The organism is Flavobacterium sp. 38-13 (assembly GCF_001899155.1).
Lineage (GTDB): Bacteria > Bacteroidota > Bacteroidia > Flavobacteriales > Flavobacteriaceae > Flavobacterium > Flavobacterium lindanitolerans.
Genome location: NZ_MKVG01000019.1, coordinates 230,687 through 282,301 on the forward strand (window position 1 = coordinate 230,687; position 51,615 = coordinate 282,301).

Genomic DNA, 51,615 nt, shown 5'->3' on the forward strand with positions numbered 1-51,615 from the left:
GTTTTAAAGATGTCCGTAAGCTTATGGATGAAGCCCAATTGAAAGGAACTGATTTCGTAAATGTCTATATGAGAAACGAAACCAACATGGTTATCCCGATACGTCTTCAAAATGACCTGTTGGATTTCAGTACTAACGGATTGAATGACAAATGGACGGTATATCACAGCAGCAAGCAAAAAGGTGTGAATTATGATTTTGAGATTGTAGTAAACTTCCGCCAAATCAATATCTCTCCGGAACAGGTAAAAGAAAAACAATTCATTAAAGAAAAACAGATTAAGGACGGTGTAAAAAACCTGACAGATTCACGTGGTAATGTAGTCAAAGACAGTTTGGGTAATGTGATTAAGGTTGACAAATTTAAAACGATTAAGGTTGACATCTATGAATTTACACAATTCAAAGCCGCACAGGTAACTGCCAAAGTAGATTACATCGACTACAAATCCGGCCAATTATTGCAGACTTTCCCACTAACCAGTGAATTTATTTTTGAAAACATCTACTCCACTTACCGTGGTGACAGAAGGGCTGCAGACGAATCGTATTATACTTACTTCAACCAAAAAGCAGTTCCTTTCCCGTCTAATGAACAGATGATTTATGATACGGGAGAAGATTTAAAGGTAAAACTGAAGAATATTATTTCCAGAAACAGCATCAGAAGATAATTCTTAAAAAACAACCGTAAACACTAGGTTTCACATCACATAATGAATTAAATTACAATAAATTAACATAATTAGTATTTATTTATAAGATTTTATAGGTTAAATTTATCACAACCTAAATTTATCAATTATGAATAAAACTACTATGTTATGCTCATTCCTTATGAGCTTATCGGTGTATGCGCAAAAAATCGAGGATTTTGAGCGCATTGAGGTAGACGGTTTTTACACCAATCCTCTCTTTTCTCCTACCGGAGAATATGTACTCTTAACCGGAGAACACCTTAAAGGTGTCTATCTTCTGGAATTGAAAACCAATACAGTAAAGCCAATTTCTGACAAACAAGGCAGCGGTTATGCTTATGTCTGGGACAAATCGGGCGATTCTTTTTACTTTAAAGAAAAATCCGATAAGGAATATTTCTCAAATGCTAAGGTTATTAACTATAATATCCGGGATAATTATTCTAAAAAGGTAGAAAATATTGACCCAAACTATCTACCGTCTTACAGAGGTGCTTCAAAAAAGGGAGACAATCAGGTTGTGGTATATACCAATCTGGCGAACTTAAAAATTGAAGCCAAAGATTTAGCTACTTCAAAACAATGGGTTGTAACCAATGATGAAGGCCAATTTTACAATGCCATGCTTTCTAACGATGGCAAAAAAGTAGCCGTACATAATGGAGCCGATATCTATATTTATGATATTGATGGAAAAACCAAAGGCAGAAAAATCGGAACAGGAATCGCCACCGCCTGGTCTGATGATGACTCCTATCTTATCGGGTTTTTAGACGAAAGCGAAAACGGGCATACCGTTAGCAATTCAGAACTCTATCTTTTTGATGTCGAAAAAGGCAAAACCAAAAAGATTACGAATACTGAAGTGATTTTTGAAATGTTTCCGACCATCCACAAGGACAAAGTCATTTTCTCTGATGACAAAACCGGAAGACTCTTTATCGCAACTCTAAAAATGAATTAAGATGAAAAAGACAGCCTTTATATTTGGTTTATTGCTATGCTCTTTAGGAATAAACGCACAGATAGTTGTACTTGACCCTGGACATGGCTATGGAACCAGCACAAGTGACAATCCGGACGGAAGGACGGCCACAGAAATAGAAACAGCTCTTGCTGTTGCCCAAAAAACAAAAGCCCTGATTGATAACAGTTGTACATGGACTGTGCATCTTACCAGAACAACCAACGTAAACGGATGGATTTCTGTCAACCAGAGAGCTACAATGTCCAATAACTGGAATGCCGACCGTCTTTTAAGTATTCACTGTAATGCAGGTGGAGGAACCGGAACAGAGACTTTTTACTGTACTGCTGATGACACCAATACAGCTCCTGATATTGCTTTTGCACAAAAAATTCAAGCTGATATGGTCACTCATGGTTCCTGGACCAACAGACGTTGTGTAGAAGACAACAGCTTTTTAGCCTACCATTTAGGAGTTCTGAGATATTCTTCAGCAACAGCCTGTTTGAATGAAATTGGTTTTGTTGATACTACGTCAGATGCGGCAAAATTAAACAGCAATACCTGGAGAGACAGCTTTGCCCTGGCCTATTTTAATGCGTTCAAATCCAATTTAAATCTTACGTGTAGTGCGGTAGCCGCTCCTGGAACTTTTTCGCTGACACTTACACCGGAATGTAGTGGGACCTCTACACAAAACCGTTTGAACTGGACAGCTTCAAGCAATGCTACCGGATATGACATTTACAGAAACGGCGCATTATATGCCAGCAATATTACAGGAACACAATACATCAACACACTTGTAACCGGTGGTACAACTTACACCTACTATGTTATTGCTAAAAACAGCTCCGGAACAAGAACAAATTCTAACGGAACGCTTTCTGCTTCAACTTTGGTTTGTAATGCTACACCGGGAAGTTTCACTATATCAGCAACAGCAACCTGCAGCGGAACGCAAAGCGCTATCAACGTTACCTGGACAACTTCCAGCAATGCTACTTCTTATGATATTTACAGAAACGGAAACCTGTATGCTCCAGACGTAACAGGAAATTCATTCCTGAATACGTATCTGATTACTGCCGGAACCAGCTATTCTTACTATATCAAGGCTAAAAATGCCAATGGTTCTGTCAACAACTCTAACGGAACAATTAGCAGAACTGCTATTAGCTGTGGCTCAGGTAGGGCCGCTACAAGCCCGATTGGAAAATCAGAATTGGATGTGAAAATCTATCCAAATCCAAACAACGGGCAGTTTACAATTACTGTTGACAAAGCTTCTGCCGGCGATGTTCAGTATGCAATATATGATATTACAGGTAAGGTAATCGAATCGAAAAGCATCGAAAGTGACGGCCGTTTGGAAACCGCAGTTGATATTTCAAGACTTCCATCCGGAACTTACATTATCAACGTAACAACAGAAAATCAGGAATTTACCAAAAAGATTATCAAAAACTAAAAAACCTTTCCAATCCAAAAACAAAAATCCGGAGTCCAAAAGACTTCGGATTTTTTTGTGACATTTATACAACATTTTGTTAAAAACCGTCAACACCTGAAATTATTATATTTTTTGTGTACATTTGCACCGATGAATAATTACAAGTTACATACAACTTCTATCCTACGGACACTTCCTGCACTAACTTCGCGGGTTGTGCGGTCATAATCTGTACCGCCAAAGTTTAACGAGTCCTAAAACCTTTATTCATTTTTTATTTTTCAATTTTGAAATTTCCAATCATTTTACAGGGATATTACTATCCTGACTTGACTACAACATCTTTATTTTTTTCAGCTTCGGCCAGTTTCCGGCCTTAGGTCTGCTATATTTCTATGAAATAGGTCCGTCCTGTTTCCTCCTTCCGCAAAATTAATATCACCTTATTTTTTTAACCCAATCTTACATTTAAAAATGAATGTAACCATCTGTATTGCTCAGAAAGAGCACTATAAGTTCGCGCAGGAAATTTGCGATACCATGGAAGCGTCGGCACTTTTAAGAGGCACTGGAATTGCCAAAAGGTCGCCCGAGTACATCCAGAAAAAAATGGAAAACAACGATGCCATAATCGCTTTGGAAAATGGAAAATTTGCAGGTTTCTGTTACATTGAAAGCTGGGAACATGGCCAGTTTGTAGCCAATTCCGGACTCATCGTACATCCTGATTTTCGTCACCTCGGACTTGCAAAAAAAATCAAGAAGAAAGTCTTTGAATACTCCCAGGAAAAATATCCGGGAGCAAAAATTTTCGGGATTACGACAGGCCTGGCAGTAATGAAAATCAATTCCGACTTAGGATACAAACCCGTTCCTTTTTCTGAACTGACAACCGACCCTACCTTTTGGGCCGGATGCAAAGGCTGCACCAATTATGACATTCTGGAACGAAAAGAATTCAAAATGTGCCTCTGTACAGGAATGCTTTATGACCCGGAAAACAAAAAAACGGAAGAGGTGAAATTCAATAAAAAAGTGCTGACAAGATTGAAACAAATCAAGCAGACATTTCTAAAAAAATAATCATATGAAAAAAGTAGTTTTAGCTTATAGCGGCGGTTTGGATACCTCATTCTGCCTGAAATATCTGAAAAATGAAAAGCAACTGGAGGTCCATACCATATTGATAAACACAGGAGGTTTTGATAATGAAGAATTAGATGCCATCGAAAAAAGAGCTTATGAATTGGGAAGTGCACAGCATATCAATCTGGACATCATTGACCATTATTATGAAAAAGCCATCAGGTTTTTAGTTTTTGGAAATGTACTGAAAAACAATACCTATCCCCTGTCTGTAAGTGCGGAAAGAGTTTTCCAGGCTATAGAAACCGTAAAATACGCCAAAAAAATAGGCGCTTCGGCTATTGCCCATGGCAGTACCGGTGCCGGAAACGATCAGATTCGTTTTGACCTGATTTTCCAGACAATTGCACCCCAACTGGAAATCATCACGCCAATCAGGGATTTGAAATTATCACGTCAGGAAGAAGTAGACTACCTTCAAAAAAACGGAGTAGAGTATTCCTGGGAAAAGGCACAATATTCAATCAATAAAGGCATTTGGGGAACCAGTGTTGGCGGTAAAGAAACATTAACCTCTAATCTGTCATTGCCAGAAAGTGCCTATCCGTCTCAGCTTCAGAAAACAGAACCGGAAAAAATCACGCTTCATTTCAAAAAGGGAGAAATCATTGGTCTTAACGATGTATTTGACAAACCAACGGCTATTATTACCCAATTGGAAAAATTAGCCAGTGCCTACGCTATCGGGAGAGACACTCATGTTGGCGATACGATTATTGGAATCAAAGGAAGAGTCGGTTTTGAAGCAGCAGCTCCACTGATCATCCTAAAAGCGCATCATCTGCTGGAGAAACATACGCTTGGAAAATGGCAGCAATACTGGAAAGAACAGTTGGGCAATTGGTACGGTATGCTTTTTCATGAAGGGCAGTTTTTAGATCCTGTAATGAGAAACATCGAAACCTTTTTAGAAGACACCCAAAAAAATGTAACGGGAATCGTGACCGTAACCCTAAAGCCATATTATTTTTCATTGGACGGAATCGAATCCGAACACGACCTGATGAACAGCAAATTTGGCCAATATGGGGAAATAAACAATGCCTGGACGGCAGATGATGCCAAAGGTTTTATCAAGATTCTTGGCAATGCACAGTCTATTTATTCACAAGTAAATTCCATCGATTATGATTAAAGCAGGAATTATTGGAGGTGCCGGTTATACCTCGGGCGAATTGCTTCGAATTCTGGTAAACCATCCCAAAGTAGAAATTGATTTTGTTTTCAGCACCTCACAGGCCGGAAAGCCTTTAACGGCAGCACATCCCGATTTGATAGGCGAAACCGGTTTGGTATTTACAGACAAAATAAATCCTGATGTAAATGTCGTATTTCTATGCCTCGGACATGGCAAATCAAAAGCCTTTTTGGAAAATAACAAATTTGCTTTACATACCAGAATCATCGACCTGAGCAATGATTTCCGTCTTGAGAATGATGCGGATTTCAATTCTGACTCTTTTGTTTATGGCCTTTCGGAACTAAATAAAAATAAAATAGCTGCTGCAAAATACATTGCCAATCCGGGATGCTTTGCAACCGCCATACAATTGGCACTTTTGCCTTTGGCTTCAGAGAATTTACTGGAAAATGATGTTCATGTCAATGCCGTAACGGGAAGTACCGGAGCCGGAGTACAGCTTTCAGAAACCACGCACCACAGTTGGAGAAATTCAAATATTTCCCATTACAAAGCTTTTGAACACCAGCATCTGGCAGAGATAAAACAAAGCTTGAACAGTTTGCAGGAAGATTTTGAAAATGAAATACTATTCATCCCAAATCGCGGCGAATTTACCCGAGGCATTTTTGCAACACTCTATACCAAGACAAGCAAAAGCAAAGAAGAACTGATTGATTTGTACCAGACATATTACAAAGAACATCCTTTTGTATGGGTTACGGCAGAAGACATCAGCCTGAAAATGGCGGTTCAGACCAACAAATGCATTCTTAGTCTGGAGAAAAAAGGAGATTATCTTTTGGTCACTTCCATTATCGACAACCTGCTAAAAGGAGCATCAGGCCAGGCTGTACAGAACATGAACCTGATGTTTGGCCTGGAAGAAACGACCGGATTAAAATTAAAACCCAGCGGTTTTTAAACTTTAAAAAGAAAAAAGAAAATGAGCTTATTTAATGTATATCCAATATATAACATCACACCTGTCAAAGCCTTGGGAGCCAAAGTTTGGGACGATAAAAACCAGGAGTATCTTGACTTCTATGGCGGTCATGGTGTAATTTCAGTAGGACATTCCCATCCCAACTATGTGAAAGCCATCCAGTCACAGATTGAAAAAATCGGGTTTTATTCCAATTCCATCCAAAACCCTTTGCAGGAGGCCTTTGCAAAGAAATTAGGCGAAATGTCAGCTTATCCTGATTACAGTGTGTTTTTATGCAATTCGGGTGCAGAAGCCAATGAAAATGCCTTGAAACTGGCTTCATTTCATAACAAAAAATCAAAAGTGATTGCTTTTCACAAAAGCTTTCACGGACGAACTTCTGCCGCAGTTGCCGTAACCGATAATCCATCTATTGTAGCACCAATTAATGCCAATCATCCGGTTCTTTTTCTACCGCTCAACGATATTGAACTGGTCAAAAAAGCAGTTTCAGAAAATGAAATTTCGGCAATCATCATCGAAGGAATCCAGGGTGTTGGCGGATTGGACGAAGGAACTCCCGATTTTTTTCAGGAATTGGAAAAACTCTGCAATGCCAATGACATTATCCTGATTGTCGACGAAATCCAAAGCGGCTACGGGCGTTCCGGACAATTCTTTGCACACCAGCATCACGGCATCAAGCCGGATATTATTACTATGGCAAAAGGAATGGGCAACGGATTTCCTATTGGCGGATTGCTCATCAGTCCAAAATTCACAGCCTCGTTTGGCTTGCTCGGAACCACTTTTGGCGGCAACCATCTTGCCTGTGCTTCAGCCCTGGCAGTTTTAGAAATAATCGAAGAGCAAGCAGTTTTGGAAAATGTAAAAAAACAATCCGATTATTTTATCCAGGCCGTTTCACAAATACCTCAGGTAAAAAAGATTAAGGGAAAAGGCCTGATGCTAGGTCTGGAGTTTGATTTTGATGTGGCAGAACTGCGCAAAAAATTGGTCTATGAGCAATTTATCTTTACGGGGAATGCCTCCCAAAAGAACCTGCTAAGAATACTTCCGCCACTACTTATCACTAAAACGGAAATCGACAAATTTGTTGCCGGACTAAAAAATGCATTACAATCCTTAAATTAAAAAAAATGAAAAAGTTCACTACTGTAGACGATATAAATGATTTGGACGAACTGATTTTAACCGCCAAAAAAATCAAGTCTGACCCTTTTGGAAATTCCGGTTTGGGTAAACACAAAACGCTGGGACTACTGTTTTTCAACCCAAGTCTCAGAACAAGATTGAGTACCCAAAAAGCCGCGTTGAATCTTGGGATGGACTGTATTGTAATGAATCTCAATACAGAAGGCTGGTCGCTCGAATTTGAGGACGGCACAATTATGGACGGCGATAAGGCGGAACACATCAAAGAAGCCGCACAGGTTATTTCTCAATACTGTGACATTGTTGGCGTTAGAAGCTTCCCTACCCTAACCGATAAGGAAAAGGACGAAGCAGAACAGGTCATCAATGCTTTTACAAAATATGCTTCTGTTCCGGTAATCAGCCTGGAAGGCGCAACCGAACATCCGCTTCAGGCCGTTGCGGATGCACTGACTATACAGGAATACAAGACCAAAAGAAAACCAAAAGTAGTTCTGACATGGGCGCCGCATCCTAAGGCTTTGCCTCATGCCGTACCCAATTCTTTTGTCAAGATTATGAAACTTTCCGGTTATGAGCTTGTAATCGCGCATCCGGAAGGATATGAACTGAATCCTGAAATAACAAAAGGAGCAACAATCACAAACAATCAGGATGAGGCTTTCAAAAATGCCGATTTTATCTATGCTAAAAATTGGAGTGCCTACAATGATTACGGAAAAATCCTTTCTAAAGACATGAATTGGACCGTCACACAGGAAAAAATGGAACTTACAGCTAATGCAAAGTTCTTGCATTGCCTTCCGGTTAGAAGAAATATGATTGTTTCTGATGAGGTTTTAGACGGCGATAATTCTATCGTTATCGCGCAAGCCAACAACAGGACTTATGCAGCACAGGCAATATTGACAAAAATTCTGGAAAATGAAAACTAAACCAGGTCTTAGAATCATAAAAATAGGCGGCAACATCATCGACAATGAGCAACTCTTATCAGAATTCCTTACCGACTTTTCGGAACTGAAAGGACATAAAATTCTGGTGCATGGCGGTGGTAAAAAAGCCAGCGAAATAGCCGAAAAACTGGGATTAAAACCTTGCTTTTCAAACGGCAGAAGAATTACGGATGAAGCCATGCTCGATGTTGCCATTATGACCTATTCCGGTTTATTAAATAAACAGATTGTAGCTCAATTGCAACAATTTGGCACAAACAGCATCGGATTTTCGGGTGCAGACGGCAACCTCATCCAATCAGAGAAAAGGAAAAACACGGAAATCGATTTTGGGTTTGTAGGTGATGTAATCCAGGTAAACAATAAGCTGATTTCGGCCTTGTTAGTGCAAAACTGCATCCCTGTATTTTCTGCCATCACGCATGATGGAAAAGGTCAATTGCTAAATACGAACGCCGACACGATTGCCGCAGAAATTGCAATTTCATTATCAAAAGAATATGAGGTAGAACTCATTTATTGTTTTGAGAAAAAAGGTGTTTTATTGGATTCGGAAGATGAGGATTCGGTCATTGAAGTTCTTGATTTTGAGAAATATCAAATACTGAAAAACGACCAAACCCTCCATTCGGGAATGTTGCCCAAACTCGAAAACTGCTTCAAATCATTGAAAAATGGCGTTCACACAATTGTAATTGGAAATCAAAAAACGCTGAAAAACAAGGCTACAGCTACCCAAATAAAATTATAAAGAGAAAAATCATGACGCATAAAAGCATCGAAATAGTAACCAACGAAGCCATCAGTTTATTAAAACAGCTTATTGAAACACCGTCTTTTTCATCAGAAGAAGCCCAAACAGCACTTTTACTGGAAAACTGGTTTCAAAACAATTCCATTCCGTTTCAGAGAGAAAACAACAATGTCTGGGCTGTAAATTTGCATTATGATGCAACAAAACCAACACTACTGCTGAATTCTCACCATGATACGGTGAAACCAAACGAAGGCTATACTTTAAACCCGTTTGAAGCTATCGAAAAAGACGGAAAATTATTTGGACTTGGAAGCAATGATGCCGGAGGTTGTCTGGTTTCTTTGTTGGCTACGTTCACCTATTTTTATGCTTATGAAAACCTTCCTTACAATATTTTATTTGCGGGTACTGCCGAAGAAGAAAGTAGCGGCCCAAACGGACTGAATGGTTTATTGAAACATCTGCCTGAAATAGAATGTGCCATAGTAGGCGAACCAACACAGATGCAGTTGGCCATTGCTGAAAAAGGACTTCTTGTACTGGATATCATCATTCCCGGAACAGCAAGTCATGCGGCCCATCAAAACGCAGACAATCCAATTTACAATGCACTTGCCGCTATTGAATGGTTCAGGACGTATGAATTTGAAAAGATATCTGAAATATTAGGCCCTGTAAAAATGACCGTTACGCAGATAAATGCCGGAAAACAGCACAATGTAGTACCGTCTGAATGCAGTCTGGTTGTAGATATTCGCGTAAACGATTGCTATACGAATGAAGAAATCCTCAAAGTTGTACAACAACATATCAAAGGAAACGTAAATCCAAGGTCAATGCATTTGAATGCGTCTTCAATCGACAAAAACCACCCTTTGGTACAAGCGGGAATTTCTTTGGGAAGACAAACATACGGTTCGCCTACACTATCAGACCAATCGGTTTTGAATTGCCAATCGATGAAACTGGGACCTGGCGACTCGCTGCGTTCACATACCGCCAATGAATTTATTTTTCTGGAAGAAATAAGGGAAGGTATTCACTTATATACCAAAATTTTATCCGATTTTTTTAATCTAAACAACACAATAACCTAAATAACACACACTATGAAACTTTGGGAAAAAGGAATACCTACCGACCAGAAAATAGACCTCTTTACGGTTGGAAATGACAGGGAACTGGATTTGGTTCTGGCAAAATACGATGTATTAGGCTCTATCGCACATGCCAAAATGTTGGGCAAAATAAACATCCTTACTGAAAAGGAAACAACCGATTTGGTATTGGCTTTAGAAGATATTCTGGCACAAATAAAACAAGGCAACTTTACAATTGAAGCGGCTTTTGAAGATGTGCATTCTAAAATAGAATATCTGTTGACTGAAAAATTAGGCGAAGCCGGAAAAAAAATCCATACGGCCCGTTCCAGAAACGACCAGGTTCTGGTAGACATACATCTTTATCTGAAAGAAGAAATCACATCTGTCAAAAAACTCGTTAAGGAACTTTTCGACCTGCTGATTTTATTGAGCAAAAAACACGAAGATATTATTCTTCCGGGCTACACGCATTTGCAGATTGCTATGCCTTCTTCTTTTGGAATGTGGTTTTCTGCCTATGCAGAATTACTCATTGACGATATGGTTATGCTCAATGCGTCACAAAAAATTGTAGACCAAAATCCGCTGGGTTCTGCTGCCGGATATGGAAGTTCTTTTCCTATTGACAGAACATTTACCACTCAGGAATTAGGGTTTTCGATATTGAAATACAATTCGGTAGCCGCACAAATGAGCCGTGGAAAAGCTGAGAAAACAGTTTCATTCGCATTTTCAGGACTGGCAGCCACTTTATCCAAGCTGGCTATGGATGTATGTCTGTATATGAGTCAGAATTTCAACTTTATAAGCCTTCCAAATCACCTGACTACAGGTTCCAGCATTATGCCCCACAAGAAAAATCCGGATGTTTTTGAATTGATCAGGGCAAAGTGCAATAAGATTCAGGCCCTGCCTTATGAAATCACTTTGCTGACCAACAATCTGCCAAGTGGCTATCACAGAGATTTCCAATTACTAAAAGAAGGACTTTTTCCTGCTATTCAGAATTTAAAGTCATGTCTGGAGATTGCCTGCTTTTCTTTAAAAGACATTCAGGTGAATACAACCATCCTTGAAGATAAAAAATACGATTACCTGTTTACCGTCGATAATTTGAATGAACTGGTTCAGCAGGGGGTGCCTTTCAGAGATGCTTATAAAATAATTGCCACACAAATTGAAAACGGCGAATATGAGCCTTCATCAAAAACAACGCATACACATGAAGGCAGTATTAATAATTTGTGTTTAGAGAAGATTGTTTTGAAGATGGAGAGTTTTTTGAGGAACTAAGGCACTAAGGTACTAAGGTTCTAAGGCTTTAAGACGTTAAGAATAGAGTTTATGCTATGAGAATATCTGGTTTTCTGTTGTAAAATCAGATAACTATTGCTCATGAAAGAACAAAACTTAGCTCCTTAGTGCCTTACAACCTCTTTTAGCTAATTCAATAACTTTCAATAACTTTCTCTTTTACTCATAAGAACACAAAACCTTAGTACCTCAGAACCTTAGCACCTCTTTCACAATTTCCCTTCCAAAGCCTCCGCATCAATTGCACTATGTGAAACATCATAAACTGATTTTCCATTCTTAATCAGCAATAATTGAGGAGATTGATGGATAACATGAAAGCGCTGTGCAATTTCATTTGAAATATCACGGTAATTCAAAAGGTCTAAAAAATATAGCGAGGCCTCGTTATCATCTGCTTTATATTCTCTTTCAAAATTCTTTAGCGCCATCCTGCTAATGCTGCAGCGTGTGCTGTGCTTAAAGATTACTACCGGTTTTTCTTCCGACTCTTCTATAATAGAATCCAATTGTTTTAATTCTGTTAAATCATTCCAATTAAAGCCGTTTTGATTCGTATCTTTATTATCCGATTTATCTGATTTATCTGTATTGCCAAAAATTTTATCAAAAAAACTCATATCGTCAGGATTTAAGACTTTTTGTCTTGTTAAATTAATAAAAACACTTCTTTTTAAGCCATTTTGTCAGATTTACCCTATTGGAATATAAATTGAAATGACTTTATCAAATTTAAAAATTTAATCTATGAACTTTAATAATTTTACCATAAAATCTCAGGAAGCCATCCAAAGGGCTCAGCAAATTGCTCAAAACTTTGGACATCAACAGATTGAAAACGAACATATCGTAAAAGGAATCTTTGAAGTAGACGAAAACGTTACTCCGTTCCTGCTTAAAAAACTCAACGTAAATCTGGGACTTTTACAGCAGATTCTGGATAGTACATTACAATCTTTCCCAAAAGTTTCGGGAGGTGATATTATGCTGTCGAGAGAAGCGTCAAGCACATTAAACAATGCGGCAAACATTGCCAAAAAGATGAACGATGAATTTGTATCTATCGAACATCTTCTATTGGCTATTTTCAATTCAAAAAGTAAAATTGCCCAAATTTTAAAAGACCAGGGAGTTACTGAAAAAGGACTAAAAGCGGCTATTGACGAACTTCGTAAAGGCGATAGGGTTACTTCTGCTTCTGCTGAAGAAACTTACAACTCGTTAAATAAATACGCTAAAAACCTAAACGAACTTGCCAGCAGCGGAAAACTCGACCCGGTTATTGGCAGAGATGAAGAAATCCGCAGGGTTTTACAGATTTTGACAAGAAGAACAAAAAACAACCCAATGCTTGTAGGGGAACCCGGTGTTGGTAAAACGGCCATTGCCGAAGGACTTGCCCACAGAATCGTTGATGGTGACGTACCTGAAAATCTAAAAGACAAGATTGTGTACTCTTTAGATATGGGAGCCTTGATTGCCGGTGCCAAATACAAAGGGGAATTTGAAGAACGATTAAAATCGGTTGTAAAGGAAGTAACCTCTGCAGAAGGTGATATTGTCCTTTTTATTGATGAAATCCATACCCTGGTAGGTGCCGGAGGTGGCGAGGGCGCAATGGATGCAGCTAACATATTAAAACCTGCCCTCGCTCGTGGTGAACTAAGAGCTATTGGTGCGACAACCTTGGACGAATACCAAAAATATTTTGAAAAAGATAAGGCACTTGAGAGGCGTTTCCAAAAAGTCATGGTTGATGAACCGGATACGGAAAGTGCTATTTCCATCTTGCGTGGTATCAAAGAAAAATACGAAACGCATCATCAGGTTCGCATCAAAGACGAAGCTATTATTGCGGCTGTTGAATTATCGCAACGATATATCACCAATCGTTTCCTTCCGGACAAGGCTATCGATTTAATGGATGAAGCAGCTTCCAAACTTCGAATGGAAATTAATTCAAAACCTGAAGAACTGGATGTTCTGGATAGGAAAATCATGCAGCTTGAAATCGAAATGGAAGCGATTAAACGTGAAAACGACGAAAACAAGCTGAAAAGTCTGGGTCTCGAATTGGCAAACCTGAAAGAAGAGCGCAATGAGATTTTCGCCAAATGGAAAAGCGAAAAAGATATTGTAGACAACGTTCAGGCTACCAAAACAGAAATTGAGAACTTCAAACTGGAAGCAGAAAGAGCAGAACGTGAAGGCGATTACGGAAAAGTAGCCGAATTGCGTTACGGAAAAATCAAAGAAGCTCAGGAACGATTGGATGCTTTCCAAAAGCAATTGCAGGAAAACGAAGGGCATTCTTTAATCAAAGAAGAAGTAACCCGTGAAGATATTGCCGAAGTCGTGGCCAAATGGACCGGAATTCCTGTAATGAAAATGCTGCAGGGCGAAAGAGAAAAACTGCTCCATCTTGAAGAAGAACTGCATAAAAGAGTGGTAGGTCAGGAAGAAGCTATTGAAGCCGTGAGTGATGCCGTAAGAAGAAGCCGTGCCGGATTACAAGACGTTAAAAAGCCTATCGGTTCCTTCCTGTTTTTGGGAACAACAGGTGTAGGAAAAACAGAATTGGCAAAAGCATTGGCCTCTTACTTGTTTGATGATGAAAATGCCATGACAAGAATCGACATGAGCGAATATCAGGAAAGGCATAGTGTTAGCCGTTTGGTTGGTGCGCCTCCGGGATATGTAGGTTATGATGAGGGCGGACAATTGACAGAAGCTGTTAGAAGAAAACCATATTCTGTTGTATTGCTTGATGAAATTGAGAAGGCACACCCTGATACGTTCAATATTTTGTTGCAAGTATTAGACGAAGGTCGTCTGACTGATAATAAAGGTCGTTTAGCCGATTTCAAGAACACGATTATTATCATGACTTCCAATATGGGAAGCTCTATCATACAAGAGAAATTCGAGAACCTGAAAGGGAATGTTGAAAGCGCGATTGAAGCTGCCAAAGTAGAAGTACTTGCTTTATTGAAACAAACCGTACGCCCTGAATTTATAAACAGGATTGATGACATCGTGATGTTTACACCTCTTAATGAAAACAACATTAAGGAAATTGTGGGACTACAACTAAAATCCATCACTAAGATGCTGGCATTACAAAACATTACTTTAGATGCCACACCGGAAGCGATTGATTACCTTGCTAAAAAAGGCTACGACCCGCAATTTGGTGCACGACCTGTAAAAAGAGTTGTTCAGAAAGAAGTCCTGAATGAACTTTCGAAAGAAATACTTTCAGGAAAAGTCACTACAGACAGTATTATTCTGTTAGACAGCTTTGACGGAAAACTGGTATTTAGAAATCAGACCGAATTGGCAAATTAATAATTGAGATTACTAAAATAAAAAAGCCTAACCAAGTTTTTGGTTAGGCTTTTTTGCAGAAAAGAATTTTCGCTATTAACGTGTGCTTCTCTGCGGATAATATTGCCTTACGGTACGGATTCCATAATGCTTCCTTCTTCCGAAACTTCGTTTTTTTCTGAAAAAGCTAATAATGCAATATCCATTTACAATAAAAGAGCAAATAAAAAGCAATATGAAACCTCCTTTAAGCAATAGGCTGGCCATTTCTGAAGAATTATCAGCAAATCTTCCGGGTAGTGCATAACCCGAAATCAGCAGGCCAACTGTTGAGATGGCAAAGGTTAAACGATTCATATTAAATTAAGTTTATAGTTTGGTGGCAAATTATCAAACAGCAGCTCTCAAATATTCATATTCAAATTCCTCATGGTGGTCATAAGCAATTTCCAGAATATCAATCTCGTTGTAAGCTACTTCCCCGTCAGTGTCCTCTATGACACATATACCCAAAACCTCAAAAGGTCTTTCAATTTGCATATTATTGCTAACAATATATTCCATTGCCAGCTCGTCAAAATTTTTAGGATGTAGTACAAGCATTACACTATCCGTTAGTTCGTTTTCAATGATAAATTCTTTGATGCTCAATAATGTGATTAGATTTTTCATAATGCTTTGATTTGGTTAGGTTAGTAATTATTTTAGGTTGGTATGTTTACAAATTTGGCTTTTTTATATTTACTAACGCCTTCAACAAGTATTAAATTTTACGCAAAAAACCATTAAAATAATGTTAAAAACGTAGCAAAAACCTTAATTTTTATACTATAAAATTTATGTTTATATAATTACCATTTTTAACAATTCTGAAAACAACTTTTGCAGTTAAAAAACAATCAAAAAATGATTCTTAATAATCCCAAATCTTTAAACATCACCATTGCGAAAAATTGATGCCGGTTGTTATTTTCTTTTTTTCTAAAATATTGATTTTTAATAGGCAAGAAAAATAATACAAAAAAAGATGTTAAAATTCATAGCAAAAAAGCAACCTTTTTATTTTACTACATCTTTAAGAAAAAACAATTTAAATTTTTAACTATGAAAAAGTTTGCATTAAAAACAATGGCGTTAGTTTTGTTCGTTTCGACGGCTCTTACTTCTTGCAGTAACGATGACGATTCTAAAAGCAACAACCAAACCACACAAAAAGAATTTACAACAGCAGTTACCGGTCCTACAACTGGAGCTAAGAATCAGGAAATCACTTTAACGGTGACCCACGTTGTTGATAATAATTGTGGTGTGTTCAACAGATTTGTAGAATCTACAAGCGGAAATACAAAAACTGTTGAGGTAGAAGTAAAATACACCGGAACAAACTGCGGAACAACTCCTTCAACCAAAACTCAACCGTACAAGTTTACTGTTAGCCAAAATGGTACTTACGTGTTTAAGTTCAAAAAAAGCGCAACAGAATTTATTACACATAGCGTTGTAATTCAATAATTCCGTTTCAAAAAAAAATTGTAAAACACCGGCCTGCACGCCGGTGTTTTTTATTCTATTTTTGCCATATATCATCTTAAATCAAATCCGTATGAACATTGTTCTACAAAATAAAGAGCTAAAGGCTACCATCAATACAAAAGGGGCTGAATTAATTTCATTAAAGAGAAACGATAAAGAATATATATGGGAAGGAAATCCTAACTTTTGGGACAAGCACTCTCCTATTTTATTTCCTATTGTAGGTACACTAAAAGAGGGGCAATATAACTATGAAAATAAGTCGTATCAATTATCAAGACATGGATTTGCGAGAGATAATGTTTTCTGTGTGGAGGAAACTTTTCAAAATAAAGCCGTTTTTTCCTTTCGTTCTTCTGAAGAAACAGCAAAATACTATCCTTTCGATTTTGAATTAAAAATAATTTACGCTCTGCAAGAGGATTATCTTAACATTAAATATGAAATTATCAATAAAGGCAATACAAAAATGCCTTTCTCTATAGGCGGTCATCCTGCCTTTGCTCTTCCTGATACTTTTGAAAATTATTCGCTCCTTTTTGAAGATGATGAGTCTCTTATCAGCTATTCATTAGAAAACAATTTGCTTTCTGAACGTACCACTGTATTAAAACTATCAGACCATAAACTGCCACTCACCTATTCTCTATTTGAAGAAGATGCCTTGATAATTAAAAAACTGGAATCGAAAAAAATCCAAATACTCGAAAACGGCAAACCTTATGTGGAAATCTCTCTGTACGATTTCCCAAATCTTGGAATCTGGACAAAAAACAATGCACCTTTTATCTGTTTGGAGCCTTGGTATGGCTATTCAGACTCTATAAAAAGTACGGGGAATTTATTTGAAAAAGAAGGAATACTAATTCTTTCTGCAAAAGAAACATTTGAAACCTCTTTCGGAATAAAAATCTAATTTCTTAACCTAAAAAAGCAATTGTGAATAGGCATACACAACATTATCCTTGCTACATTTGCAAAAATTGATTTCATTAAAAATGAAAAAGTATTTATCTCTGCTGTTCCTTGCTTGCGCATTTATTTCCCACGGCCAAACCTACGTAAAATTTAATGGTGCTACGGCTTTGATACTTGTTCCAAACATAGGTGTGGAAACCAGTATCGGAAAAAAAATGACCTTTCAATTTGATGCAACAGCCTCTTTTTGGGAATCTATCGATGGCGCACCCTATAAAGCATTAATCCTAACACCTGAAGTACGCTATCATTTTAATGAAAAAAACAATGGGTTTTATATAGGTGCTAATGTCAGTGGAGGCACATTCAAACTTCAGAAATACGGCTATCAGGACACCAATAATTATCAAAAAGGCTATAATTACTTGCTGGGTATGACATTAGGCTACCAATGGAAACTAAGCGAAAAATGGGCTTTGGATCTTTTTGTTGGTGGGGGGCATCAGGAAGCTTTTTATAAAGGATATTCAATAGAAACCGGTGAACGATATGACACATGGATTCACGATTACAATAAAAGTGGTGAATGGATATTATATCGAGGTGGTTTGATGATTGCATACAAAATCAAATAAAATACTATTTGGAAGATTTTTCTGTTATATTTGATATATAGACTTATATCATGACAGAATTTGAGAAACAATTCCAGGAAATCAAGAGTTTTCTGGATTTTGAAGATTATTCACTGCTAACCAAAAGAATAATCGACCTTACGCTCGACACGGAAGATATTTCCTTTTACCAAAAAACTAACGAGTTATTAGATTGGCTTGACCAGAATGAGAATAACATCGAGCTAAAAAAACAACGTTTCGCACTACTGCTTGAGGAACTTTACCAACAGTTAAAAAACAAACCTGTTCCTGAAAAACAAATTCTTGTCACAGTAGAAAACCTCAAAAAAACATATGGAAATGCAAGTTTTTCGCTTGGTCCAATACGTCTGGAACTCAGTCAGGGCGAAATTTTAGGTCTTGTAGGTGAAAATGGCAACGGAAAAACAACACTTCTCCGACTCCTTTGCGGTGAGTTATTTGCAACTTCCGGAAAACTAGGTTATAATTTTGATTTTAACGATACCTATGATTTAAGAACACAATTGGTCTATATACCGCAAAGGACAGCAACCTGGCATGGTTCTATGTTTGAAAATCTTCAGTTCACAGCCTCAAGTTATGGTTATAAACCTACTGAAAACAAATTAATTGTAGAACTAATCATTGCCAGACTCAACTTAAGAAAATACCGAAATCACAGTTGGAAAAACTTATCATCCGGGTATAAGATGCGTTTTGAACTGGCGAGAATGCTTTTAAGAAAGCCTAAAATATTGCTGATTGACGAACCGCTTGCCAATCTGGATATTCTTGCCCAGCAAACCGTATTGGAAGATTTTAGGGCGATTGCGAAATCTCCTTTCCGCCCGATTGGAATCGTTTTGAGCTCACAGCAGCTGTATGAAGTTGAAAAAACTTCAGACCAGGTAATTTTCTTAAAGAACGGAGAGCAGAAAAATCTTCATTCAAAAGTGACTCCACAAGAAACAGAAAAAACAGAAGAGCAATTTCTTATTATTGAATTTGAAAGTGAATGGTCACAAAACCAGCTTAATGATGCCCTATCAGGCGAACTCATTTCGCTCAAATTTAATGGCGGTACTTACATTGCAACGTTTTCTGAAAAATTAGAGACTTATGGCTTTTTAAGAATCATCACAGAAAAACAGATTCCGCTTCAGTACTTCAGAAATATTTCAAAATCTACCCGAAGATTCTTCGTTTCCTAAAAAACTCATCCTTATGTTTGCCAATATTCAAAAAAAACTTCTGCTTACGCATCCGTTGCTTTGGAACAGTAAAATCGCCTTGTTTTCGGTACTGACGCTGATTTTCCATCTTATCTTTTTCCTCCTGGGATATTCAAAAGGAGAAATTGATTTTACGGATTCGAATGATTTTTATGATTACGGAATCGACAACACCATAATTGTATTTGTCAGCGTATTGATAAGTATACTTATGTTCATCATATGGCTGGTTTACTATTCGCGAAACAACGCTTTTAAATCTTTTTATCCTAAAGGAAAGTTTTCACTTTACAGAGAATGGTTACTGATTTTGTTGTTCTGCATTTTGAATTCCACCTATGCTGCTTCCTTTTTCTATGCTCAGGATCTAAAGGCAAGAAATTATTTTTCGGAAGAGGAAGTGAGCAGACGACTTGAAATTATCAGCCTTTCTTCATTATTTGTTGAAAGCCCTTATCGTGAAAGTAATTTTATTACAGAGTACAAGGACGGTAAATACCTCCAGGTAGAAAGAGATTCATTTCAATACGGTTCCAGAAATTACTCGCTTAAGTCGTTGGTAAATAAAAGAATTCAGGGATTCACTTATTTCAATGATGAAAAAGATTCATTAATGGAATTGAAAGGCAAACGATGGCTTATTGAAAACAAAAAGGACTCTATACAATTGCTATTCAGGGAATTTTTCAAAATTTCCAAAGAACACGGTCTGTCATCAAACATCACTCCTGAAAAATGGTTCGAACTGATTTATGATTATCCCGAATTCACAAAATATATTAACGTTGGAAAAACAAGCAAAGAATACAGTCAAAACTATAGTTATTATGAAGGTGTAAATGTTGACTATGATTATGCAATCGAGCCAGAAGGTGTTGCTCATGATACACTATCAAAGACTATTAAAGTTGTTGGAGATCAAGAATATATTTATTCAAAATATTATGTTCCATTTGACGCATTGACAAAATCTTATGGTAAGATTTCCAGGGCCTATGAAAACCCCGTAGTCAACCTGGAGTTTGTAATGAGTCTTATTTATCTTGCAATAGGTCTATCGCTTTGTGTTTTCTCCTTTAAGATTACATCAGGCAGAAACTGGTTGATTGCTTTTGTAACACTGGGCCTTTTTGGAATTATTAGCGGAATTATTTCTGTAATAATCAGATATAGCATGACTTTCCCCATCATCTATATACTGTTGTTTTTAGGGTTGTTATTCTATTTTGTCATTATCCTGAAAGCAAAAGAAAGCAAAGGAATTACAGGAATCACTATCAATCAGACTTTATGGTTGATGCCGGCTATCATTCCTATAGCTTATGCAGTCCTCATAGATATTCTCAAACGTACCTCAGGGTACTATGAATCCTATTCCTATGGGGCAGATGGAATGAAAAGAGAGCAATTTCCGCGAATAGAATGGTTAGAGGAACATTATGTTTATATGTTTATCCTCAATATAGTATTTATCTTTTTATTTATGCTTCTGTTTTCGATATATATAAAGAAATGGAAAGGCATTGCAGAAGCCTAAAAAAGTGCGAGCTGGAAAACCTGCTCGCACTTTTTTATTTGGGAAATTTAGGAAGTGTCTTAATATAAAGCTGTTCTACCTTGGTTCTGGCCCAGTCTGTCTTTCTTAAAAAAGTAAGGCTTGATTTGATACTGGGGTCAACATTAAAACATTTGATTTTTATCAATTCCCCTAAGGTATCAAATCCATAAAAATCAACCAGTTGTTCCAGCATTTTTTGCAATGTGATTCCGTGAAGCGGATTATTAGCTTGTTTGTTTTCCATCTGACAAAAATACGGATTTCAAAAATTAGTTTAATTTTATAGAAAGCAAAAACGCAATGAAAAATCTTTGTCTCATATTATTATTCTTCCTTATGCAAACCGTTTCAGGCCAAAACCAGGCCACTACTACACTTTATCTGATTCGTCATGCAGAGAAAGCTGATTTTTCAAGCAATCCGGAACTTTCGGACGCAGGAATGAAAAGAGCCAAAAGTTGGGCCGCTTATTTTGAGAAAACACCTATCGACCTGTTTTATACGACTATGTATAAAAGAACACAACAAACCTGTTCTGCCATTGCGGCAACCAAGCAAAAGGATATTATTTTTTATAAACCTGAAGCGATGGACTTAAAAAAGATAATTGCCGAAAACCCGGGAAAGACACTGCTTATAGTTGGACATAGCAATACGATTCCCAACTATATCAACAAACTTTTGGGTACAGCAAAATATGCCGATATACCAGAACCTGAATTTGGTAATTTATACCGTATAACTGTCACTGGCGAAGAGATATGGGATGAACTTATTCATCTATAAAAAGAAAAGACTGCCTCAAAAAGCAGTCTTCCCCATCTAAAAACTAAAAAAGGACATTAAAATTTCATTCCTACACCAAAACCTAACAGTAATGGATTGATTTCAACATCTGCAGGAATGCTTAACCCTGTGGCAAGATTTGATGCATCGACAGTCACATCAGTTTTTAAAAATATCTTTTTAATATCAGCATTGATAAAAAACTTGTCATTTAACATCAGGTCAAAACCTACTTGAAAGGCATAACCAAAAGAATTGTCATATTCAATACCCCTTACTGTATTACCTGCTTTCTCATTATAAAAAACCGTATAATTCACACCGGCACCTACGTAAGGATTAAAAATCTGGTCCGGAAGAAAATGGTACTGCACCGTCAATGTTGGAGGCAAGAGATATACGCTTCCTAAATTCACATCAGCCGAAGTAGGTCCTCCTACTGCAGAAATATCAGAACCTACAGTACTCACATCGTGTTTGGATGTTCCTAAAATCAGTTCGGCAGAAATGTTCTTTGTAAAAAAATAAGTAAAATCAAGTTCCGGAATAAAAGTATTGGAAATCTTTGCGTCACCACCTATAATTCCAATTTTAGCACTTTCGTCAGGAACAACGCCAACACCCCTGACGCGAACCTGCCACTTTTTAAAATCTACCGAATTATTTTCCTGGGCATTTGTTAAACCTGTTCCGAATACTGTTAGCGCCATTACAGCAAAAATTATTTTTTTCATTGTTATCAGTTTTAAATTATAGTCCAAAAGTAGATGGGAAATAAAAAGTAAAGACTGACAAAAATCATAGTCTGAAAAATATTATCTAACAATTTCTTAACCCTAATTGCGGTTTACCTAAATGTTCCTACATTTGCACTCCTATGTTGAAAACAATTAATATATTAAACAAAAGAGCCCGTTTCGATTATGAAATAATCGAAAAATATACGGCTGGAATAGTACTGACCGGAACTGAAATCAAATCTATCCGGTTGGGCAAAGCCAATATAGCCGAAAGTTTTTGCGAATTCAACAACAACGAACTCTTCGCCATCAATATGTATATCGAAGAATATGCATTTGGAAATCAATTTAACCATAAAGCCCGAAGCGAAAGAAAATTGCTATTGAATAAACGGGAACTTAAAACACTTTCCAAAAGTGTACAGACAAAAGGACTAACAATTGTTCCCTTACGACTTTTTACTAACGAAAAAGGATTGGCAAAACTGGATATCGCATTGGCAAGAGGTAAAAAAACCTATGACAAAAGAGAATCTCTTAAAGAACAGGACACCAAAAGAGATTTAGACAGAATAAAAAAGTCGTTTCGTTAGGGAACGATTTTTTTTCTCGAAAAAAATGACTAAATTTGTCAAGACAAAATAAAACATAAGATGAAAACACTTCTAAGAAATGCCAGAGAACTAAAAAATATGAAAGTGAGAGAAGTGTCTCAACAAACCGGTATTGACCAGGCACTTATCAGCAAATTTGAAACAGGAACCCGAAAACCAACACGAGACCAATTACTAAAATTAGCAGCAGTTCTCGAAATCGACCTGGAAACATTAATGGTAGCCTGGCTCAAAGAAAAAATCTTATATGAAATTGGAGATGAAGAGTTTGCTTTAAAAGCAATGAAAGTTGCAGAAGAAGAAATCCGCTATCAGGCGAAAACTGCTAAAAAAGTTTCAGGTTCTCTTCAAAAAATCCTTGCAGAAATAGACACTCTCAAAACAAAGTTAGACAGGTTCCGGGAATTTGACAGTTACAGGATTACACAGGCACTTGAACTCGAATACACTTTTGAGAGCAATAGAATTGAGGGAAACACACTTACTCTCAGAGAAACAGACCTTGTAATTAATGAAGGACTGACAGTTTCCGGAAAAAGCATGCGGGAACATCTTGAGGCTATTAACCATCAGGAGGCCATAGGTTATATCAAACACTTGATGGAAAAAAATTCGCTTTTAAACGAAAGGGAGGTGCTTAGCATACACAATCTAATTTTGAGAGGAATCCATCCTGAAGATGCCGGGCGATATAGAAAAGTACAGGTTATGATAAAAGGAAGTACCTATATGCCTCCACAGCCCTATATGGTTTCCAAACAAATGGAGGATTATTTTATTTGGTATGAAGCCAATAAAAATTCCTTACATCCTGTTATTTTAGCCGGAGAAATGCATGAAAGATTAGTAACCATACATCCTTTTGTTGATGGTAATGGCAGAACTTCACGTTTGGTGATGAACCTGATTCTGCTTTCGCATGGTTATATCATTGCCAATATAAAAGGTGATTATGATACCCGAATGCAGTATTACCAAACTCTTGAAAAAGCACAGACAACCTCTGATAAGGAAGATTTCCTTCTTTTTATAGCCCAGATAGAAAAAGAAAGCCTTGAAAGATATTTGGATATTATCAGTCAATAAAAAAAGCCCTTAAGTGGGCTTTTTTAGTTTTTATTTTCCAGTAAAGGCACAAAACGGAATTCTCCAAATTCATGCTTTTCAAATTGGGTTTCGTTTTTACGTATGAGCATTGTCATAATCTGATGTTCTTCTCCTAAAGGAATAACAAGCCTTCCTCCTACTTTTAATTGAGCCATCAATGGCTTGGGGATAATTGGCGCTCCAGCTGTAACAATAATACTGTCAAACGGAGCATAGTTAGGCAAGCCTTTGTAACCGTCTCCAAAAGACAAATGTTTTGGGCGAATCCCTAGTTTTGGCAACAACAAAGAAGTTGTCTTAAACAGTTCATTTTGTCTTTCAACGCTATATACTTTCGCTCCCATTGTACACAAAACTGCTGTTTGGTAACCCGAACCTGTTCCAATTTCTAAAATTTTGTGGTCTTTCTCAACTTCCAGCAACTGACTCTGAAAAGCAACCGTATATGGCTGTGATATAGTCTGCCCTGCACCTATCGGAAAGGCCTTGTCCTGATACGCATAATCTTCAAAACTTGAATTCAAAAATAGGTGTCTTGGAATTTTCTTAATTGCTTCCAGAACATTTTTATCTGTTATACCCTTTTGTTGCAAGACAGTTACTAATTGATTTCTAAGTCCTTGATGTTTGGCTGTATCTTTCAAAATTTGGAGGTTTATTTGAGGGGTAAAAATAAGAAAAGAAAACTCGATTTTAAAACGTTTCGGCTAATGTTTTATCAGTAGCCTACCATTCAAATGCTTTATTAACCGTTCGTCATTTTTTTGGCTTTTTTATCTGAATACACTCCTACTTTTGACTCATCAATCAAAAAACGTTCGCATAATCACAACCAAAAAACACGAATTATGGAAATGACCACATTAAGAAAAATTGCAATGCTGACAATCGGCATTACTTTCACAACCAATTCTTTTGGGCAGACAAAACCTTCAAAAGCTCCTTCTGTTCCTGCAACAGATGATTATTACGGAATCAAGATTGAAGACAAGTATCGAAATCTTGAAGATTTAAAAAATGAGCAAACGCTTAACTGGATGAAAGGCCAGGCAGATTACACCAATTCAATATTGGGTTCTATTCCGGGAAGACAGCATATTATTGATGAGTTGACTTCAATAAATAAACGAACTACAGAGAGTATTGGAGGTCTAGCAATCCTGGATGATGGTACTTATATTTATCTTAAGTCCACACCAAATGACCAAATAAGCAAATTATATAAGAGAAATGGTCTGAAAGGAAAAGAATCCTTAATCTTTGATCCTGAAACTTATCAAAAGAACGGCAAGGATGTTTATAGTGTCAGTTCTTTTTCAGCTAACAAAAGCGGAAAACTTATAGCTATCAACATTTCAAAAAACGGTGGCGAAATGAGTGAAATGTTTCTCATGGATTTGACTAACAAAAAGATTCTTCCTGAAAAATTTGACAGGTTACGTTTTGGAGGTGCCAACTGGCTGAAAGATGGCAATTCATTTATTTACATCCAATCACCAACAGAAGATGTCCATGACATGAATGCCCAAATGGATATAGTCACAAAAATTCACATTGTAGGGAGCGATGTTTCGCAAGACAAGACTTTGTTTACAAAGGCAATGTATCCAGAATTAAACATAGCTAATGAAGAAATTCCTTTTGTTAGTTATGATATTGATAGTAACCTTTTGTTTTTTATGCCTTATACTGTAGACCAGAATCAAAAAGTATATATAGCGCCGGGTTCTGATCTTAATAAGAAAAAAATAAACTGGAAATTACTTACCGACAGAAAAGATGAAGTAAAAAATTTCATTTTAAGCGATAAAGACATTTATATGTATACCACTTTAAATGCTCCAAAATTTAAAGTAATAAAAACCAGCATTGCCAATCCAAATGTGGCAACAGCTACCTTGGTCATACCTGAAAGCAGCGATTCCAATCTCAACTCGCCCATTGTAACCAAAGACGGTATATTTTATACCAGAACAAAAAATGGTGTGGAAAGTAAGCTTTATTTTACTGACTTTGAAGGAAAAAAACACAGGGAAATTGCGACTCCTAAAAAAGCAGCTACCATATCCGTAACGGCCAGAGCTCCTAAATTCTCTGATGTATGGATAAGTACAACAGGTTGGACAACCAAAGGAGAAAGATACCGATATGATCTAAAAAAGAATACTTTCACAAGAGAGCAACTTTCAACAATTATTGAATATCCTGAATTTAAAGACTTTGAAGTTGAAGAACTAATGGCTAAATCCTATGACGGTGTTGAAGTTCCTTTATCGATTATTTATAAAAAAGGAATGAAAAAAGACAAAAATAACCCTGTATTATTCTATGGTTATGGGGCTTATGGAGCCTCAATAACGCCCTCTTTTAATACTCAATTGCTTCTGTGGGTAGAGCGTGGAGGAATTCTGGCGGTAGCCCATGTTAGAGGTGGTGGCGAATTAGGTGAAAAATGGCATCTTGCCGGCCAAAAAACAACGAAACAGAATACATGGAAAGACGTAATTGCCTGTACAGAATATATGATTAATCAAGGTTATACTAATCCAACCAAAACAGCTATCTATAGCCGAAGCGCAGGAGGAATTTTTGTAGGAAGAGCAATCACCGAAAGACCTGATTTGTATGCGGCTGCCATTCCTGGCGTTGGGATGATGAATACCGTTCGAAGTGAAAACACACCTAATGGGCCTGCAAATGTGGCTGAATTTGGTACGATGAAAATTGAATCGGAAGCGAAAGCTTTGATTGAAATGGATTCTTACCTTCACTTAAAAGATGGAGTAAAATATCCGGCTACGTTGACAACAGCCGGATTCAACGACCCTAGAATCATTGCATGGATGCCTGCCAAGTTTGCTGCCCGTTTGCTGGAAGCCAACACTTCAGATAAACCCACTTTACTAAAAGTGGATTATGAAGCCGGGCATTTTGGAGGAGCTTCGAAAACAAAATCATACGAAGAAATTGCCGATGTACTGAGCTTTGCCTTCTGGCAGGTAGGACACCCGGATTTTCAACCTAAAAACTAATTTAATCCATTACCTTTGGCAGAGATAATCTGCCAAGGGTATAAAAACCTAAGAAAGATGATATCAATACTATTACAAATTGCAAGTGCGGCATTGGAATGCCTGATGTAAACTATGAAACTTTTAAAAAGCGGCAAATATCACTTATTGAATTTTCTGGGCTGGCAGGTCTATACTTTTAGCACCTTAACTTTTAGCAAAATTTCATATGCTAAATTTTCGGATGGCCTGACAACCGCACAACTTAACGCTTTATATTATACACTATGGGAAGGCTTTCTCTGTGGCTTATTAGGATTTGTTTTGTCGTATATAATATTACTATTTATTGAAACGAGGTTTAATCTTTCCCACCTAAGAGGAAAAGACTGGTGGAATCTGTTTTTTGTATTTTCATTGGCACAGGTTATTTACCACTTTGCTTTATGGCCTTTACTTGACATTCCGGTTATGTATTATTTTGGCAGTAGTAATACTCAACATTTAACGCTGTTGATGAAAATAACAAATGTGCCGGGGTTTCTGGCAGAATTTCTGGTTTGGCTTTTTATTGTACTGGCAATAAAAATTTATGAATATATAAATGAAGTAAAATTTAACAAGCTGAAACTGGAGTCTTCTCTGAAAGAATCGCAACTCAATTCGCTAAAAGGGCAAATTAATCCGCATTTTATGTTTAACAGTTTGAATAACATTCGCGGTCTGATCCTTGAAAACCCTTTAAAATCAAGAGAAATGATTACCCGGCTATCCGAAATGCTTCGATATTCGCTAACCAAAAATGACATCAATACGATTGCACTGGAAGAAGAAATTGAAATGGTAGAAAATTTCATTGAAATTTCAAGAATACAGTTGGAAGACCGACTAAGGTATACTCCTAAAATTGACAAAGGCCTTTTAAAAATGGAAATCCCGCCCATGGTTATCCAAATGCTGGTTGAAAATGCCGTAAAACATGGTATATCAAAGCTCAAAGAGGGCGGCGAAATTATTCTGGATATCCATAACAATGATAAAGCCCTGAAAATTGTAGTATCCAATACCGGAGTCTTGAACATTGAAGAAGATTCTACACAGTTAGGTATTAAAAATATTGAAAAGAGACTGCATCTCATTTATGGAGAAAACGCTAATTTTAAGCTACAGGAAATAGACAATCAAGTCGTTGCAGAAATTACAATCCCATTTTAAACTATGAAAAAAATAAAAGCTGTAATAGTTGAAGATTCCCGTCTGGCCCGAAATGAGTTGAAAGAGCTCATTAAGAACCATCCCGAAATTGAAATTATAGGTGAAGCAGAAAATGTAGACTCTGGCTTCCAGCTTATCAACTCTACCCATCCTGATTTGCTTTTTCTCGACATCAATATGCCGGAAAAAGATGGTTTCCAATTGCTTGAAATGCTTGACAGCGTTCCTATTACCATATTCACAACGGCATTTGATGAATATGCTATTAAATCTTTTGAATACAATGCCCTGGATTATCTCTTAAAACCAATTAACCCTAAAAGATTTGCGAAAGCCATTGAAAAAGTAGGTCAAAATATGGTGGAAAAGGAAGAGAGAAACAGTAAAAAACTCACTCTAAACAACCAAATTTTCTTACGGGATGGTGAGAAATGCTGGTTGGTAAAAATTTCAGATATTTATCTGTTTGAAGTTGACGGAAATTATACCAAAATATTTTTCCAGAATGAAAAAGCCATTATCAGTAAATCCTTAAATCAGATTGAAGAAAAATTGCCTGAGGATAATTTTTTCCGTGCCAATCGAAACCAGATTATCAATATGGAATATATTGGCAAAATCGACCCGTGGTTTAGCGGCAACCTGCTTGTTCACCTGCCTAAGGACACCAAAGTGGAAATCTCCAGAAGGCAAACCAACAATTTCAAGGAAAAATTAAGTCTGTAATCTACCCGAAATAACTTCAAATATTTTTGTGTTTGCAAGCACTTAAACTTTAAACAATTAATGTTATTTTTGTGGAAAATACATTTATATGCTAAAAGTTGGAGTATTAGGTGCCGGGCATCTAGGAAAAATTCATTTGCGTTTATTACAACAATCTGAAAAATACGAATTAGTAGGCTTTTACGACCCTAATCAGGAAAATGCCGAAAAAGTAGCCAAAGAATTTGGTTATCAAAAATTCGACACTATCGCAAAACTTATCCATGCTGTTGATGTTGTCGATATTGTAACTCCTACCCTTTCCCATTATAAATGTGCCAAGGTAGCCATCAAATCAGGCAAACATGTTTTTTTGGAAAAACCCATATCAAATACAGTCGAAGAAGCCGAAGAAATCATTGCTTTGGCTAAAGAATACAACATCAAAGGACAGGTTGGCCATGTAGAACGGTTTAATCCGGCTTTCAAAGCTACCAAGGCCATGATTGAAAACCCAATGTTTATTGAAACGCACCGTTTGGCTGAATTCAACCCTCGTGGTACTGATGTTCCGGTTGTTTTAGACCTCATGATTCACGATATTGATGCCATATTGAGTGTTGTAAAATCAAAGGTGAAAAATATAAATGCCAGCGGCGTTTCTGTCATTTCCGATACTCCGGATATTGCCAATGCGCGTATCGAGTTTGAAAACGGATGCGTGGCAAACCTTACTTCAAGCCGAATTTCATTAAAAAATATGCGCAAGTCGCGTTTTTTCCAGAAAGACGCCTACATTTCTGTGGATTTTCTGGAGAAAAAATGTGAAGTCGTAAAAATGAAAGACGCTCCGGAAGTACCCGGCGATTTTGATATGATATTGCAAAATGCGGAAGGTGTTAAAAAACAGATTTACTTTGATAATCCGGACGTAGAGGCGAATAATGCCATTCTTGATGAACTGGAAACTTTTGCAGATGCCATCAATAACAACACCACACCAATCGTAACACTGGAAGATGGTACTGAAGCCCTAAGAGTAGCCTACCAAATCATTGATTGCTTCAAAAAATAATTTCAACACTAAATTCAAACCTTTAATAAATGAAAAACATAGCCGTAATCGGAGCCGGAACCATGGGTAACGGAATCGCTCACACCTTTGCGCAAAGCGGATTTACAGTAAAACTAATTGACATTTCAGAAAAGTCATTAGACAAGGGAATGGCAACAATTGCTGCAAACCTTGACCGTATGGTAGCAAAAGGAACTATTACTGAAGACGATAAACTAAAGACAATCAGCAATATCATTACCTATACTGATATTAAAGATGGTGTTGTTGGTGTAGACCTTGTAGTAGAAGCAGCAACCGAAAACGTAGAATTAAAGCTAAACATCTTCAAGCAACTGAACGATGCCTGCTCTCATAACACCATTTTGGCAACCAACACTTCCTCTATTTCTATCACGCAGATAGGTGCTGTAGTTTCACATCCGGAAAGAGTAATTGGTATGCACTTTATGAATCCGGTGCCAATTATGAAACTGGTTGAAATCATCAGAGGTTACAATACATCTGACGAGGTGACAAAAATCATCATGGACCTGTCTGTAAAATTGGGAAAAGTTCCTGTTGAGGTAAACGATTATCCTGGGTTTGTTGCCAACAGAATCCTGATGCCAATGATTAACGAATCTATCGAAACGTTATACAATGGAGTTGCCGGGGTTTATGAAATCGACACCGTAATGAAACTGGGAATGGCTCACCCAATGGGACCATTGCAATTGGCTGACTTTATTGGCCTTGATGTTTGCCTTGCCATATTGAACGTAATGTATGAAGGCTTTAAAAATCCAAAATATGCACCATGCCCTCTTTTAGTAAATATGGTAAGAGCCGGAAAATTAGGAGTGAAATCCGGAGAAGGTTTCTATGACTATTCAGAATCCAAAAAAGCTGAAAAAGTAGCAAAACAATTTATATAATGTTTTAAAGTTTTAAAGTCTGAAAGTTTAAAGTCTAAAGTAGGAAAGATTCTTATTTTAGACTTTTGGTTTTTGATTTATGATTTTGGATTTTAGATTTTGGATTTATGTTTTTAGAGCAGATTAGTTTTATAAATGAATTTATTTACACATAAACCAAACGATCCACTATCCCTTATCAACTATCCACTACTATAAACTATCCACTTTCAACTATCCACTATATTACACTTATGGCAAAAATAATTCCTTTTAAAGCAGTACGTCCTACACGCGACAAAGTGAGCCTGGTGACTTCGCGCTCCTATGACGAGTATTCGCCTGCAGAACTGGCTTCGCAATTGGATTTTAATCCGTTTTCATTTTTACATGTCCTGAATCCTGCTTATGTAAATCAGCAGAAAATAGGACTTGAAAAAAGATTTAAGCTGGTTGCCCAAAAATATCATGACTTTAAAGAGGAAGATGTGCTAATCAAGGAAGAAAAACCTGTTTTCTTTCTGTATGAGATACAAACCAAAACACAGACTTTTACAGGAATAATTGCAGGAACGAGTATTGAAGATTACCAAAATAATGTCATCAAAAAACACGAAGATACATTACAATACCGCGTAGAACTTTTTAAAGATTATCTTCATAGTACAGGATTTAATACCGAACCGGTTCTGATTACCTATCCTGACGATGCCGAATTGACCAATTGGATACTTGAAAAAAAACAGGCTGATTCACTTTATGAGTTCTCTACTACCAAAAGGGAAAAACACATCCTTTGGAAGATTGAAACTCCTGAAGAAATTTCATGGTTGCAGGAAAAATTCGCCGCTATAGGCAATGTGTATATTGCTGACGGACACCACAGGTCTGCTTCTGCTGAATTGTTATATGAAGAAGACAAAGCTTCCGGAAATGAGAATCTCAACTATTTTATGAGCTTTCTGATTGCTGAGAGCAACGTTAAGATATATGAATACAACAGGATTATCCGCGATTTAAACGGACATTCTAAGGAAGATTTTCTTGCCCTGTTATCCAATGAATTCTGGATTAAAAATAAAGAGCAGGAATTATGGAAGCCAACTAAAAAGTTTGAATTCGGGATGTATCTCGACAATGAGTTTTATTCCCTGATTTTAAAAGACGGGCATAGTTTTTCTTCTGTTTTAGAGAGTCTTGACGCACAGATTTTATATACAAAAGTGCTACATCCAATTCTTGGCATTACCGATTTGAGAAATGATGAACGGATTGATTATATTCCCGGAAAACAATCTATCGTAACGATAAAAGAAGTGATTGATGAAGGTGAATTTGAATTAGGTTTTATGCTTTTTCCAACTGATATTTCTGAAATTAAAGAACTGGCAGACAACAACCTGATTATGCCTCCAAAAAGTACGTATATCGACCCGAAATTTAGAAGCGGATTGGTGGTTTATGAATTATAATCTTTTTAAAATGTCAATAAAAAATAACCTTCTTGAAATAAAAGCCACATTGCCGGACAATGTAATGCTTGTAGCCGTTTCCAAAACAAAACCGGTGTCTGACTTAATGGAAGCCTATGAAGCCGGACAACGTGTTTTTGGCGAAAACAAGATTCAGGAAATGGCCGAAAAGTTTGAGCAGATGCCAAAAGATATCGAATGGCACATGATTGGACATGTCCAAACCAACAAGGTCAAATTTATGGCATCATTTGTGAGTCTGGTTCACGGCGTTGATAGTTTGCGGTTATTGGAAGAAATCAACAAACAGGCCCTAAAAAACAATCGGGTTATTGACTGCCTGTTACAGGTCCATATTGCGGAAGAAGAAACAAAATTCGGACTAAGCGAATCAGAACTTAACGAATTATTGCAATCGGAATCTTTTAGCCAATTAAAAAACATAAAAATCAAGGGGTTGATGGGAATGGCAACATTCACTGACAACCAAAACCAAATCGAAAAAGAATTCAAGCATTTGAAATCTGTTTTTGACCGACTGTCCCAAACTCAAAAAGCCAATAATTGCGAGATGAAAATACTTTCTATGGGAATGTCTGGCGATTATCAGCTGGCAATTGATTGCGGAAGCACAATGGTTCGGATTGGAAGTAGTATCTTTGGAACAAGATAATTAAATAATCCTGCAACAATGTTGCAGACTAACAGAAACGCATAAAAGAATTTGTACGCAATATTAGACATAGAAACAACCGGCGGCCAATATAATGAAGAAGGAATTACGGAAATTGCTATCTATAAATTTGACGGACATGAAGTCGTTGACCAGTTCATCAGTCTTGTCAATCCTGAAAAGGCAATACAGCCCTTTGTAGTAAAATTAACCGGCATTAACAATGCCATGTTAAGCAGCGCTCCTAAGTTTTATGAAATTGCAAAACGCATTATTGAAATTACAGACGATTGTATAATCGTAGCCCATAATGCTCAATTTGATTACAGAATTTTGCGTACAGAATTCACCCGTCTTGGTTATGACTACCAACGCAAGAATCTTTGCACTGTTGAATTATCCAAAAAACTGATTCCTGACCAGGTTTCCTACAGCTTAGGAAAATTAGTTCGTGCATTAGGCATTCCTATGGCCGACAGACATAGAGCTACCGGTGATGCTATGGCAACTGTAAAGCTCTTTAAAATGCTTTTGGCCAAAGACCTTGAAAAAGAAATTGTCAAGAGTTTTGTCAAAACCGAAATTGAAAAAGGACTTACTCCAAAACTTCTCGATATCGTATCAAAATTACCTTCCACCACAGGAATTTATTATATCCATAAAGAAAATGGTGACCTGATTTATATCGGTAAAAGCAGAAATATCAAAAAACGCGTCAATCAGCATTTTACCGGAAGTTCTTCCAAATCTAAAAAAATACAGCTGGAAGTTTTTGACGTGACCTATGAGGAAACCGGAAGCGAACTGATAGCACTTTTAAAAGAGGCAGAAGAAATCAAAATCAACAAGCCAAAATACAATCGTTCGCTAAAGAAAACCATCTTTCCCTGGTCACTTTATCAGGAAAAGGATTTGAATGGTTATATTGCTTTAAGAATCCAAAAAACAGATGCCCGAAAAAAGGAACTGGCTTCATTTTCTAGTCCTGCAGAAGCCCAAAGTGCCTTGTTCAAGATAACGGACAGTTATCAGCTTTGCCAGAAAATAAACGGTTTGGAAACTGTAAAAAGCCACTGTTTTCCATATGAACTCAATCAATGTAATGGTGCCTGTATTCAAAAAGAATCATCAGAAGAATATAACATCCGCGTAGAAAGCTTTTTTGAAAATAATGAGTACCAAAAGCAGAATATGATTATCATTGACAGAGGAAGAAATATCCAGGAAAGAAGTGCCATACTTATTGAAGATGGGATTTTCAAAGGCTATGCTTTCTTTGACCTCAATTATCAGGTAAACAATATCGACATCCTGAAAAATATTATCATCCCGATGAAAAGCAACCGGGATTCTAAAAATATAATTTTGAGCTATCTCAAAAAAAAGAAAGTCCTTAAAACCTTATCTTTTTAAGACTTTTAGTAAATTTGATGTAATCGACAACTACTGATTTGGAAATCACTAAAACAGAAAGGCTACGAAATAAGCTTCATGAAATTATCTATGAAGCCGATACTCCATTTGGTAAACTTTTCGACCTCTTTCTGTTATTGTTGATTATTGTAAGTATTGTTGCAGTAATGCTCGAAAGCGTTGTCACAATACGATTGATATATGGTCAGGAACTGGCAGTAATTGAGTGGATTGTCACTATTTTTTTCACGCTTGAATACATAGGGAGAGTAATTGCAGTCAAAAAACCTTTAAAGTATATTTTCAGCTTTTACGGGATTATTGATTTGCTGGCTACCCTACCTACCTACATTGACCTGCTTTTTCCGGGATTACACTTTCTTGTTTCCTTACGTGCCGTCAGACTGCTTCGAATTTTCCGAATCTTAAAACTCGTACATTTTGTTGGGGCGTCAAATCAGCTGGTACGTGCCTTAAAAAAAAGCCGGTTAAAGATTGCCGTTTTTCTCTTTAGTGTTATCGTACTTTGTATTATTCTTGGAACAATCATGTATATGATTGAAGGCCCCGAAAGCGGCTTTACCAGTATTCCTATGAGTATTTACTGGACTATAGTTACTTTAACTACGGTGGGTTTTGGCGATATTACGCCGATTACACCATTGGGGCAATTTGTTTCTATGATAATTATGATTTTAGGATATGGTATCATTGCCGTACCAACCGGATTGGTCACGGCCGAATTTATGTCAAAAGACAAGACGGTGCATCAAAACACTCAGGTTTGCCCTAATTGCAGTGCAGACCATCATAGAGACGATGCAAAATATTGTTACCATTGCGGACATAGCTTATGAAATACCTGATTACCATTATCGGCCCAACAGCCATTGGCAAAACTGCCTTAAGTATCCAACTTGCCAAAAGTTTTAATTGTGATATTATTTCATGCGATTCACGTCAGTTTTTCAAAGAAATGGCTATTGGTACGGCTGTTCCTTCAAAAGAAGAACTCGATGCTGCTGCGCATCATTTCATCCAGAATAAATCTATTCTTGAAAATTATACGGTAGGCGATTTTGAACGGGAAGCCATCAGTCTGCTGGATAAATTATACGAAACGAACGATTGTGCCGTATTAGTTGGCGGTTCCGGGTTATATGTGGATGCCATACTTAAAGGATTTGATAGTTTTCCGGAAATTGACCCGTCCATACGGAAAGAAATTATATCAAACTATGAAAAATCAGGCATTAGCTATCTACAGCAGGAATTAGAAAAACTGGATAAAACTTATTTTGATACTCTTTCAAAAGAAAATCCCCAAACCTTGCAAAATCCCCAAAGGTTGATGCGTTTTGTGGAAGTATCTGTCGGAACCGGTAAGCCGTATTCTTCCTTCCTGAACCGGAAAAAGAACACCCGAAACTTCACTCCAATTATAATTGGACTGGAAGCGGAACGTGCTGAAATGTACGAACGAATCAATCTGCGGGTGGATCTTATGATGCAAGCCGGATTGTTAAAAGAAGCCGAAAGACTCTATCCAAACAAAAACCTGAATGCATTACAGACTGTTGGCTATCGCGAACTGTTCAGCTATTTTGACGGCGATAGTACTTTGGATTTTGCCGTTGAGGAAATCAAAAAAAATACGCGGCATTTTGCCAAACGCCAGATGACGTGGTTTAAAAGAACAGAAAATGTTAAATGGTTTCATTATAAGACTGAAACAGAAAAAGTAATTGACTATATAAAAAAGTTGCTAACCTGACGCAACCTATATCAGTTCTAACCATCTAATTGGAAAATAAAAACCATGAAAAAATTAATACTTCTACTCGCCACATTTCCTTTTTTATTGGCAACACAATGTGACCCTGATGATTCTCCTTGCGGACGCTTTATAGAGATTCACAAGGACGATTTGATTACTATTGAGAATCGCCAGACTGAATATAGTTTAAATGATGTCCTTTGGTTAACCGCTTCAGTTGATAGAAACCAAGAAACATCAGACTCAAATATTGATTTGTTTGAATTGGACCATAAACTTTACTATGATGTTGTGTTAAAAAAAGAATCTGCTTATATTGAATATAACTATCTTACTTTGAGTACACGGACAACAGTTATTGCTCAAGGTGAATCCGAGAGAAATTTTTTTATTTTGATTAGGGACGGTAATTCATTTAAGAACCGAATTGGGATTAGACTTTTAGAATCCGGAAATTACACTTTAACCATTAACAATATACGCAGTTATAAATCTTATAATGGGAATTGCAACTTTACTACTCTTTCCATTTTGACAGACTTTAACGAAATGGATTCAAGTTCATTTTCATTTGTTGTAAATTAGAACATATTAATTATTTATTCTAATTTTATAGAATGCCAATAAGTTCAAATTTTACATCGATTTACAGCCGTGACTGGGAATTAAATTTTACCCATTGTACTCCTAACGGTTATCTTAAATATACAGACTTGTGCAACCTGCTCCAACTCACTGCAGGCGACCATGCCGATATTGGCGGTATCAGTTTTACGGATATGCAGCAACACAATCAGGCGTGGGTATTAAGTAGGATGAAATTGGAGATTGAATCGCTGCCGAAATGGAGAGATATTGTCACTGTAAAGACCTGGATAGTTTCTTTAGAGAATTCACGTTCCGTAAGGGCTTTGGAAATGCACGTTAACGGTAAAAAAGTGATTGGCTGCGAAACCTATTGGGCCGTTTTTAATACCAAATTACGCCGACCGGAAACTTTGGCTCTTCCACATGAGCATTTTGAAAAATATCCTGAACGATTGGCTACCGAAGAACGGGTAAAGAAAATTGACCTTCCGGATTCTATGAAAAAAATAGCTGAACGAAAAGTTGTACTTTCCGATTTGGATATTGTCAATCATGTGAATAATGTAAAATATCTGGAATGGTGTCTCGACCTTGTCAATCCAAAATCCATTCTGAAACAGCAATTGAAAAGCTTTGACATGAATTTCATGAAGGAACTCGTACTTGGTGATGAAGTAGCAATTGATGAAAAAACTGATGCGGACAAATCTATCTTTTCGATTACCAAAAACGGAAAACCTTGTTTTGCACTGGAATTGGATTGGAAATAAGCTAAAAATAAAAAAATTTCAAAAAGAACTTCCCCTTAATTTGGCTTTAAAAAAGCAACACAATCATTATCAAATAATTAGAAGAAATTGAATTTCTTAAATCGAAAATATTTTTTTCAAAAAATGAATTACACATTCCTTCATATTAACATATGTATATCTCAAACAGACGAAATAAGTGGTCTAATCTGATTTTGATTGATTCTAACACATAGACTGTAATATTAGATGTTTAATTGGACAATTATTGATATCTATATTTTAAAGACATGATTTAATATAGAGGAAACCTAATACTTATTGCTTTTCAGAGAAAAACGCCTGAACAAATCAGACGGTTTCATTTTTATAAGGCTACTATGGGCTTTATTATTACTCTTGTTTTGCAAATTCGGCTGGAGTTAATGTTTCTGTTTTTCTGATTTTATTATATTTTATTCCAAAAAACACTATTAATACCAACATCACTGATAAACTAACAAATGCAACTATTTTTATTATTTTTTTCATAAGTAATAGAATTTAACAACTTTTACATACTGATTCCTGAACACACAGATAATACGATTCCGCTTGTTTGTCTCTAGTTTCTTTATCCAAAGATGTAGGTTCCGGACATCCTATTGAACCTATTGCTGCTAAAATTCTACCCCAAAATCCACAACAACTCCAATCAACAGTACCTTTATCAGTCAATTTACAACATGCTCCCTTCGGACTTGTATTTGATAACTTCCTTGCATATTCCATCATCTCAATTTGACCATAATCTAAATACAAATCATGTGAAACATTATGCAGGGCTATATAATGCTCATCTAGTAGTTTTCTGTCCTTATTAATATCATAAGGCTCCATAACTTTTAAAATACTATCTAGCTGGTATATTCTTTTATCCTTCTCAAAATCAGAAATTGTTTTTGAATAAGTTCTTCTTGCCGTGTGTTTAAAGTCACTTTTATTAACAACTTGGTTAGAAACATGTGCATTTTTTTGTAAATTCTCTGATTCAGAGCAAGATAATAGCACTAATAGTACAGAAATAAAAAAGATTTTTAAAGATTTTTTGGCGTGTATCATAATTTTAAGTTTAATATGTATCAAATATAACATATTTTAAATATTTATAACTATTGAAACGTTTTATTTCAAAAATCTTTTCCAACAATTGATTATTCGCTTGGATTTACCATATATAACTTTCCATGACCTCTTTACTATTGCGGTCTGAAGTAATTTTTCAGTCCTTAGTTTGTCATTTTTCGATTGCTAGTTGTCTGATTTTTCATTTCTTTTAATTGAATTGTTTAAATTCAACAACTTTAAGTATACTTGATTATAGTTATAGGCAGACCAGTAAATCAATAGGTTATCATTCTTTATTTCAATAAAAGTAATAGAAGTATATTTATAAAAAAAAAGACCCTCTTGAATTAGAGAGTCTTGAAAGTTAAAACATATTTGTTTTAAAAAAAGCTCCAATTTCTTGAAGCTTTTCTCGTATTATTCTGAAACTTTGTTTTTGACTACCAGTCTAAAACCTTCACCGTGGATGTTCAAAATTTCTACATCCTCGTCTGCTTTCAAGTATTTTCTCAATTTTGCGATGTAAACGTCCATACTTCTTGAAGTAAAGTAGTTGTCATCACGCCAGATTTTTGTCAGCGCCAATTCTCTCGGCATTAAGTCGTTTTCGTGAACCGCAAGCATTTTAAGCAATTCGTTTTCTTTTGGGGAAAGTTTAATCGGTTCTTCGTCTTTATATGTCAAGAAACGTAATTTTGAATTCAGGTGAAAATTTCCAATCTGGAATTCAAATTTGGTATTGTCTGCTTTGCTATCTGAAGCCTTTCTCTGGATGATAGCTTTGATTTTCATCAATAATACTTCAGAGTCAAATGGCTTGTTCAAATAATCGTCTGCTCCTACTTTGTAGCCCTTCAGCACATCTTCTTTCATCGATTTTGCTGTTAAGAAAATCAAAGGAATGTCTTTATTTTTCTCTCTGATTTCTTTTGCTAAAGTATATCCGTCTTTATAAGGCATCATTACGTCAAGTATGCACAAATCGAAGGTATCTTTTTTAAATTTCTCGAAACCTTCCATCCCGTTTTTAGCCAAGGTAACCTCGAAATCGTTGAGACTCAGATAATCTTTTAAAATTGAACCAAAGTTAGGGTCATCTTCGACTAGGAGGATTTTCTTGTTTACATTTTCCATAGCTTAATTAATTAGTGGTAATTTTATAATGAAGGTGCTACCCTTCCCTTTTTCGCTTTCTACAAATATTTGACCGTTATGGTCGTCTACAATTCTTTTCACGTAGGCCAATCCCAAACCGTGACCTTTTACGTTATGCAAATCTCCGGTATGTTCTCTGTAGAACTTCTCGAAAATTCTTTTTTGAGCCGCCTTACCCATTCCTTGTCCCTGGTCTTTTACTTTAATCAGGATAAAGTCCTTGACATTTTCTGTATAAATATCAATTATCGGGGCTTCCGGCGAATATTTTATCGCATTGTCCAGAATGTTTACCATTACGTTAGTAAAGTGAACATCGTTGACCAGCGTTGTTGTTCTTGTTGCATTAAAATGCGTTCTTATTGTTCCCTGCCTGTCTTCAACAATCAAATTCACATGTTCTACGGCATCTTCAACTATCGTTTGCACGTCGATTGGGTCCTTAGTAATTTCGAGCTCTTTCTTCTCCAACTTGGAAATTCGGAGCACATTCTCAACCTGGGCATGCATACGTTTGTTTTCGTCTCTTATCATTTGAAGATAGCGGTGTACTTTTTCCTTATCTTCAATAATCTTAGGGTTCTTGATTGCATCCAAAGCCAGATTTATGGTAGCAATAGGTGTTTTGAACTCATGCGTCATATTATTGATGAAATCCGTCTTGATTTCTGAAATCTGGCGCTGCTTTATCAATTGGTTCAAAGCACTTGCATAGGCAATGATGATAATCAGGGTAAATGTGATTGACAAAATCGTAATTCCTATCAAATCTGTAAAAAGAAATTTCTTTTTTTCCGGAAAGCTTACCAGCAGTTGGTACTTGCTTTTTCCATCGCTATCGGTCAGGATAGGTGTCTGGAAAGTAGAATTCTTGTCAAACTTAAAATTGTCTGACCTGATTTTTGTAGCAAGGCCATCACTGTAAATACCAAATTCGAAAGGTGTCTTTACTTCATACTGCTTCAGTTCCTGTTGCAACATTTTTTGCAACTTTTCTTTTGAAACCCTGTCTTTCAAAGGTTTTGTTTCTGCAATATCTTTATAGAACATATCGAATTGTGCTCTTTCAAGCATTTCGATATTTCCAGATTTTTCAATTGTAATATCTGGAGTGGTATTTTTCTGGATGCCCGAATTGTCAATCGGTTTGCCTGAATATATTTCGGTTCGGCGTTTGGAAATAAAATTTTGCGCCTTAACCGAATCTTTTTTCTTATCAAAGAACGTCAGATTGATATTATAATCCTCTGCAATAATGTTGTTTGAATAAATTATAGTTTCGTTTGTAACTTTGTTCTTCTGCACAAGAACGAAGTCCAGCAATTGGCTTGGGTTTGGGTCTTTTCCAATGCTGTCACGCAAAATGTTATACTGATTTACAATTGTATAAGTTTCCTGCTGCTTTAATTTCTCTGAAACATTCCCTATAACCTGTTGTACATGGTATTTAAATTGTTCTTCGTTATTATTGAAAGATGTATTAATCAAATATAACTGAACCAAAATAATTCCTATCAAAGATAGGCTCATTAACACAACCAGTAAGCGAAACAATGTCTTATTCATCAAAAACAAAATTAACATTTTAACATTTAATCAATGAATACATTAACCAAACATTAACATCTAATTCATAAATTATTGATTTCTTAATAGGGTAATTATGTTTTCTGCAGATTGTTTTGCTTTTTCCAATTCGATGTTTTCGATTACAAAATCGCTCATAGACTTTTTTGTCTCATCATCCCATTGGTGTGACATTCGCTGTTCTACAGCTTCTCTTGTCACAGCATCGCGCTTCATGACTCTTTGTATGCGGTTTTCTTTCGGAGCTGTGACCAAAATAATTTTATCACAGTCTTTATAGCTTCCACTCTCAAAAAGAATAGCAGCTTCTTTAACCACCAGTGGATAATTGTTATGCTGTTTTACCCAATTCTGAAAATGAAGATAGACTTCGGGATGGATGATGGCATTGTATTTTTTAAGTTTTTCCGGGTCCTGAAAAACCAGTGCCGCTATTTTTTTTCTGTCGATTTTACCATTTTCCAGTATATCATCTCCAAAAAGGGCAATAACCTTAGCAATTACATCGGCAGTATCGAGTATTTTTTTCGCCTCGGTATCAGCAATATAAACCGGAATTCCGAGTGATTCTATATGTTTGGCAATAGAACTTTTTCCGCTTCCTATTCCCCCTGTCAGACCGATGATTTTTGTCATGATGTTGATAATTTATTTTTTAAAAAACAGCTCCGGAAATACTTCCTGAGGTTTCTTTTTCAGCACTTTGATATTCCAAAACGATTTCAGAAAGCCCGTGCCGTAGCCATAAAACTGTGTTACTACTGCTATCAGGGAAAAGAATCCTATTTTCAGGCTTTTATTCTGAAAAGTGGAAACAATAAAAATCGCTAAGAAATAAAAACCATATATGGCCAGAAAAATGCCTGTCCAGAAAAAAGAAAATACCACCGAAGCAAGGAATCCCAAAAGAAAGAGCGTTGGAAAGAAAAAGGTCAGCTTACTGTATTCCGGATACCAACTATCCAATATGGGTCTGGCCTTGCCGAACTTGTTTACCTGTTTGTAGAATTTTGACCAATCGATTCTTCTTTTATGATAGACATAGACTTTTGGGAACAATCGTGTTTCAAAATTCATTTTCCAAAGTCTTATGGAAAGGTCGGGGTCCTCTCCGGGATGGATGTTCCCAAAGCCCTGGCTGGCCTCAAATGCTTTTTTAGACAATCCCATGTTAAAACTTCTGGGCTGGAATTTGTCTATTTTTTCAGAACCTCCGCGAATTCCTCCAGTTGTCAAAAATGAGGTCATGGAAAAGTTGATGGCTTTCTGTATGTCTGAAAAGCTGTCTAGAGCTTTGTCAGGACCTCCAAAACAATCCACATAATTCAGTTCCAATGCTTTTTCTGCTTCTGACAAATAATCCTGCGGGAGAATACAATCAGAGTCCAGAATCAGAAAATAATCTCCCTGGGCTTTTCTCATTCCAAAATTTCTGGAATCTCCCGGACCTGAATTTTCTTTGAAATAGTACGAAATGGTGAGTCTTTCCTGGTAAGTATCAATAATATGTCGGCACCGAATAGTAGAACCATCCTCAATTACAACAACCTCAAAGGGCTTGTCGTATTTCTGCAAAACCAAACTTTGTAATAATTCGTCGATTTCGTCCGGCCTGTTATAGACCGGAATTATAAAAGAAAATTTCATACGGAATTTTAAACTTTAACAAAGATAACTTTTATAAACAAAAAAACCATCCCGTTAGAGGATGGCTTTTATAGCTTTTTAAAAACTATTATTTTTTGACAATCTTTACATTTTTCATCACATTGCCTATTGCCGCTTTCAAAATGTAGGTACCTTTTGGTAGTTGTGAAAAATCAAGCTGTTCCTGCATAGCATCTAATTTTTTTGAAAAAACTCTTTGCCCTAAAAGATTATAGATTTCCACAGAATCAATGTTTTCAGAAGCTACCAGATTTAACCTGTCTGATACCGGATTAGGATAATATTTAAAAGCGATCGCCTCAAAATCATCAGTTCCCAGGTTAATTCCTGCCGTAACAGCAAGCCTGCCACTACTTTCACAGCCATTTATGGTTTGTGATGCATAATAGGTTGTACCACTCACCAATATTGTTGATAATGGCAGTCTGTTTCCATCTGCATCATACCAAATGATATCGCTTCCGTTAACAACAAAATCAGCCAACGTCTGTCCTGTTACGAAATCCTGTACAGGACTACCGGTTGGTTCCGCTACAGTTCCGCTACAAATTATTTGTCCATGAGAAAAATATCCTGAAAAATCAGACACTCTGATTGATGAATAAGTATACAAATTGTCTGCGGCAACTATTGAAGCCGGAGAAAATACCGCATATTCGCCATTTGCTGTTGCTGATTTCAGCATTTTACTGTTTGTGGTTATGCCTGCATCTACTATCCTGACATTTGCATTCAGTAAATTTGCGTTTCCGGCAATGAGTAAGGCTTCCCAACGGTTATTGGAAAGTGATGAAACATTTGACGGGAAAGTTCCTGAATTTGCCACAAATGCCTCTCCTTTTATTTGTAAAGCACCTCCCGATGTTGACGGGTCAATATAAAATGGCAAATAACTTCCGTCTTTTCCAACCGGATAGATTGTCACATTAGAATACGTACCTACTGCCGTTCTGTTGTTACCGAAGGTTCTTGCCAAAGGTCCGTTGATATATGCTGTAGCAGAGCCACCTGCAATATCACCAGCCACAGTTGCCGTTCCAACCGTTAGTAAATTAGTATTTGAAGTATTTACCTTGCCTTCATTAAGAGTCAGGGTTCCGCTTAATGATACAGGCGAATTTAAGGTTACACCCGCCGTACTTCCGTTATTGAACACCATATTTGTAAAATTAGCGGTAGGCGAAGCCGTAAGATTTCTTATGATTCCGTTGTTAGTAAGCTGCTGTAAGTTTAAGCTTGGGCCAAAAGCCACCGTTGATTCGTTTACGAATCTTGCGTTTGCAAAGAAAAAACCTGTCGTTGACGTGAGTATACCTCCTGTATTGACCATTGCGTTACCATTTAAATAGACGGTAGAAATACGGCACTCGGCACCATTATTAATCGTAAGGTCTCCATTAACCGGAACCGGATAGGTACTCGTAAGATAACGATTTGTTCCTTCCGGACCTTCTACAATGACATTTCCTAAAGGCAAACCTGTTACCGTTGCCCAGCAATTTACCCTGAATCCGTTTGTGGCATTACCGCCAGATTGTGCCGATACACCATCACCGAATCGGATTGTATGTCCGGATGTCACATTTACAGAGCCATCAAAAGCTCCATCAATCCTTAAAACATCATTGGCAGTTGTTGAAGCATGCGGGTCGACTATTGTGAGTATTCCTCCAGTCCAATTCAGGCTTTCAGAATCTTCCGGAATGATGTTGATGATTCGGGTTCCATTAGGCACACTGGTTGCAGCATTACCCGAATTTCCATCCACATTGATATTCCCCCCACTTTGAGAAAATACCGAACCAAAAGAAGTCGAAATATTACCGTTCACATTCAGGGTTCCGGCAGTGACTTCTAAAACTCCCAAAACATTTAATGTATTGTTATTGTCTGTACATCCCACAACCAAATCACCTCCGGAAACCGAAAGCTTACCTCCAAGTGAAACCGTAAGTCCCTTGCAGCTATTTCCGGCTGAATTTATACTCACGGTATGGTTAGGTGCAATGCTTACTATTTCATTACAGTTAGGAACGTTTCCTTTGCTCCAAATGGCAGCATTGTTCCAGTTTCCACTTGCTATTGAAGCATTAGGCGTGTCCGCAAAAGCAAGGCCAATATAAAGCGGTGATTGGGTTAACTGCGCCAATGTCAATCCTGTTCTTTGTCCCATTGGAAGGTTTGTCCCGTTGAGATGTGTTCCTTCGACTGCTGCTGTTTCCCTGATAATCCTGCTGTTTCCATTGGAAGCCAAATAAGCATTTTGTCCAATAAGCGCGATGTTGTATGTAGCTGAAACAGGCACAGTGCCCGGAGTCGAAAACGTCCAATTCCCGTCATATTTTGAATCCAGCACATAACCGGAATCAGAAATTGACGATGCAGAAGTTGTAGCTGCATCAACATATTTACAAGCTATCTGCCCTCCTGCTGTTGGCGTGACACGCTGTACATAGGCAGCCCTGTTAATTCCGGTACCGCTAATAAAAGGATATCTGCCTAAAGCGGCCGTTGGCTGACTTCCAGCAGTCAATGCAGTTCCGGTAGCCGTATTTGCCCACCATCTTGAAAAAGTTCCAGACACAAATCCTCCGGAAGTGTAGACAAGTGCTCCAATGGCATTATTTCCTGTTCCAGCAGCTACTCCCGTACCTAAAATCAGCGTATTGCTTCCCAAGGCCACTTTTCCTTTGGTGAAAGTAAGATTACCACCTACTCTCAAATCATTAAAGTTCCAGGTTATTACTCCTGTAGAAGAATTGTTGAATGTGAGGTTCCTGATGAGATTGTTTGTAAATGTACCTGTTCCTCCAATTGTTTGAGGAATTATACCGTCAAATGTCAAAATATTATTAACTGCCGTTCCTTTGGAAAGGTCAATATTACCATTATTTGTCAGATTTCGTGAAACCACCAGGCTTTTTCCTGTCGTACCGGCAAAAGCATCCAGATTACCTCCCGTGTTGACCAACAAATTACCCTTTACCGCAAAAGTAGCAGCAGCCGTTGCATAGTTCAGGGTTCCGTTTATGACAAGGTCGTTTATGGCTAAATTATTTACGTTAAGGGTTACTGTTGTTCCTGTTGAAACAATTGCATTGTCTGCGCTAGTCGGAACCGCATTTATATCCCAGGTAGCGGGAAGATTCCAGTTTCCTGACGCTACCGATGTAAAAGTCCTTGGCGGATTGGATATCATAGAAACCTGATCGATTGCTGCAGGCGGATTCACGACATCTAAAATATCAGATTTCCAACTGAATACGAGCTTATAAGAATTTCCCGGCACAACAGCAAGAGAAATATTGGCGGTACTCCAGTTTGTAGAACTTAATTTATACAATGTTCCTATTTGATAGTTTGGCGGTATCGGAACCCCAGATACAGGATTGTAAGAGGAAGGCACCAAAAAGGCTTTCATATTATCCCAGTCATTGGTTCCTGTTCCTTCACCTCCAACTTTCCATCTAAAGGAAAGTGTAATTTTAGGTTCGTTGGCGGGAACGGTTATATTCTTATACAAATGGATTACCGAACTTGTTTGCGAATATTGCCAGGTCGCACCTCCTGTTGACGATACAAAAGCACAGTTTGTTCCAGCTCCTGCAACAGGAACATTTCCAACATTCCAGCTATCAACAGAGGCATTTACTGCATTCCATCCATTGGCAGCTAATGTATTTCCATTTTCAAATCCACCATCTGTAGTTGGATTTATTAAAGTAGTCTGGGAAAAAGTGCTTGTGGAAACTAATAGCAATAAAAATTTTAAGAATAGTTCTGCTTTTGCTCTTTGTGAGATAGGGCCAAAGTAATTTTTTTCCATAAGTTAATTATTTGGGGTAAAATACTTTACGAAAGTATAAAAAAAGCCACCAAAAAAGGTGGCTTTTCATAATATTTTGACGAATTGATTATTCCTTAACGATTTTTAATGTCTTAACCTGATTGCCAACATTTACTTTTACCAGATAAGTTCCACCTGCTAAAGCTGACATATCAATCTGGCTTTCTGTCGCATTGATTTTCTTTGAAAGAACCTGCTGTCCTAACAAATTAAATATGGCAACATCAGACATGTTTTCTGTATAAGACAAATGAAGCCTGTCTTTAACCGGGTTAGGATATACTTTGAAGCTCATATTATCAAAAGATGTCGTCTTCAAAGAAGAATCATAGGCCGATATACCAAAACTTCCCGTACTGTCATTTGAATACTCATAAACTCTCAAATATAATGTTGAACCTGGAGTCTGTCCTGATAATACAACTAAAGAATAAGCTCCTTCACCACCATCATCATCACAACCCACCTGAACTAAAGAACCGCAAGCTCCGGAATATACGGTAACCACCGTATCCAATCCGCTTGCACCTGTGCTTGAATTTCCTGTTTCAATAGTCAGGTTACCACTAGGCGGTACAACTACAGAGAACCAGACATCACCACCGGAATATCCGTTACAGTTTACCGGTACAGTTTCTGTAGAACTTGCTGTAGCTCCAACATTGGTTCCGTCTGTTGGAACAAAAGTTGCCGTAGGCGTTATGGCTACTGCGTTAGCACAATTATCATTTACCGGAGGACAAGCTGTCTGGTTTTGTGCCGGGCTTGTCACTACACAGTTTGCATCCTGATTGTTTGCTACTGTAAGAATTACGGATGTGTTATTTGGATATGGCCCGAATTGAACCGTACCTGCAGCCGTTACCTGTTGTGCCGGACTTGATTGATTGTCTGTAACAGTCAAAGAAGTTGCCGTACCCAAACTTGTTATGTTTGCATTAACAAAGAATCCTGGTGAAACGGCACAGTTTGATGTTCTGCTGAATGTAACTGCTGGAGCTATACAGGTATTTTCCGTAATATTCAAGGTATACGCAAAGCTTTGTGGCGATGGAAAAGTGGAAAGAACAATATAGTATGTTGTTCCGGCAGTAACAGAAAACTGATTGATTTCCCTATTCCCGATATCGCTTCCGGAAGCACAGGCAACAGCTGCCGTTCCAATATCACTACAACTTGTATAGACTAAGATTCCTGACCATGCTGCTGCTCCTGGAATTCTTATGTTAATTGATGTGTTGGTTGTTGGCGTATAAGCATATACAACATCATCACCATTCAAATAATAGTTTGAAGTACCAGAACAACCTGAATTTCCTCCATTTGGAAAATCATAATCATCACCATACAGGTTCGTATTATCGGTTGTGGTATATGGCAAGCTTGTCACTACAATTGGATTTCCACATACAGAACCTACCGGCGGCACACCTATGCAAACATTAAAAGTTGAAGTAGCCCCTGTGTCTGAAGAATTACTAAATACCCTTACATAATAAGTAGTACCTGCTGTTAATCCTGAGGCAGTACTCACGTCATTATCACTTACATATCTGCTGATTAAACCTCCTCCGCAAGTTCCTTCCAATACTTCATGCACAAGATCTGTTGGAGACCCGGCCACGTTCAAAAGCGAAATTTTATGTACCGCCTGGGTAGCTACAAATTTATACCAAACGTCATCATTTGGAGTACCTACACCATTATCTCCTTCTCCTGAATCTGTTGCCGAAGTCAGGTTTCCTGGCGAAACTGCGGCACAACTAGCATTTGGATTTACGGTAAGCGTTACAGCTCCGGAACAATTATCATTTGCAGGTGGGGGTGGAAATGTTCCCACACAAAGGTCAAAAGTTGTATTCGCATTAGTATTGGCTCCATAGCTGAATACCCTTACGTAGTATGTAGTTCCCGGAGTAAGACCGCCAATAGTGCTTGTGTCAGGGTCACTTATATTCAAGCTGATAAGACCGCCTCCACAAGTTCCTTCCAATACTTCATGTACTAAATCGGTCGTATTTCCAACTACATTTGAAAGCTGGACACGGTGTGTTGTTGCGGTAGCTACAAACGAATACCATACGTCATCATCCGGAGTTCCGGCACCATTATCCGGCTCACCGGAATCTGTTGCTGATTTAAGTGTACCCGATGTTTTCACAGTACATAATAAATTTGAATTTACCGTTAATGCTATTGCTGCGGAACAAATATCGTTCGCCGGACTGGTTGTAAATGAAACCGTTCTCCAAGGACTTTGAGTAGCAGTACAGATTGTTCTTAAATGAAAATAATAGGTTGTGCCTGGTGGCAAACTTGAAGTTGAATAGGTATTAGCTGTTATTGATGTACCGGCACCTGAAGGATCCGCACTCGTTGTATTCAAAACATATTCAAAACCTGTAACTCCTGCGGTAGCATCCCAGTTGATTGTAGCACCACCCGGATTCAATGAGGCTACAGCCAATCCTGTTGGCGCACCGCAAGCAATTGAACGAATTGTTGGCGAGCTGAAACAAAAACCATAATTCCAATCCGGACCGGCAAGATCGTCATCATAAAAAATACGATATCTGAATCCTGTTAATTGTGCCGGAGTAAAAGTAGAAATGTTAAGCCCTTCGGTTAAATAAGTTGTTTTGGGGATAGTACAAAAGTTATCAGTTATACTAGTATTGTTACCAGGAATTGAGCTTGAACCCCATGGAACCCACGTTGAAGTAGCTGCATTCCAGTACTCAAATCTCAGAACATCATTATCCAAATAACGATATCCATATTGCACTGTTATTTCTAATGTGGTCTCACCAGCTGTGAAAGCCGGCGTCAGATTGATTACAGGAGATTCGGCCGCAATATTATCATCATGCGGATTTCCTGCATCATCATCGTCATAAGCAAAAAAGGCTGTAGTTCTTGGATCAGATTCGAAAGCATTAGGATCCGAATTGTAGGTGCCCGTTATTGTCCAGGCGGGGTTTGGCCAGTTCGCTGATTGGTTCAGCGTCTGGGAATTGACTTGCCAGCATAGCAGGACAAGCAATACGTAGATTTTCTTCATATTGTTTAAAAGTTTAGTTAATACACTGCAATATAACCAATTATTTTAATATAATTTTAAGATTTGAAGAATAAATATTTATCCTTAAAAATGCCTTATTTTGCTATATTCTTACCAAAAAACATTAATTTAAAAACACATCTACGTTCAATTTATTCTTGTTTTAGAATGATAAAAGCGGTCTTAAGGAACCGCTTTTTTAAAATATAATAAAACAAAAAATCCCGGCTACTTTAGCTGGGATTTTTATTTTAAAAGTTATCTCAATTTATTAATTTATTGTTTGATTACTTTAATTGTCTTAATCTGATCGCCTACAGCAACTTTTACCAAGTAAGTTCCTCCTGCCAGGCTTGACATGTCAACAGAAGCATCTGTAGCTCCGATTGTTTTTGTAAGTACTTGCTGTCCAAGTAAATTAAAGACAGATACATTAGAAATTTCTTGTGTGTATGACAAGTTCAATACGTCTACAACAGGGTTTGGATATGCTCTGAAGTTATTATCCTTAAATGTAGTAGTGGTTAATGAGGCATCATAAGCTGAAATTCCAAACGATCCTACAGAGTCGTTGCTATATTCATATACCCTAATATATAATGTAGCTCCCGGAGTCTGTCCTGTTATAGCTACTTTGGAGTAGCTTGTACCACCACTGTCATCGTTGCAACCTAGCTGAACCAAAGAACCACAAGTTCCTGAATACACCGTTACAACACTGTCAAATCCGGTTGCCCCGGTACTTGAATTTCCTGTTTGAATAGTTATGCTTCCGCTTGCCGGAACAACTACGGAATACCATACATCTCCTCCGGAATATCCACCACATATTGTTGGCGCAATTTCTGAACTTGCAGTAGCACCCACATTTGTTCCGTCAGTAACGTTACCAAAAGCACTTGTAGGTGTTAATACTATAGCTCCTGAACAATTATCATTAACCGGAGGCGATGGTGGTACAGTAACACAAACCGTAAATGTAGTAGATAACGTAGAAGCATAAGAATAGATTCTAAAGAAATAAGTATTTCCAACAGTCAGGCCGGTCAAATTTACAGGTGAGTTTGGAGTATCCTGACAAACTATTGAAGCACCTCCGCATGAATCGAATACCTGCGTAACAATATCTGAAGTACCACTTCCTGCTACATTCGTAATTATAATACTAAGTGCAGTTTCTGTAGCAACAAATTTATACCAGACATCATCGTCAGCCGTTCCCGCGCAACCTGGCAAACTTTGAGTCGCTCCAACTGTAGTTCCGTTAACCGGTGAAGAACAGGTCACAGAAGTACCGGGAATCAATAAAACTGCGTTAGCACATTCATCATTTACCGGAGGACAAACTGTCTGCGTTTGTGCCGGACTTGTCACCACGCAATTTACATCCTGATTATTTGCTACTGTAAGAATTACTGACGTGTTGTTAGGATATGGCCCGAATTGAACCGTACCTGCAGCCGTTACCTGTTGTGCCGGACTTGA

At 37.4% G+C, this 51,615-nt stretch carries 47 protein-coding genes (1 of these 47 running past the window's edge); 32 read left to right on the forward strand and 15 right to left on the reverse strand.

Annotation, left to right across the window (positions count from 1 at the left end):
* From BGO88_RS14335 to argH, 11 genes are all read left to right on the forward strand, one after another.
* Positions 1-674: the 3' portion of a hypothetical protein gene (locus tag BGO88_RS14335; protein WP_286707323.1), read on the forward strand. 508 nt of this gene lie to the left of the window's left edge; only the last 674 of its 1,182 coding nucleotides appear in the window; its start codon lies beyond the left edge, outside the window; the stop codon is at positions 672-674.
* A 130-nt stretch (positions 675-804) separates the two neighbouring features.
* Complete coding sequence (locus BGO88_RS14340; RefSeq protein ID WP_056065947.1) at positions 805-1,662, forward strand: TolB family protein; 858 nt, start codon at positions 805-807, stop codon at positions 1,660-1,662.
* Between the two features lies 1 nt (position 1,663).
* A complete protein-coding gene (locus BGO88_RS14345; protein WP_286707324.1) occupies positions 1,664-3,136 on the forward strand; it encodes an N-acetylmuramoyl-L-alanine amidase in 1,473 nt (490 codons plus the stop codon).
* A gap of 456 nt (positions 3,137-3,592) precedes the next feature.
* On the forward strand, positions 3,593-4,201 hold the full coding sequence (locus BGO88_RS14350) for a GNAT family N-acetyltransferase (RefSeq protein ID WP_056065941.1): 609 nt from the start codon (positions 3,593-3,595) through the stop codon (positions 4,199-4,201).
* Positions 4,202-4,205: 4 nt separating this feature from the next.
* The gene (locus tag BGO88_RS14355; RefSeq protein WP_286707325.1) at positions 4,206-5,399 is read left to right on the forward strand and encodes an argininosuccinate synthase; all 1,194 of its coding nucleotides are present in this window, start codon (positions 4,206-4,208) and stop codon (positions 5,397-5,399) included.
* Positions 5,392-6,369 (forward strand): N-acetyl-gamma-glutamyl-phosphate reductase, encoded by a 978-nt coding sequence (gene argC / locus BGO88_RS14360; RefSeq protein WP_286707326.1) that lies wholly within the window; start codon positions 5,392-5,394, stop codon positions 6,367-6,369. The genes BGO88_RS14355 and argC overlap by 8 nt, the downstream gene beginning before the upstream one ends.
* Before the next feature lie 21 nt (positions 6,370-6,390).
* The gene (locus BGO88_RS14365; RefSeq protein ID WP_286707327.1) at positions 6,391-7,527 is read left to right on the forward strand and encodes an aspartate aminotransferase family protein; all 1,137 of its coding nucleotides are present in this window, start codon (positions 6,391-6,393) and stop codon (positions 7,525-7,527) included.
* A gap of 5 nt (positions 7,528-7,532) precedes the next feature.
* Positions 7,533-8,483: an N-acetylornithine carbamoyltransferase gene (locus tag BGO88_RS14370; RefSeq protein WP_286707328.1), complete on the forward strand. Its 951-nt coding sequence runs from the start codon at positions 7,533-7,535 to the stop codon at positions 8,481-8,483.
* Positions 8,473-9,255 (forward strand): acetylglutamate kinase, encoded by a 783-nt coding sequence (gene argB, locus BGO88_RS14375; protein WP_286707329.1) that lies wholly within the window; start codon positions 8,473-8,475, stop codon positions 9,253-9,255. The genes BGO88_RS14370 and argB overlap by 11 nt, the downstream gene beginning before the upstream one ends.
* Before the next feature lie 11 nt (positions 9,256-9,266).
* Positions 9,267-10,358, forward strand: coding sequence for a M20 family metallo-hydrolase (locus BGO88_RS14380; RefSeq protein ID WP_286707330.1), 1,092 nt, complete (start codon positions 9,267-9,269; stop codon positions 10,356-10,358).
* Between the two features lie 12 nt (positions 10,359-10,370).
* Positions 10,371-11,657 (forward strand): argininosuccinate lyase, encoded by a 1,287-nt coding sequence (argH, locus tag BGO88_RS14385; RefSeq protein ID WP_286707331.1) that lies wholly within the window; start codon positions 10,371-10,373, stop codon positions 11,655-11,657.
* Between the two features lie 230 nt (positions 11,658-11,887).
* Here argH and ytxJ read toward each other — a convergent pair whose 3' ends face one another.
* Positions 11,888-12,298 carry a bacillithiol system redox-active protein YtxJ gene (ytxJ, locus tag BGO88_RS14390; RefSeq protein ID WP_056065918.1) on the reverse strand — a complete coding sequence of 137 codons (411 nt, stop codon included), beginning with the start codon at positions 12,296-12,298 and terminating at the stop codon, positions 11,888-11,890.
* 127 nt (positions 12,299-12,425) lie between these two features.
* Between ytxJ and clpB the strand changes: the two genes are divergently transcribed.
* Positions 12,426-15,026 (forward strand): ATP-dependent chaperone ClpB, encoded by a 2,601-nt coding sequence (gene clpB, locus BGO88_RS14395; RefSeq protein WP_286707332.1) that lies wholly within the window; start codon positions 12,426-12,428, stop codon positions 15,024-15,026.
* 75 nt (positions 15,027-15,101) lie between these two features.
* Here clpB and BGO88_RS14400 read toward each other — a convergent pair whose 3' ends face one another.
* Both BGO88_RS14400 and BGO88_RS14405 read right to left on the reverse strand, forming a co-directional pair.
* A complete protein-coding gene (locus tag BGO88_RS14400) occupies positions 15,102-15,362 on the reverse strand; it encodes a hypothetical protein (RefSeq protein ID WP_056065912.1) in 261 nt (86 codons plus the stop codon).
* Positions 15,363-15,395: 33 nt separating this feature from the next.
* Positions 15,396-15,677 (reverse strand): hypothetical protein, encoded by a 282-nt coding sequence (locus BGO88_RS14405; RefSeq protein WP_286707333.1) that lies wholly within the window; start codon positions 15,675-15,677, stop codon positions 15,396-15,398.
* A 432-nt stretch (positions 15,678-16,109) separates the two neighbouring features.
* On the opposite strand from BGO88_RS14405, the gene BGO88_RS14410 reads away from it, so the two are divergent.
* From BGO88_RS14410 to BGO88_RS14430, 5 genes are all read left to right on the forward strand, one after another.
* Positions 16,110-16,517: a hypothetical protein gene (locus BGO88_RS14410; RefSeq protein ID WP_143395023.1), complete on the forward strand. Its 408-nt coding sequence runs from the start codon at positions 16,110-16,112 to the stop codon at positions 16,515-16,517.
* 91 nt (positions 16,518-16,608) lie between these two features.
* Positions 16,609-17,454: an aldose 1-epimerase family protein gene (locus tag BGO88_RS14415; protein WP_286707334.1), complete on the forward strand. Its 846-nt coding sequence runs from the start codon at positions 16,609-16,611 to the stop codon at positions 17,452-17,454.
* Between the two features lie 82 nt (positions 17,455-17,536).
* Positions 17,537-18,091 (forward strand): DUF3575 domain-containing protein, encoded by a 555-nt coding sequence (locus BGO88_RS14420; protein ID WP_286707335.1) that lies wholly within the window; start codon positions 17,537-17,539, stop codon positions 18,089-18,091.
* A 50-nt stretch (positions 18,092-18,141) separates the two neighbouring features.
* Positions 18,142-19,305, forward strand: coding sequence for an ABC transporter ATP-binding protein (locus BGO88_RS14425; RefSeq protein WP_286707336.1), 1,164 nt, complete (start codon positions 18,142-18,144; stop codon positions 19,303-19,305).
* A 13-nt stretch (positions 19,306-19,318) separates the two neighbouring features.
* On the forward strand, positions 19,319-20,863 hold the full coding sequence (locus tag BGO88_RS14430; protein WP_286707337.1) for a hypothetical protein: 1,545 nt from the start codon (positions 19,319-19,321) through the stop codon (positions 20,861-20,863).
* 34 nt (positions 20,864-20,897) lie between these two features.
* Here the strand turns inward: BGO88_RS14430 and BGO88_RS14435 are convergent, their stop codons facing one another.
* Positions 20,898-21,128, reverse strand: a complete 231-nt coding sequence (locus tag BGO88_RS14435; RefSeq protein ID WP_056065891.1) for a VF530 family protein — start codon at positions 21,126-21,128, stop codon at positions 20,898-20,900.
* Positions 21,129-21,184: 56 nt separating this feature from the next.
* Here BGO88_RS14435 and BGO88_RS14440 point away from each other — a divergent pair, with 56 nt between their 5' ends.
* A complete protein-coding gene (locus BGO88_RS14440; RefSeq protein WP_286707338.1) occupies positions 21,185-21,670 on the forward strand; it encodes a SixA phosphatase family protein in 486 nt (161 codons plus the stop codon).
* Positions 21,671-21,726: 56 nt separating this feature from the next.
* Here the strand turns inward: BGO88_RS14440 and BGO88_RS14445 are convergent, their stop codons facing one another.
* The gene (locus BGO88_RS14445; RefSeq protein WP_286707339.1) at positions 21,727-22,404 is read right to left on the reverse strand and encodes an OmpW/AlkL family protein; all 678 of its coding nucleotides are present in this window, start codon (positions 22,402-22,404) and stop codon (positions 21,727-21,729) included.
* Positions 22,405-22,547: 143 nt separating this feature from the next.
* Here BGO88_RS14445 and smpB point away from each other — a divergent pair, with 143 nt between their 5' ends.
* Both smpB and BGO88_RS14455 read left to right on the forward strand, forming a co-directional pair.
* Positions 22,548-23,003 (forward strand): SsrA-binding protein SmpB, encoded by a 456-nt coding sequence (gene smpB, locus BGO88_RS14450; protein ID WP_056065886.1) that lies wholly within the window; start codon positions 22,548-22,550, stop codon positions 23,001-23,003.
* 60 nt (positions 23,004-23,063) lie between these two features.
* Positions 23,064-24,110: a Fic family protein gene (locus BGO88_RS14455; RefSeq protein ID WP_286707340.1), complete on the forward strand. Its 1,047-nt coding sequence runs from the start codon at positions 23,064-23,066 to the stop codon at positions 24,108-24,110.
* Between the two features lie 23 nt (positions 24,111-24,133).
* Here the strand turns inward: BGO88_RS14455 and BGO88_RS14460 are convergent, their stop codons facing one another.
* Positions 24,134-24,775, reverse strand: coding sequence for a protein-L-isoaspartate(D-aspartate) O-methyltransferase (locus BGO88_RS14460; protein WP_056065880.1), 642 nt, complete (start codon positions 24,773-24,775; stop codon positions 24,134-24,136).
* A gap of 204 nt (positions 24,776-24,979) precedes the next feature.
* On the opposite strand from BGO88_RS14460, the gene BGO88_RS14465 reads away from it, so the two are divergent.
* The 12 genes from BGO88_RS14465 (at position 24,980) to BGO88_RS14520 (ending at position 37,726) form a co-directional block, all read left to right on the forward strand.
* Positions 24,980-27,163: a prolyl oligopeptidase family serine peptidase gene (locus tag BGO88_RS14465; protein ID WP_286707341.1), complete on the forward strand. Its 2,184-nt coding sequence runs from the start codon at positions 24,980-24,982 to the stop codon at positions 27,161-27,163.
* Between the two features lie 114 nt (positions 27,164-27,277).
* Positions 27,278-28,357, forward strand: a complete 1,080-nt coding sequence (locus BGO88_RS14470) for a sensor histidine kinase (RefSeq protein ID WP_286707342.1) — start codon at positions 27,278-27,280, stop codon at positions 28,355-28,357.
* 3 nt (positions 28,358-28,360) lie between these two features.
* On the forward strand, positions 28,361-29,083 hold the full coding sequence (locus BGO88_RS14475; RefSeq protein WP_286707343.1) for a LytR/AlgR family response regulator transcription factor: 723 nt from the start codon (positions 28,361-28,363) through the stop codon (positions 29,081-29,083).
* 88 nt (positions 29,084-29,171) lie between these two features.
* Positions 29,172-30,137, forward strand: a complete 966-nt coding sequence (locus BGO88_RS14480; protein ID WP_056065871.1) for a Gfo/Idh/MocA family protein — start codon at positions 29,172-29,174, stop codon at positions 30,135-30,137.
* 29 nt (positions 30,138-30,166) lie between these two features.
* Positions 30,167-31,054 carry a 3-hydroxybutyryl-CoA dehydrogenase gene (locus BGO88_RS14485; RefSeq protein WP_056065870.1) on the forward strand — a complete coding sequence of 296 codons (888 nt, stop codon included), beginning with the start codon at positions 30,167-30,169 and terminating at the stop codon, positions 31,052-31,054.
* A 233-nt stretch (positions 31,055-31,287) separates the two neighbouring features.
* Positions 31,288-32,505, forward strand: coding sequence for a DUF1015 domain-containing protein (locus BGO88_RS14490; protein ID WP_101472266.1), 1,218 nt, complete (start codon positions 31,288-31,290; stop codon positions 32,503-32,505).
* A 10-nt stretch (positions 32,506-32,515) separates the two neighbouring features.
* Entirely contained in the window at positions 32,516-33,178 is a 663-nt protein-coding gene (locus BGO88_RS14495; protein WP_286707344.1) for a YggS family pyridoxal phosphate-dependent enzyme, read from the forward strand.
* 51 nt (positions 33,179-33,229) lie between these two features.
* On the forward strand, positions 33,230-34,591 hold the full coding sequence (locus tag BGO88_RS14500) for an exonuclease domain-containing protein (RefSeq protein ID WP_229563566.1): 1,362 nt from the start codon (positions 33,230-33,232) through the stop codon (positions 34,589-34,591).
* Positions 34,592-34,629: 38 nt separating this feature from the next.
* On the forward strand, positions 34,630-35,448 hold the full coding sequence (locus tag BGO88_RS14505) for an ion transporter (protein ID WP_101472267.1): 819 nt from the start codon (positions 34,630-34,632) through the stop codon (positions 35,446-35,448).
* Complete coding sequence (miaA, locus tag BGO88_RS14510) at positions 35,445-36,365, forward strand: tRNA (adenosine(37)-N6)-dimethylallyltransferase MiaA (RefSeq protein ID WP_286707345.1); 921 nt, start codon at positions 35,445-35,447, stop codon at positions 36,363-36,365. Before BGO88_RS14505 ends, miaA begins: the two co-directional genes overlap by 4 nt.
* A gap of 45 nt (positions 36,366-36,410) precedes the next feature.
* Complete coding sequence (locus tag BGO88_RS14515; protein ID WP_286707346.1) at positions 36,411-36,953, forward strand: hypothetical protein; 543 nt, start codon at positions 36,411-36,413, stop codon at positions 36,951-36,953.
* A gap of 32 nt (positions 36,954-36,985) precedes the next feature.
* Positions 36,986-37,726 (forward strand): acyl-[acyl-carrier-protein] thioesterase, encoded by a 741-nt coding sequence (locus tag BGO88_RS14520; RefSeq protein WP_273237877.1) that lies wholly within the window; start codon positions 36,986-36,988, stop codon positions 37,724-37,726.
* Positions 37,727-38,098: 372 nt separating this feature from the next.
* Here BGO88_RS14520 and BGO88_RS14525 read toward each other — a convergent pair whose 3' ends face one another.
* From BGO88_RS14525 to BGO88_RS14565, 9 genes are all read right to left on the reverse strand, one after another.
* Complete coding sequence (locus tag BGO88_RS14525) at positions 38,099-38,236, reverse strand: hypothetical protein (protein ID WP_277014002.1); 138 nt, start codon at positions 38,234-38,236, stop codon at positions 38,099-38,101.
* 12 nt (positions 38,237-38,248) lie between these two features.
* A complete protein-coding gene (locus BGO88_RS14530) occupies positions 38,249-38,806 on the reverse strand; it encodes a hypothetical protein (RefSeq protein WP_286707347.1) in 558 nt (185 codons plus the stop codon).
* Between the two features lie 423 nt (positions 38,807-39,229).
* Positions 39,230-39,946: a response regulator transcription factor gene (locus BGO88_RS14535; RefSeq protein ID WP_056065849.1), complete on the reverse strand. Its 717-nt coding sequence runs from the start codon at positions 39,944-39,946 to the stop codon at positions 39,230-39,232.
* Between the two features lie 3 nt (positions 39,947-39,949).
* Positions 39,950-41,533 (reverse strand): sensor histidine kinase, encoded by a 1,584-nt coding sequence (locus tag BGO88_RS14540; RefSeq protein WP_056066722.1) that lies wholly within the window; start codon positions 41,531-41,533, stop codon positions 39,950-39,952.
* Between the two features lie 72 nt (positions 41,534-41,605).
* The gene (gene coaE, locus BGO88_RS14545) at positions 41,606-42,190 is read right to left on the reverse strand and encodes a dephospho-CoA kinase (RefSeq protein WP_286707348.1); all 585 of its coding nucleotides are present in this window, start codon (positions 42,188-42,190) and stop codon (positions 41,606-41,608) included.
* Positions 42,191-42,202: 12 nt separating this feature from the next.
* Entirely contained in the window at positions 42,203-43,201 is a 999-nt protein-coding gene (locus tag BGO88_RS14550; protein WP_286707349.1) for a glycosyltransferase family 2 protein, read from the reverse strand.
* Between the two features lie 88 nt (positions 43,202-43,289).
* A complete protein-coding gene (locus BGO88_RS14555; RefSeq protein WP_286707350.1) occupies positions 43,290-47,048 on the reverse strand; it encodes a T9SS type A sorting domain-containing protein in 3,759 nt (1,252 codons plus the stop codon).
* Positions 47,049-47,136: 88 nt separating this feature from the next.
* Positions 47,137-50,130 (reverse strand): T9SS type A sorting domain-containing protein, encoded by a 2,994-nt coding sequence (locus BGO88_RS14560; protein WP_286707351.1) that lies wholly within the window; start codon positions 50,128-50,130, stop codon positions 47,137-47,139.
* A gap of 276 nt (positions 50,131-50,406) precedes the next feature.
* Positions 50,407-51,615 (reverse strand): T9SS type A sorting domain-containing protein (locus tag BGO88_RS14565; RefSeq protein WP_286707352.1); only part of this gene is annotated, 1,209 nt, incomplete at its 5' end.

Coding starts and splice junctions, on each gene's coding strand:
- BGO88_RS14345 (WP_286707324.1), top strand. CDS start 1,664: ATGAAAAAGACAGCCTTTATATTTGGTTTATTGCTATGCTCTTTAGGA.
- BGO88_RS14430 (WP_286707337.1), top strand. CDS start 19,319: ATGTTTGCCAATATTCAAAAAAAACTTCTGCTTACGCATCCGTTGCTT.
- BGO88_RS14405 (WP_286707333.1), bottom strand. CDS start 15,677: ATGAAAAATCTAATCACATTATTGAGCATCAAAGAATTTATCATTGAA.
- BGO88_RS14445 (WP_286707339.1), bottom strand. CDS start 22,404: ATGAAAAAAATAATTTTTGCTGTAATGGCGCTAACAGTATTCGGAACA.
- BGO88_RS14340 (WP_056065947.1), top strand. CDS start 805: ATGAATAAAACTACTATGTTATGCTCATTCCTTATGAGCTTATCGGTG.
- BGO88_RS14560 (WP_286707351.1), bottom strand. CDS start 50,130: ATGAAGAAAATCTACGTATTGCTTGTCCTGCTATGCTGGCAAGTCAAT.
- ytxJ (WP_056065918.1), bottom strand. CDS start 12,298: ATGAGTTTTTTTGATAAAATTTTTGGCAATACAGATAAATCAGATAAA.
- BGO88_RS14370 (WP_286707328.1), top strand. CDS start 7,533: ATGAAAAAGTTCACTACTGTAGACGATATAAATGATTTGGACGAACTG.
- clpB (WP_286707332.1), top strand. CDS start 12,426: ATGAACTTTAATAATTTTACCATAAAATCTCAGGAAGCCATCCAAAGG.
- BGO88_RS14540 (WP_056066722.1), bottom strand. CDS start 41,533: ATGAATAAGACATTGTTTCGCTTACTGGTTGTGTTAATGAGCCTATCT.
- BGO88_RS14420 (WP_286707335.1), top strand. CDS start 17,537: ATGAAAAAGTATTTATCTCTGCTGTTCCTTGCTTGCGCATTTATTTCC.
- BGO88_RS14455 (WP_286707340.1), top strand. CDS start 23,064: ATGAAAACACTTCTAAGAAATGCCAGAGAACTAAAAAATATGAAAGTG.
- BGO88_RS14470 (WP_286707342.1), top strand. CDS start 27,278: ATGAAACTTTTAAAAAGCGGCAAATATCACTTATTGAATTTTCTGGGC.
- BGO88_RS14365 (WP_286707327.1), top strand. CDS start 6,391: ATGAGCTTATTTAATGTATATCCAATATATAACATCACACCTGTCAAA.
- coaE (WP_286707348.1), bottom strand. CDS start 42,190: ATGACAAAAATCATCGGTCTGACAGGGGGAATAGGAAGCGGAAAAAGT.
- BGO88_RS14490 (WP_101472266.1), top strand. CDS start 31,288: ATGGCAAAAATAATTCCTTTTAAAGCAGTACGTCCTACACGCGACAAA.
- argB (WP_286707329.1), top strand. CDS start 8,473: ATGAAAACTAAACCAGGTCTTAGAATCATAAAAATAGGCGGCAACATC.
- BGO88_RS14440 (WP_286707338.1), top strand. CDS start 21,185: ATGAAAAATCTTTGTCTCATATTATTATTCTTCCTTATGCAAACCGTT.
- BGO88_RS14435 (WP_056065891.1), bottom strand. CDS start 21,128: ATGGAAAACAAACAAGCTAATAATCCGCTTCACGGAATCACATTGCAA.
- miaA (WP_286707345.1), top strand. CDS start 35,445: ATGAAATACCTGATTACCATTATCGGCCCAACAGCCATTGGCAAAACT.
- BGO88_RS14380 (WP_286707330.1), top strand. CDS start 9,267: ATGACGCATAAAAGCATCGAAATAGTAACCAACGAAGCCATCAGTTTA.
- BGO88_RS14425 (WP_286707336.1), top strand. CDS start 18,142: ATGACAGAATTTGAGAAACAATTCCAGGAAATCAAGAGTTTTCTGGAT.
- BGO88_RS14515 (WP_286707346.1), top strand. CDS start 36,411: ATGAAAAAATTAATACTTCTACTCGCCACATTTCCTTTTTTATTGGCA.
- smpB (WP_056065886.1), top strand. CDS start 22,548: ATGTTGAAAACAATTAATATATTAAACAAAAGAGCCCGTTTCGATTAT.
- BGO88_RS14550 (WP_286707349.1), bottom strand. CDS start 43,201: ATGAAATTTTCTTTTATAATTCCGGTCTATAACAGGCCGGACGAAATC.
- BGO88_RS14350 (WP_056065941.1), top strand. CDS start 3,593: ATGAATGTAACCATCTGTATTGCTCAGAAAGAGCACTATAAGTTCGCG.
- BGO88_RS14485 (WP_056065870.1), top strand. CDS start 30,167: ATGAAAAACATAGCCGTAATCGGAGCCGGAACCATGGGTAACGGAATC.
- BGO88_RS14465 (WP_286707341.1), top strand. CDS start 24,980: ATGGAAATGACCACATTAAGAAAAATTGCAATGCTGACAATCGGCATT.
- BGO88_RS14480 (WP_056065871.1), top strand. CDS start 29,172: ATGCTAAAAGTTGGAGTATTAGGTGCCGGGCATCTAGGAAAAATTCAT.
- BGO88_RS14530 (WP_286707347.1), bottom strand. CDS start 38,806: ATGATACACGCCAAAAAATCTTTAAAAATCTTTTTTATTTCTGTACTA.
- BGO88_RS14415 (WP_286707334.1), top strand. CDS start 16,609: ATGAACATTGTTCTACAAAATAAAGAGCTAAAGGCTACCATCAATACA.
- argH (WP_286707331.1), top strand. CDS start 10,371: ATGAAACTTTGGGAAAAAGGAATACCTACCGACCAGAAAATAGACCTC.
- BGO88_RS14400 (WP_056065912.1), bottom strand. CDS start 15,362: ATGAATCGTTTAACCTTTGCCATCTCAACAGTTGGCCTGCTGATTTCG.
- BGO88_RS14520 (WP_273237877.1), top strand. CDS start 36,986: ATGCCAATAAGTTCAAATTTTACATCGATTTACAGCCGTGACTGGGAA.
- argC (WP_286707326.1), top strand. CDS start 5,392: ATGATTAAAGCAGGAATTATTGGAGGTGCCGGTTATACCTCGGGCGAA.
- BGO88_RS14535 (WP_056065849.1), bottom strand. CDS start 39,946: ATGGAAAATGTAAACAAGAAAATCCTCCTAGTCGAAGATGACCCTAAC.
- BGO88_RS14475 (WP_286707343.1), top strand. CDS start 28,361: ATGAAAAAAATAAAAGCTGTAATAGTTGAAGATTCCCGTCTGGCCCGA.
- BGO88_RS14355 (WP_286707325.1), top strand. CDS start 4,206: ATGAAAAAAGTAGTTTTAGCTTATAGCGGCGGTTTGGATACCTCATTC.
- BGO88_RS14555 (WP_286707350.1), bottom strand. CDS start 47,048: ATGGAAAAAAATTACTTTGGCCCTATCTCACAAAGAGCAAAAGCAGAA.
- BGO88_RS14410 (WP_143395023.1), top strand. CDS start 16,110: ATGAAAAAGTTTGCATTAAAAACAATGGCGTTAGTTTTGTTCGTTTCG.
- BGO88_RS14495 (WP_286707344.1), top strand. CDS start 32,516: ATGTCAATAAAAAATAACCTTCTTGAAATAAAAGCCACATTGCCGGAC.
- BGO88_RS14525 (WP_277014002.1), bottom strand. CDS start 38,236: ATGAAAAAAATAATAAAAATAGTTGCATTTGTTAGTTTATCAGTGATG.